50 protein-coding genes and 2 pseudogenes are annotated in these 57211 nt (G+C 71.6%); 23 read left to right on the top strand and 29 right to left on the bottom strand.

The genetic code is table 11. The features are described from left to right. Positions 1–74: 74 nt before the first annotated feature. From QP119_RS06170 to dacB, 12 genes and pseudogenes are all read right to left on the bottom strand, one after another. Positions 75–938 (bottom strand): pantoate--beta-alanine ligase, encoded by an 864-nt coding sequence (locus QP119_RS06170; RefSeq protein WP_284774507.1) that lies wholly within the window; start codon positions 936–938, stop codon positions 75–77. Positions 939–947: 9 nt separating this feature from the next. Beyond that, entirely contained in the window at positions 948–1712 is a 765-nt protein-coding gene (locus QP119_RS06165) for a hypothetical protein (protein WP_284774506.1), read from the bottom strand. Continuing rightward, a complete protein-coding gene (locus QP119_RS06160) occupies positions 1712–3268 on the bottom strand; it encodes a DUF6779 domain-containing protein (RefSeq protein WP_284774505.1) in 1557 nt (518 codons plus the stop codon). Before QP119_RS06160 ends, QP119_RS06165 begins: the two co-directional genes overlap by 1 nt. 59 nt (positions 3269–3327) lie before the next feature. Then, positions 3328–3792: a DUF3180 domain-containing protein gene (locus QP119_RS06155; RefSeq protein ID WP_284774504.1), complete on the bottom strand. Its 465-nt coding sequence runs from the start codon at positions 3790–3792 to the stop codon at positions 3328–3330. Next, positions 3789–4331: a 2-amino-4-hydroxy-6-hydroxymethyldihydropteridine diphosphokinase gene (gene folK, locus QP119_RS06150; protein ID WP_284774589.1), complete on the bottom strand. Its 543-nt coding sequence runs from the start codon at positions 4329–4331 to the stop codon at positions 3789–3791. The genes QP119_RS06155 and folK overlap by 4 nt, the downstream gene beginning before the upstream one ends. A 104-nt stretch (positions 4332–4435) precedes the next feature. After that, positions 4436–4798, bottom strand: a pseudogene (gene folB / locus QP119_RS06145) (dihydroneopterin aldolase); the annotation flags it as partial. 12 nt (positions 4799–4810) lie between these two features. Continuing rightward, positions 4811–5695 carry a dihydropteroate synthase gene (gene folP / locus QP119_RS06140; protein WP_284774502.1) on the bottom strand — a complete coding sequence of 295 codons (885 nt, stop codon included), beginning with the start codon at positions 5693–5695 and terminating at the stop codon, positions 4811–4813. A 133-nt stretch (positions 5696–5828) separates the two neighbouring features. Continuing rightward, positions 5829–6419, bottom strand: a complete 591-nt coding sequence (folE, locus tag QP119_RS06135) for a GTP cyclohydrolase I FolE (RefSeq protein ID WP_284774587.1) — start codon at positions 6417–6419, stop codon at positions 5829–5831. A gap of 9 nt (positions 6420–6428) precedes the next feature. Next, a complete protein-coding gene (gene ftsH / locus QP119_RS06130; RefSeq protein ID WP_284774500.1) occupies positions 6429–9101 on the bottom strand; it encodes an ATP-dependent zinc metalloprotease FtsH in 2673 nt (890 codons plus the stop codon). Positions 9102–9251: 150 nt separating this feature from the next. After that, positions 9252–9836: a hypoxanthine phosphoribosyltransferase gene (gene hpt / locus QP119_RS06125; RefSeq protein WP_284774498.1), complete on the bottom strand. Its 585-nt coding sequence runs from the start codon at positions 9834–9836 to the stop codon at positions 9252–9254. 170 nt (positions 9837–10006) lie between these two features. After that, entirely contained in the window at positions 10007–11041 is a 1035-nt protein-coding gene (gene tilS, locus QP119_RS06120) for a tRNA lysidine(34) synthetase TilS (RefSeq protein ID WP_284774495.1), read from the bottom strand. Between the two features lie 4 nt (positions 11042–11045). After that, positions 11046–12350 (bottom strand): D-alanyl-D-alanine carboxypeptidase/D-alanyl-D-alanine endopeptidase, encoded by a 1305-nt coding sequence (gene dacB / locus QP119_RS06115; protein WP_284774492.1) that lies wholly within the window; start codon positions 12348–12350, stop codon positions 11046–11048. A gap of 166 nt (positions 12351–12516) precedes the next feature. Here dacB and QP119_RS06110 point away from each other — a divergent pair, with 166 nt between their 5' ends. Together QP119_RS06110 and QP119_RS06105 are read left to right on the top strand one after the other, a co-directional pair. Next, the gene (locus QP119_RS06110; protein ID WP_075664559.1) at positions 12517–12993 is read left to right on the top strand and encodes an inorganic diphosphatase; all 477 of its coding nucleotides are present in this window, start codon (positions 12517–12519) and stop codon (positions 12991–12993) included. Between the two features lie 118 nt (positions 12994–13111). Next, complete coding sequence (locus tag QP119_RS06105) at positions 13112–13591, top strand: MarR family winged helix-turn-helix transcriptional regulator (RefSeq protein ID WP_284774489.1); 480 nt, start codon at positions 13112–13114, stop codon at positions 13589–13591. 128 nt (positions 13592–13719) lie between these two features. Here the strand turns inward: QP119_RS06105 and ppk2 are convergent, their stop codons facing one another. The 4 genes from ppk2 to groL all read right to left on the bottom strand — a co-directional run bounded on the left by ppk2 (position 13720) and on the right by groL (position 17546). Next, a complete protein-coding gene (gene ppk2 / locus QP119_RS06100) occupies positions 13720–14619 on the bottom strand; it encodes a polyphosphate kinase 2 (RefSeq protein ID WP_284774487.1) in 900 nt (299 codons plus the stop codon). A 331-nt stretch (positions 14620–14950) separates the two neighbouring features. Beyond that, positions 14951–15160 carry a hypothetical protein gene (locus QP119_RS06095; protein WP_284774485.1) on the bottom strand — a complete coding sequence of 70 codons (210 nt, stop codon included), beginning with the start codon at positions 15158–15160 and terminating at the stop codon, positions 14951–14953. Between the two features lie 87 nt (positions 15161–15247). Further along, positions 15248–15436, bottom strand: coding sequence for a hypothetical protein (locus QP119_RS06090; protein ID WP_284774484.1), 189 nt, complete (start codon positions 15434–15436; stop codon positions 15248–15250). A gap of 460 nt (positions 15437–15896) precedes the next feature. Beyond that, positions 15897–17546 carry a chaperonin GroEL gene (gene groL, locus QP119_RS06085; RefSeq protein WP_284774482.1) on the bottom strand — a complete coding sequence of 550 codons (1650 nt, stop codon included), beginning with the start codon at positions 17544–17546 and terminating at the stop codon, positions 15897–15899. Positions 17547–17802: 256 nt separating this feature from the next. Here groL and QP119_RS06080 point away from each other — a divergent pair, with 256 nt between their 5' ends. From QP119_RS06080 to QP119_RS06045, 8 genes and pseudogenes are all read left to right on the top strand, one after another. Then, positions 17803–19167, top strand: coding sequence for a dipeptidase (locus QP119_RS06080; protein WP_284774480.1), 1365 nt, complete (start codon positions 17803–17805; stop codon positions 19165–19167). Positions 19168–19394: 227 nt separating this feature from the next. Beyond that, a complete protein-coding gene (locus QP119_RS06075; RefSeq protein WP_284774478.1) occupies positions 19395–19955 on the top strand; it encodes an acetyl-CoA acetyltransferase in 561 nt (186 codons plus the stop codon). Positions 19956–20225: 270 nt separating this feature from the next. Further along, the gene (locus QP119_RS06070; RefSeq protein ID WP_284774476.1) at positions 20226–23432 is read left to right on the top strand and encodes a Na+/H+ antiporter subunit A; all 3207 of its coding nucleotides are present in this window, start codon (positions 20226–20228) and stop codon (positions 23430–23432) included. Position 23433: 1 nt separating this feature from the next. Continuing rightward, positions 23434–23925, top strand: coding sequence for a Na(+)/H(+) antiporter subunit C (locus QP119_RS06065; RefSeq protein ID WP_284774474.1), 492 nt, complete (start codon positions 23434–23436; stop codon positions 23923–23925). Further along, positions 23918–25789, top strand: coding sequence for a Na+/H+ antiporter subunit D (locus tag QP119_RS06060; RefSeq protein ID WP_284774472.1), 1872 nt, complete (start codon positions 23918–23920; stop codon positions 25787–25789). Before QP119_RS06065 ends, QP119_RS06060 begins: the two co-directional genes overlap by 8 nt. Then, entirely contained in the window at positions 25789–26298 is a 510-nt protein-coding gene (locus QP119_RS06055; protein ID WP_284774586.1) for a Na+/H+ antiporter subunit E, read from the top strand. Before QP119_RS06060 ends, QP119_RS06055 begins: the two co-directional genes overlap by 1 nt. Before the next feature lie 2 nt (positions 26299–26300). Continuing rightward, positions 26301–26576, top strand: a complete 276-nt coding sequence (locus QP119_RS06050; protein ID WP_075664569.1) for a monovalent cation/H+ antiporter complex subunit F — start codon at positions 26301–26303, stop codon at positions 26574–26576. Further along, positions 26576–26953: pseudogene (locus tag QP119_RS06045) on the top strand (monovalent cation/H(+) antiporter subunit G); the annotation flags it as partial. The gene QP119_RS06050 and the pseudogene QP119_RS06045, both read left to right, overlap by 1 nt. Before the next feature lie 137 nt (positions 26954–27090). On the opposite strand, the gene QP119_RS06040 reads toward QP119_RS06045, so the two are convergent. The 3 genes from QP119_RS06040 to QP119_RS06030 form a co-directional block, all read right to left on the bottom strand. Next, entirely contained in the window at positions 27091–28287 is a 1197-nt protein-coding gene (locus QP119_RS06040) for a glutamate--cysteine ligase (protein WP_284774469.1), read from the bottom strand. Positions 28288–28477: 190 nt separating this feature from the next. After that, on the bottom strand, positions 28478–29368 hold the full coding sequence (locus tag QP119_RS06035) for a LytR C-terminal domain-containing protein (RefSeq protein WP_284774468.1): 891 nt from the start codon (positions 29366–29368) through the stop codon (positions 28478–28480). Between the two features lie 138 nt (positions 29369–29506). Then, positions 29507–29722: a DUF3263 domain-containing protein gene (locus QP119_RS06030; protein ID WP_284774466.1), complete on the bottom strand. Its 216-nt coding sequence runs from the start codon at positions 29720–29722 to the stop codon at positions 29507–29509. A 16-nt stretch (positions 29723–29738) separates the two neighbouring features. Here QP119_RS06030 and QP119_RS06025 point away from each other — a divergent pair, with 16 nt between their 5' ends. The 5 genes from QP119_RS06025 (at position 29739) to QP119_RS06005 (ending at position 35263) form a co-directional block, all read left to right on the top strand. Next, complete coding sequence (locus tag QP119_RS06025; RefSeq protein WP_284774464.1) at positions 29739–30332, top strand: peptide deformylase; 594 nt, start codon at positions 29739–29741, stop codon at positions 30330–30332. Between the two features lie 10 nt (positions 30333–30342). Continuing rightward, entirely contained in the window at positions 30343–31377 is a 1035-nt protein-coding gene (locus QP119_RS06020) for an N-acetylglutamate synthase, CG3035 family (protein ID WP_284774462.1), read from the top strand. Positions 31378–31387: 10 nt separating this feature from the next. Further along, positions 31388–32212: an exodeoxyribonuclease III gene (locus QP119_RS06015; RefSeq protein WP_284774460.1), complete on the top strand. Its 825-nt coding sequence runs from the start codon at positions 31388–31390 to the stop codon at positions 32210–32212. A 24-nt stretch (positions 32213–32236) separates the two neighbouring features. Then, positions 32237–33733 (top strand): cardiolipin synthase, encoded by a 1497-nt coding sequence (gene cls, locus QP119_RS06010; protein ID WP_284774457.1) that lies wholly within the window; start codon positions 32237–32239, stop codon positions 33731–33733. Positions 33734–33877: 144 nt separating this feature from the next. Next, positions 33878–35263 carry a Na/Pi symporter gene (locus tag QP119_RS06005; protein WP_284774456.1) on the top strand — a complete coding sequence of 462 codons (1386 nt, stop codon included), beginning with the start codon at positions 33878–33880 and terminating at the stop codon, positions 35261–35263. A gap of 39 nt (positions 35264–35302) precedes the next feature. Here the strand turns inward: QP119_RS06005 and QP119_RS06000 are convergent, their stop codons facing one another. The 3 genes from QP119_RS06000 to QP119_RS05990 all read right to left on the bottom strand — a co-directional run bounded on the left by QP119_RS06000 (position 35303) and on the right by QP119_RS05990 (position 37687). Further along, positions 35303–36064, bottom strand: coding sequence for a multidrug ABC transporter permease (locus QP119_RS06000; protein ID WP_284774453.1), 762 nt, complete (start codon positions 36062–36064; stop codon positions 35303–35305). After that, positions 36061–37059 carry an ABC transporter ATP-binding protein gene (locus tag QP119_RS05995; protein ID WP_284774451.1) on the bottom strand — a complete coding sequence of 333 codons (999 nt, stop codon included), beginning with the start codon at positions 37057–37059 and terminating at the stop codon, positions 36061–36063. Before QP119_RS05995 ends, QP119_RS06000 begins: the two co-directional genes overlap by 4 nt. Before the next feature lie 103 nt (positions 37060–37162). Then, the gene (locus QP119_RS05990) at positions 37163–37687 is read right to left on the bottom strand and encodes an NUDIX domain-containing protein (RefSeq protein WP_284774450.1); all 525 of its coding nucleotides are present in this window, start codon (positions 37685–37687) and stop codon (positions 37163–37165) included. Positions 37688–37760: 73 nt separating this feature from the next. On the opposite strand from QP119_RS05990, the gene QP119_RS05985 reads away from it, so the two are divergent. From QP119_RS05985 to QP119_RS05975, 3 genes are read left to right on the top strand one after another with little or no spacing between them, the layout of a single operon-like run. Next, on the top strand, positions 37761–39251 hold the full coding sequence (locus QP119_RS05985) for a hypothetical protein (protein ID WP_284774449.1): 1491 nt from the start codon (positions 37761–37763) through the stop codon (positions 39249–39251). Continuing rightward, positions 39248–40288, top strand: a complete 1041-nt coding sequence (locus QP119_RS05980) for a glutamate ABC transporter substrate-binding protein (RefSeq protein WP_284774446.1) — start codon at positions 39248–39250, stop codon at positions 40286–40288. Before QP119_RS05985 ends, QP119_RS05980 begins: the two co-directional genes overlap by 4 nt. Next, positions 40285–42777 carry a serine/threonine protein kinase gene (locus QP119_RS05975; RefSeq protein WP_284774444.1) on the top strand — a complete coding sequence of 831 codons (2493 nt, stop codon included), beginning with the start codon at positions 40285–40287 and terminating at the stop codon, positions 42775–42777. Before QP119_RS05980 ends, QP119_RS05975 begins: the two co-directional genes overlap by 4 nt. 48 nt (positions 42778–42825) lie before the next feature. On the opposite strand, the gene QP119_RS05970 is transcribed toward QP119_RS05975, so the two are convergent. Further along, positions 42826–44019 (bottom strand): acetate kinase, encoded by a 1194-nt coding sequence (locus tag QP119_RS05970; protein ID WP_284774442.1) that lies wholly within the window; start codon positions 44017–44019, stop codon positions 42826–42828. Positions 44020–44021: 2 nt separating this feature from the next. Further along, positions 44022–45422 (bottom strand): phosphate acetyltransferase, encoded by a 1401-nt coding sequence (pta, locus tag QP119_RS05965; protein WP_284774440.1) that lies wholly within the window; start codon positions 45420–45422, stop codon positions 44022–44024. Positions 45423–45880: 458 nt separating this feature from the next. Here pta and QP119_RS05960 point away from each other — a divergent pair, with 458 nt between their 5' ends. Continuing rightward, on the top strand, positions 45881–47242 hold the full coding sequence (locus tag QP119_RS05960; RefSeq protein ID WP_284774438.1) for an FAD-dependent oxidoreductase: 1362 nt from the start codon (positions 45881–45883) through the stop codon (positions 47240–47242). Positions 47243–47272: 30 nt separating this feature from the next. On the opposite strand, the gene QP119_RS05955 is transcribed toward QP119_RS05960, so the two are convergent. Next, a complete protein-coding gene (locus tag QP119_RS05955) occupies positions 47273–48403 on the bottom strand; it encodes a LacI family DNA-binding transcriptional regulator (RefSeq protein WP_284774436.1) in 1131 nt (376 codons plus the stop codon). A 177-nt stretch (positions 48404–48580) separates the two neighbouring features. Between QP119_RS05955 and QP119_RS05950 the strand changes: the two genes are divergently transcribed. After that, the gene (locus tag QP119_RS05950) at positions 48581–49096 is read left to right on the top strand and encodes a GNAT family N-acetyltransferase (protein WP_284774435.1); all 516 of its coding nucleotides are present in this window, start codon (positions 48581–48583) and stop codon (positions 49094–49096) included. A gap of 32 nt (positions 49097–49128) precedes the next feature. Here QP119_RS05950 and purT read toward each other — a convergent pair whose 3' ends face one another. Next, positions 49129–50352 carry a formate-dependent phosphoribosylglycinamide formyltransferase gene (gene purT, locus QP119_RS05945; RefSeq protein ID WP_284774433.1) on the bottom strand — a complete coding sequence of 408 codons (1224 nt, stop codon included), beginning with the start codon at positions 50350–50352 and terminating at the stop codon, positions 49129–49131. 53 nt (positions 50353–50405) lie between these two features. On the opposite strand from purT, the gene QP119_RS05940 reads away from it, so the two are divergent. After that, positions 50406–51644: an amidohydrolase gene (locus tag QP119_RS05940; protein ID WP_284774431.1), complete on the top strand. Its 1239-nt coding sequence runs from the start codon at positions 50406–50408 to the stop codon at positions 51642–51644. Positions 51645–51682: 38 nt separating this feature from the next. Here the strand turns inward: QP119_RS05940 and QP119_RS05935 are convergent, their stop codons facing one another. Beyond that, complete coding sequence (locus QP119_RS05935; protein ID WP_284774429.1) at positions 51683–52972, bottom strand: adenylosuccinate synthase; 1290 nt, start codon at positions 52970–52972, stop codon at positions 51683–51685. Between the two features lie 136 nt (positions 52973–53108). Between QP119_RS05935 and QP119_RS05930 the strand changes: the two genes are divergently transcribed. Further along, on the top strand, positions 53109–54041 hold the full coding sequence (locus tag QP119_RS05930) for a hypothetical protein (protein WP_284774427.1): 933 nt from the start codon (positions 53109–53111) through the stop codon (positions 54039–54041). A 25-nt stretch (positions 54042–54066) separates the two neighbouring features. Here the strand turns inward: QP119_RS05930 and QP119_RS05925 are convergent, their stop codons facing one another. Both QP119_RS05925 and fbaA read right to left on the bottom strand, forming a co-directional pair. Next, on the bottom strand, positions 54067–55245 hold the full coding sequence (locus tag QP119_RS05925) for an FUSC family protein (protein WP_284774426.1): 1179 nt from the start codon (positions 55243–55245) through the stop codon (positions 54067–54069). Positions 55246–55372: 127 nt separating this feature from the next. Continuing rightward, positions 55373–56407, bottom strand: a complete 1035-nt coding sequence (gene fbaA / locus QP119_RS05920; protein ID WP_284774425.1) for a class II fructose-bisphosphate aldolase — start codon at positions 56405–56407, stop codon at positions 55373–55375. Positions 56408–56709: 302 nt separating this feature from the next. Between fbaA and QP119_RS05915 the strand changes: the two genes are divergently transcribed. Continuing rightward, a partial coding sequence (locus QP119_RS05915) for a DedA family protein (RefSeq protein ID WP_284774424.1) occupies positions 56710–57211 on the top strand: 502 nt, incomplete at its 3' end.

Genomic DNA, 57211 nt, shown 5'->3' with positions numbered 1-57211 from the left:
CGGACTCTCGCGCGCGCCGGTGGGGGGCCGGTGGGACGCCGCGGGTGCCGGCGCCGTGGGGCCCGCGACGGCGGCTAGCCGGACTGCTCGGCCAGGCCGCGGAAGCCCACGCCGAGCGGCACGCCGACGTTGTCGGTCAGGCGCACCTCGCCGAAGCGCGCGGCGACCAGCAGGCGCGCGTCGCCCTCGGCCGGCGGCTCGCCGAGCAGGTGGGAGCGCAGCTCGAGGTACTCCGGGGCCACCCCGGCGGCCTCAAGGACCGCCCCCGCCGTCTCGAGCACGGCCTCGGCGCCGTCCTCGGCGACGTGCGCACCGGCGGTCAGCGCGGCCGACAGGGCGATGGCGCGCTCGCGCATTTCCGGCGGGACCTGCGCGTTGCGCAGGGAGAGCGCCAGGCCGTCGGGCATGCGCACCGTCGGGAACCCGTGCACGTGCACGGGCAGGTGCAGATCGGTCACGGCGTGCTGGACGTCGACGAGCAGCTCATAGTCCTTCTCGCCGAGGAAGACGTCGGTGGCCTGGCTGGCACCCAGCAGCGCGAGGATGCGGGTCAGCTGACGGGCGCGCTCCCCGACCGGCTCGAGCCCCCGGTCGACGGGCAGCACGCGGGTGCGCCCGGTAAGCGCCGGGTCGTCGGCGGGCAGGTGGAAGACGGCGTCGGCCCCGCAGGCGGCCAGGCGTGCGCGCAGGTCCGGCGTCTGCGATTCAATTTCCGACGTCCCGGGCTCGGCGTCGAGCGCCGCCTCGCCGTCGACTGCGACGACGGTGACGGCGCCGCGCAGGCGGTGGGCGGCCTCGGTCAGGGCGAGGTGGCCGCCGTGGACGTCGGGCCCCAGGGGCACGAGCACCACGGGGCGGCCGGTGCGCCGCATCGCGTGGCTGAGCCGGGCGAGCAGCGTGGCGTCCGCCTCGGCGGCGGTGCCGAACTCGAAAGGCATCTGGTCCTCCTAGTCGTTCTTGTCGTCGGTGTCTTCTGTGTCGCCGATGTCGCCGGCGTTGCCGAGGTGCAGCAGCGCCCACAGCTCGACGTCGTGGTCGCCGCGCAGCTCGGCGGCCCGGCGCACCAGGTCGACGAAGGCGCGGGCCCGGGGCCGCCCACCGTCGGCGAGCTGGCGGGCCAGCTGGTCGTCCAGTTCGTCCGGCAGCGGCAGGGAGTCGTCCGGGGCGGGGTCGGTGAACAGCTTCTCGGTGACCCGGTCGGCGTTTGCGCCGAGGGCCTCGTCGAGCAGGGCGCGGGCCTCCCCGCGCACCACCCCGGTGGCGGTGGCCCAGGTCAGCGCCGGGGCCAGGTCCGCGCGTGCGGCAAGCGGCAGGCGCACGGGGTTGCCGCCGAGTTCGGCGACGAGCAGCTGGACGACGGCCTCGCCGGCCTCGTCGACGTAGTTGACCACCCACTCGGAGATTCCGAAGGGGTGCAGGGCGCCGACGACGGCACCCTCGATCTCCAGGGCGTCGAGGGCGGTGGCGTCGTGGGCCAGGGCGGTGTGCAGCACGATCTGGCCGCGGTGGACGTGCAGGGCGAGGTCGTTGACGGCGTCGGCGAGGTGGTGGTCGCCGGCGACGATGATCACGGCGGCGAAACCCTCGGTCTCCGCGGGGTCGGTGTACTCGACCACGGCGTGCCCGGCGCGCGCCAGGCGGTCGAAGGTGCCGTGGTAGGCGCGGTGCGGGCGCCCGAGGTAGACCCCGATGCGGATGCGGGGTCCGGGCACTACTTGTTCCTCCGGGCCAGCAGCTCGGCGACGGTCAGGGCCCCGGAGCGCTCGTCGGCGCGGCGGCGGCCGCGCGGCTCGGCGGGCGCCTCGTGGTGGCCGCGGGCGGTCTCCTCGGACTGGGTCTCGGTGCGCCAGGCGTCGGCGGCGTCCTTGCCGTCCTTCCGGGCGGACCGGGACTGGGCCTGGGTCGTGGCCTCGGTCGCGGCGGTGTCGGCCTCGGGGGCGCGGTGCTGGCCGCGGCGGGTCTTCGGGGCCTCGGCGGCAGGCTCGGTGTGCACCGTCGGCGCGGTGGTGGCCGTGGCGGCGGGCTTGTCGGCCTGCTGCGTCGGCTGCTGCGTCGGCTGGGCAGACTGGGCGGGCTTGGACTGCTGCGTCGCGGCCTGATCCGGCTTGGGCTGCTGCGCGGCCTGCGCCGGCTTCGCGGCGCGGGTCGAGGTCGACGTGGTCGAGGTGGCGGCGTCAGTGTGCTGCGGCTCCGGCTTCTGCGCGGGCTTCGGCGCCTGCTTCCACTCCGACTTGGCCTGTGCCTGCTGCGCGGCGCTCTGCTGCGCGGCGGCCGGCCCCATCTGCGCCTGGCGCACGGTCGCGCGGTTGGCGGCGAGGGAGTCGTTCTCCTCGCGCAGCAGCTCGGCGAGCTCCGGGGAGATCGTCGGCGCGCCGGACGACTGGCCGTCCTCGGTGCCGAGGTGCCCGGCCACGGCGTCGACCGACGGGGCGCCGGAGACGTGCCCGGCCTTCTCGCGGTGCTGGGTCTCGGCGGACTGGGCCGAGGCGGCCGAGCCCCAGGGGCCCAGGCCGGAGTCCTGGGCGCGGGTCTCCAGCTCCTGCAGGCGCCACGCCTGGGCGCGCAGGGCGGCGGGCTCGTACTCGAAGGCCTGGCCGCGCAGGTCCTCGATCTGGTGGCGCAGCTCGGCGAGGCTGTCGCGGATCTCCGCGAGCAGCTGCATGTCCTCCTCGCGGAGGTTGACCTCCTTGGCCGGCGCGGGCGCCCCGCCGCGGGCGCGCACGGCGTCGGCCTCGGCGGCGCTGCGGGCCTTCTCGGCCTCGCGCAGGTTCTGGGTGTACTCGAGCTCCTTGCGGGCGGTCTCGGCCGCACGGCGGTAGCGCACCACCAGGAAGAAGCCGATCACGGCGGCCCACAGGGCGGCCAGCAGCGCCAGGCGCAGCGCGACGCTGCTGTCGGTCAACAGCATCACGACGCTGGCGATGAGCGCCAGGGCGACCAGGGCGATGAGCAGCCAGTTGCCCGCACGACCCTCCGCCGAGCCCTCGCCGGAGTCGGCCCCCTCGCCGGAGCCCGCACCGGTGTCGGCGGGCGCCTGCGCGCCCGCCTGATACGCGCGCTCGCCTGCGGGGTCCGCCGCGCCACGCCGGCGGGGACCGCGGGCGGCGTCGGACACGGCGTCGTCAGGCACCCGGTTGATGCGCGCGGTGTCCGCGGCGGCGGGTCCGTGGGTGGCAGCGGAGCCGGTGTCCGGCCCCGGGGTGCCCCATCGCCCGGCCGATCCGGCGGGCGCGTACTCCGTGTCTTCGTGGGCGTTCGGGCGGGTCATGCATCCCAACCTACCGAATGCCCCGGTGGCTTCCCGGGGCGACGCGCCCCGCGGCGGCGCTAGGCGGGCTCGCCGTCGGCGGGCGGGGGTACCGCGCAGGAGCGCTCGAGGAAGACCCCGGTACCGCAGAGCACCACCCCGCCCAGCGCGCTGGCGACCACGCCCGGGATGTCGGAGGCGGCGGCCACCAGGTCCCCGGCGCGCGGGATGACCCAGGCGGCCATGCCGGTGTAGAGCCCGCCGATGACCGCGCCGGTCCACGCCGAGGCCTTGCCGATGACCAGGAACTGCGCCGCGGTGATCGGGTTGAGCTGCGAGCGGTCCTGACCGATACGCCCGTCCTTGCGCCGGGCGCGCACCTTGGCCGCGATGACCAGGCAGACCACGGCCATCACCCACAGCGTGACGGAGACGGCCACGGGCACCGAGGCCATGGAGCCGTAGAAGCGCCAGGTGGCGATCAAGGTCAGCGCGGCGATGAAGCCGCCGACGGCGATCAGCGCGGGGATCGAGGTGCGTTTCACGGGTGCTCACCGCCGTCCGGGCCGGCGGCCCCGTTCTCCTCCAGCGCCCCGCGCCGGTGCACCCCGTCGATCTCGGCGGCGTCGAGCTCGCCGACCCACTTGCGCACCGCGCGGCCGGCCAGCTCAGCGTCGGGCTCGATCTCGAGCCAGGGCACGAGCACGAAGGCGCGGTGGTAGGCGTGCGGGTGCGGCAGGGTGAGCACCGGGTCGTCGGAGCGGACCTCGGCGCCGTCGCGGATGACCTGCACGACGTCGACGTCCAGGGTGCGCGGGCCCCAGCGGCGCACCCGCACCCGCTCGGCGTCGGCCTCGAGGCCCTGGCCGAAGGCGAGCAGCTCCTCCGGGCTGCGCGTGGTCTCGACGATCAGCGTGGCGTTGAGGAACTCGTCCTGGTCCTCCACGCCCCACGGCGCGGTGGAGTAGATCGAGGAGGCCGCGAGCAGCCCGATGTCCCCGCTGGCGCGGATCGCGGCGGGCACCGTGCGCAGCAGCGCCAGGCGGTCGTCCATGTTCGAGCCGATGGAGAGCACCGCGCGGATCATCGGCCCGCCCCCTCCGGCGTGCTTTCCGACGTCGCGCTTGCCGACGTCGCGCTTTCCTGCGTCCCGTGCGCCGGCGCCGCGCGCAGCGCGGCGTCGTGGGCCTTGCGGGAGCGGCGGGCGACCACCGCGACGTCGTCAAACGTCAGTGGAATGGGCGCGGCGGGCTTGTGAATGGTCACCTCGACGGCGTGCAGCTCGGCGAAGTGCTCCATGGCCGCCGAGGCGATGCGCCCGGCGACGGCCTCGATGAGGTTGAGCGGCTCGCCGGCGACGACGTCGTGGGCGATCTGGGCGAGCTCGGCGTAGTTGACCGTGTCGTTCAGGTCATCGCTGTCGGCGGCGGCCGTGAGGTCCAGCCAGCAGACGAGGTCGACGATGAAGTCCTGGCCCAGGCGGCGCTCCTCGGGCAGCACGCCGTGGCGGCCGCGCACGCGCAGCCCGGTCAGTTCGATGCGGTCGGCCATTGCGGGGTCCTTTCAGGCGCGGGCGTCGGGAAGCGTCAGGCCACCGGCGACGGGGCGGCGGGCGTGCCAGTTGGCGGCGACGTCGACGGCGTCGCGCGAGACGACGACGTCGTGGACGCGCACGCCCCAGGCACCCAGCTGCGCGGAGATCGCGGTGACGGCGGCGGTGGCCGGGTCGGCGTCGAGCGGGGTGTGGGCCAGGCCGCGGTCGGCGCGCACACCGCTGAGGAAGCGCTTGCGGCTCGCGCCGACGAGCACCGGGAACTCGCCGCCGATGAACTCAGGCAGCGCGCCGAGCAGCGCCCAGTTGTCCTCGGCGGACTTGGCGAAGCCGAGGCCCGGGTCGAGCACGATGTTGTCGTGGTCCACTCCGGCGGCCAGCGCCTTGTCCACCAGGCGCTCCAGCGTGGCATGCACGTCGGCGACCACGTCGCCGCCGTGGTCGGCCTGGCCGGCGGCGTCGCCGAACTGCACGGTCTTCCAGTGCATCAGGCACACCGGCAGGTCGGTCTCGGCCATGACCTTAAACATCTCCGGGTCGGCCAGGCCGCCGGAGACGTCGTTGATCATGTCAACGCCGGCCTCGGCCGCGGCCCGCGCGGTCGAGGCGCGCATGGTGTCCACGGAGGTGCGGATGCCCTCCTCCGAGAGCGCCTTGATCACCGGGGCCACGCGGTCGCGCTCGACCTCGGCGGGCACACGGTGGGCGCCGGGGCGGGTGGACTCGCCGCCGACGTCGATCATGTCGGCGCCCTCGGCGACCAGGCGGTGGGCCTGGTCGAGGGCGGCCTGCGGGTCGAGGTAGCGCCCGCCGTCGGAGAACGAGTCCTCGGTGACGTTGACGATGCCCATCACGACGCAGCGGTCGGGGACGGTGAGGTCGGAGACACGGACCATGGGGGCTGGGGGTTCCTTTCGCAGAGGGCCGGACGTCTTCGCCCCCGAGCCTAGGCCGCCGGGCGCGCCGGTCCGGGCGGCGGGGCCGGGCCGGGGCTTCGCCCCGACCCCGCGCGGGCCAGGCGTCTCGGGCCTAGCCGCGGATGAGGCTGAGCGCCTCGGCGCGCGAGGCGGGGTTGCGCTGGAAGCCGCCGCGCACGGCGGAGGTGGTGGTCACCGCCCCCGGCTTGCGGATGCCGCGCATGGCCATGCACAGGTGCTCGCACTCGATGACCACGATGACCGACTGCGCGTGCAGCCGCTCGACCAGGGCGTCGGCGACCTGGGAGGTCAGCCGCTCCTGGACCTGCGGGCGCTTGGCGTACATGTCGACCAGGCGGGCCAGTTTGCTCAGGCCCGTGACCTTGCCGTCGACCGAGGGGATGTAGCCCACGTGCGCCTTGCCCAGAAAGGGCAGCAGGTGGTGCTCGCAGGTGGAGTAGACGGGGATGTCGCGCACGAGCACGAGCTCCTGGTGGCCCTCGTTGAAGACCTTCTCGAGCACGTCGGCCGGGTCGCAGAAGAGCCCGGCGAGGGTCTCCTTGTAGGCGCGCGCCACGCGGGCGGGCGTCTCGCGCAGCCCCTCGCGGTCGGGGTCCTCGCCCACCGCGATGAGCAGCTCGCGCACCGCGGCCTCGGCGCGCTCCTGGTCGAAGTGGCGCCCGCCGTTCGCGGTGCCGTCGATGTCTGTCACTTACTGGTCCTTCCCGTCGGTGCCGGCGCTGCCGTCGGCGCTGCCCTCGGGGTCTCCGGGGGCCTCAGGTTTGGCGTGTCGGCCGCCCGCGTCGCCGTCCGGGCGCGCGGAGCGGGGGCCCCAGTCGTCGGTGAGCTTCTCGGAGGGGGTGTCCGGGCGCTCGCGCTCGGGCAGGCGGAAGCCGATGAGGGCATCGTCGCCGTCGCCGTAGTACTTCACACCGGGGTGCTCCTCCGGGGAGCCGGGGTGCGCGACCGGGTGCGCACCCGCGTCCTTCGGTTCGTCGTGCTTGACGACGCCCCGCCGATCACCGCCGCCGGTTCCGGCGCCGTCGGTGCCGGGCGCGGCGTCGGAGTCCGTGGCCGGGCCGGCCGGGCCGGCGGGACTGGTTGGAGTGCCCCAGGCGTCGCCGCCCCGCGGGGCGGGCGCGGGCCGGTTGCCCTGCGCGCCCTGGTTGCCCTGGCCGCGCGGGGGCCAGCCCGGGGCGTGCCAGTCAGCCGGTGGCGGGGTGCCCGCGTAGCGCGGGCCCTCACCGGCGGCGTCGGAGCTCCAGCCGCCACCCTGACCTGGCTGACCGGGCAGCGGGGCCGGGGCCTGGTTGCCGGGCCGGCCGGGCTGGCCGGGCTGCGGGCCGTGGCCGCCGTGCGGGGCGGGCTGCTGCTCGCGGCGGGCGCGCTCGGCCTCGCGGCGGGCACGCGCGGCGCGGGAGGCCTCGAGGATGCTGAAGCGCTTCGGCGGCTCCTCGCCGCGCTCGTGGGCCAGCTCCACCGGGGTCTTGACGGGCTCGCGGCCGGCTTGGCGCGGGAAGCGCAGGTCCTCGCCGGGGAAGACGTCCTCAGCGGCGCGCGGCTCGATGCCGGCGAAGATGTTCTCCAGGTCGGGCCGGCGCAGGGTCTCCTTCTCCAGGAGCTTCTCCGCCAGGCGGTCGAGGTAGTCGCGGTGCTCGGCGAGGATGGCGTAGCTGGCCTCGTGGGCGCGGTCGATCAGCCCGTGGACCTCCTCGTCGATGCGGGCGGCCACCTCCGGCGAGTAGTCGAGCTGGCTGCCGCCGCCGCGGCCGACGAACGGGTCGCCCTGCTCCTCGCCGTACTTGACCGTGCCGAGCGAAGGCGACATGCCGTACTCGGTGACCATCGCACGCGCGATCTTGGTGGCCTGCTCGATGTCGGCCGAGGCACCGGTGGTCGGCTCGCCGAAGACGAGCTCCTCGGCGGAGCGGCCGCCCATGGCGAAGACGAGGCGGGCGAAGAGCTCGTCGCGGTTGTACATGCCCTTGTCGTCCTCGGCGGCGGTCATGGCGTGGCCGCCGGTGTTGCCGCGGGCGAGGATGGTCACCTTGTAGACGCGCTCGATGTCCTTGAGCGCCCAGGCGGACAGGGTGTGGCCGCCCTCGTGGTAGGCGGTGACCTTCTTCTCCTTCTCGGAGATGACCTTGGAGCTGCGCCGGGGCCCGCCGATCACTCGGTCGGTGGCCTCCTCCAGGGCGTCGGCGGTGATGACGTTGCCGCCGATGCGGGCGGTCAGAAGCGCGGCCTCGTTGAGCACGTTGGCCAGGTCGGCGCCGGACATGCCGGCGGTGCGCTTGGCCAGCGCGTCGAGGTCGGCGTCGGGGGCGAAGGGCTTGCCCTCGGCGTGGACCTTGAGAATCTGGGCGCGACCGGCCAGGTCCGGGTTGGTCACCGGGATCTGGCGGTCAAAGCGGCCCGGGCGCAGCAACGCCGGGTCGAGGATGTCGGGGCGGTTGGTGGCGGCCATGAGGATGACACCCTCGCGGTCGCCGAAGCCGTCCATCTCGACGAGCAGCTGGTTGAGGGTCTGCTCGCGCTCGTCGTGGCCGCCGCCCATGCCGGCGCCACGTTGGCGGCCCACCGCGTCGATCTCGTCGATGAAGATGATGCAGGGGCTGTTCTCGCGGGCCTGCTTGAACAGGTCGCGCACGCGCGAGGCGCCCACGCCGACGAACATCTCGACGAAGTCGGAGCCGGAGATGGAGTAGAAGGGCACCCCGGCCTCGCCGGCGACGGCGCGGGCCATCAGGGTCTTACCGGTGCCGGGCGGGCCGTAGAGCAGCACGCCGCGGGGGATCTTCGCGCCGAGGTTCTCGTAGACCGTCGGGTCCTGCAGGAAGTCCTTGATCTCCTGCAGCTCGTCGAGGGCGTCGTCGGCGCCGGCGACGTCGGCGAAGGTGTTGGTCGGCATGTCCTTGGTCAGCTGCTTGGCCTTGTTGGAGCCGAAGCCGAACATGCCGCCGGACTGCATGCGCACCAGGAAGAACATGAGCAGGCCGAAGAGCAGCAGCATCGGCAGCAGGAACTGCAGCATGCTGACCAGGAAGCTGTCCTGGCTGACCTCGGTGTCGAACTTCTCGGTCTCGGAGGCCTCGACGGCCTTGAAGATCTCGGGGCTGGTGCGCGCGGGGTACTGCGTGAGCATCTCCTCGACGCCCTCGCGTTCCTCGACGTTGACCGGCTCCTTGAGCTTGAGCCGCAGGCGCTGTTCGCGGTCGTCGATCTGGGCCTCGGCGACGTTGTTGTCGGCGAGCTGCTTCATCGCGACCGAGGTCTCGACCTTCTGGAATCCCCTGGTGTCGTCTGTGAGCAGGGAGAAGACGTAGAAGAGCACGAGGACGACGGCAGCGATGACGCCGATCTGCAGGATGCGCTTGTTTTTCATGTGGTCATTCTTCGCGGGGTCGCAGGGGGTCGCGGCCGTGCGGAGTCCGCCCGCGGGCCGGCGACGGGGTGGAAGGCCGCGGTTGTCGCGTCCACGGCCTCGGACAGAGCAACGATACCCGCTCGCGCACCGGACGCGTCTGCGGTGGCGTCAGTCCTCGTAGACGCTGCGGCTCAGGGTGCCCAGCCAGGGCAGGTCGCGGTAGTGCTCGGCGTAGTCGAGGCCGTAGCCGACGACGAACTCGTTGGGCAGGTCGAAGCCGACGTCGAGCAGGTCGACCTCGGCGGTCTGGGCCTCGGGCTTGCGGAAGAGGCTGATGACGTTCAGGGAGTTGGGGTTGCGGTGGCGCAGGTTGCGGATCAGCCAGGACAGCGTCAGGCCGGAGTCGATGATGTCCTCGACGATGAGGACGTCGCGCCCGGCGATGTCGCGGTCGAGGTCCTTGAGGATGCGCACCACGCCCGAGGAGGTGGTCGAGGAGCCGTAGGAGCTGACGGCCATGAACTCCATCTCGGAGGGGATGCTCAGCGCGCGGGCGAAGTCGGTCATGAAGAACACCGCGCCCTTGAGCACGCCGACCAGCAGGAGGTCCTGCTCGCTGTCGCGGTAGCGCTCGGAGACGGCGTCGGCCATCTCCCGGACGCGCGCGGCGAGCTCGTCCTCGTGGACGAGGACGGCCTCGACGTCGTCTCCGTAGGGGTTCTCGGGGACGTCGTAGTCTTTCTTGTCGTGCATGTCGCTCGCTTTCGGCCTGGGGGTTCGCGGTGTGCGGGTGGCCCGGGGCGCCGCGCCCTGGTCTCCCGCCTGCGGCGGGCCGGCACCGGCGCTTCCCGGGTCCGCGCACCGCACAGTCTGCCATGCCCGCGCGGGCGGCCACAATGACCGGGTGGTGCCACCCCCGGGGCTCAGACCTCCGTGATGCGCCCGGCGCGCCGTGCCAGGCGCAGCCCGCCGCCGCAGTCGACGGGGCCCTGACCGTGCCAGTCGGTGACCAGGCGGGCCAGGTCGCTTAACGACGCCGCGGTGACCCGCCCTCCCCGGTTCCGTACCAGGTGTGCGAGTGCGCGCGTGCGCACGGCCGCCGGCACCGCAGCCAGGGCGGCGACGTCCGTGGCGTCAATGCCGCGCGCCCAGTCCTCGAGAGCGGCGGAGTCCGCGGCCACGCGCGCGGCCGCGGCGGCCAGGGGGCCGGCGGCCGTCCCGCCGACGAGGTCGTCGAGGAGCGGCAGGACCTCGCCGCGCACGCGCACCCGGCGGAAGGCTGGGTCGCTGTTCTGCGGGTCGGTCCAGGGTTCCAGGCCGAGCTCCGCGCAGGCGGCGGCGGTGTCGGCGCGCGCGACGTCCAGGAGCGGGCGGCGCAGCTCGTGGGCCGGGTCGGCGGGGTCGGGGCCGCACTCGGGCATGCCGGCGGGGTTTCCGCGCAGGGCGCCGAGCAGGTAGGTCTCGGCCTGGTCCTCGCGGGTGTGGGCGATGAAGCAGGGGCGACCGGCCGAGGCCTGCGCCAGCGCCCGGTAGCGGGCGTCGCGGGCGGCGGCCTCGGCGCCCGCTCCCCCGGGCCCGGCGCCGGTGCGGGCGTCGACGCGCACCACCTGGGCGGTCGCCCCCAGGCGGCGGGCGGTGGCGGCGGCGCGCTCGGCGACCTCGGCGGAGCCGGCCTGCAGGCCGTGGTCGACGACGATGGCCTCCACGGCCAGCCCCTCGGCCAGCAGGGCGGCGAGCAGCGCGGTGGAGTCGGGGCCGCCCGAAACGCCGCACGTCGCGGGCTTCGCCCGCGCCGCGGGCTTCGCAGGCTCAGCCCGCGACCCGGAACGGGACCGGGACGTCTCACGCGCGACGTCGTCAATCGGGTGGGCGCGCAGATGCCTGCGCACGGCCACGCGCAGGCGGCCGAAGGCGGGCGGGTCGTGCGGCAGGGGCACCTCGCCGAGGGCGCGGGGCACGGGCTCAGGCCTCGCGCAGCAGGGACGCCAGGCGGTCCGCGCCCGCGCGGGCGGCGAGCACGTCGGCGTCGTTGGAGATGAAGGCGAAGGTGAACTGGTGTCCGTTCTCGCTGGTCACCACGCCGGCCAGGGCCGAGGTCCGGTCCAGGGTGCCGGTCTTGGCGCGCACCCAGCCGCGCCCGGGCAGGTCGCCGTAGCGCTCGGCCAGCGTGCCGGAGGCGCCGCCGACGGGCAGGGCCGTCAGCAGGGGGCGCAGCTCGCTGTCGGTGGCGGCGTAGTGCAGGACCTGGTCGAGAAGCCGCGGGGTGATGCGGTTGTCCACCGAGAGCCCGGAGTTGTCGTGGATCTCGGTGCCTTTGGTGTCGAAGCCGCGCTCGGTGAGCACGTCGAGGGTCGCCTTGGTCGCGCCGCCGGCGTCGCCGGTCTCGCCGCGGGCCAGCGCGACCTCGCGGCCGATGGCCTCGGCCATGACGTTGTCGGAGTCGAGCATCATCGCGTCGATGCGCTCGGTGAGCGTCGGCGAGTCGACCTCGGCGATCTTCTCGGCGCCCTCGGGGACCTCCGCGGCGGTCGGCTCGGCGGTGGGATCGGCGTCCAGGCGGCCAGCCAGGGCGGCGGCGACGTCGGCGGCCGGGGTGTGGCTGCGCGGCACGTCGCCCTCGGTGGCGTCGATGCGCGCGCCGTTGATCATCACCGGGTCCAGGGGCGCCACGAAGCCGGCGTCGACGTCGACGGGGTCCCAGCCGGCCAGGATGCGCTCGCCGGACCAGGCACTGACGTCCACGGCGACCTCCTCGACCGGGGTGCCGGACGCGCGCACGGCGGCGGCCAGCTCGTCAAGCGAGTCGGAGTTCAGCCAGACGTCGCCGGTGGCCTTGAGCACGATCTGGCCGGGGTTCTCGCCGCGGTAGACGGCGGTGGTGATGCGGTCCTCGGCGCCGAGCTCGGCGACGGCCGCCGCGGCGGTGAGCACCTTCGTCGAGGAGGCCGGGCGCAGCGCGGTGTCCGGATCGACCTGCCACACGGTCTCGCCGCTGGCGGCGTCGGTGACGATCGCGCCGAAGTGGCCGAGCTCGGCGCCGTCGGCCACGCCCTGCAGGCCAGCGGCGAGCCGGTCGCGGGCCGCCTGGTCGAGGGCGACCGGGTCGACGGGCTCCATGAGGTCTGCGGGATCGGCCAGCTCGAAGGCCGGTCCGTGCTCGAGGTCGCCGTAGGAGCGGTCGTAGGCCACGCCCGCCGCGGCCACGCCACCGACGAGGACGGCGGTGACCGCGGCCGCCGTGATCCACCATGCCTTCTGTGACTTCACGCGGTTCACCGTACCGCCCGCATGTGTCCGCCACCGCCCGCGGCCCCGGGCGTGGCTCCGGCGGCGGCCCCGGGTGTGGCTTCCCGGGCCCTCCCGGCGCGCGCCCGACGTGCCGCGGCGGGCGGGTAGGATGACGGGAAAGTCAACCGAGAAAGGACCAACTGGCATGAGCGTCGAAGTCACCGTCGAGATCCCGAAGGGTTCGCGCAACAAGTACGAGGTCGACCACGAGAGCGGCAAGGTCTACCTGGACCGCTACCTGTTCACCCCGATGGCGTACCCGGCCGACTACGGCTTCATCGACGGCACCCTCGGCGAGGACGGCGATCCGCTGGACGCCCTCGTGATCCTGCCCGAGCCCGTCTTTCCCGGCGTCGTGGTCGAGGCCCGCCCGGTCGGCGTGTTCAAGATGACCGACGAGGCCGGCGGCGACGACAAGCTGCTCTGCGTCATCGACGACGTCCGCTACGAGGGCTACCAGGACATCGACGACGTCGCGCAGAACGTCAAGGACGAGATCGAGCACTTCTTCGTCCACTACAAGGACCTGGAGCCCAACAAGGAGGTCCAGGGTTCCGGCTGGGGCGACAAGGCCGAGGCCGAGAAGATCCTGGCCGAGGCCGTGGAGCGCGCCAAGAAGTAAGGCACTCCGGCCCGGAACGGGGCCTCTGACCCGACCCGCCGTGGGTGACGTGACCACAATCTCGTCGCCGACGGCGGGTTCTCCCATGTCAGCGACGAAAACACGGTAGATTCGGGGTATGTCCGAAAAGCGCGCCGCCGATCCGCTGCCCCCGCCCGCGGAGCTCCTGAGCTCCCCGTCCTTCCAGCTCGAACGCCTGCGACGCCGCACCCGGGACGAGGTGGAGTCCCGCCTGGCCGCGGAGGACACCACGCTGCGCGAGTTCTGGGTGCTCGCCTGCCTGGTCGAGGTCGGCGGCGACGGCGAGAACCAGTCGCGGCTGGCCGCCACGCTGCTCATCGACCCCTCGGACGTGGTGCGCATCATCGACCGGCTCGAGGAGAAGAGCTGGGCCAGCCGCACTCGCGACCCGCAGGACCGGCGCCGTCAGCTGGTCACGGCCACGAAGAAGGGCCGCAAGGCCCACGGCCGGCTCGCCGAGCTGATCGCCGAGGGCGAGGACGCTGCGCTCGACGAGTCGACCTCCAAGCAGCTCAAGCACCTGCGCAAGCTGGCCCGCGCGATCATCGTCGAGGACACCCCCGCACAGCAGGCGTAGGCGGCAGCAGAGGCAGAGAAGAAGTCGGGCGCGGACCTCTCGAGGTCCGCGCCCGGCTTTCGGCTGCTTAGCGACGGTGCGCGTCGCACCCGCGGCGCGGGTGCCCGGTGCCGTCCGGTACTACCGGATCAGTCGCCGATCTGGTCGCGGCCGCGCATCACGATCTTCGGGTCGGGCTCGCCGACGAGCTCGTGGTCCTTGTCCGAGTACTCGAACTTGCTGAGGATGTAGCGCATCGCGTTGATGCGGGCACGCTTCTTGTCGTTGGACTTGATCGTGATCCAGGGCGACTCGTCGGTGTCCGTGTAGCGAAACTGCTCCTCCTTGGCCCGGGTGTAGTCGTCCCACTTGTCCAGGCTGGCGAGGTCCATCGGCGAGAGCTTCCACTGGCGCACCGGGTCGACCTGACGGATGGCGAAGCGGGTGCGCTGCTCCTTCTGGGTCACGGAGAACCAGAACTTGGTCAGCGAAATACCCGAGCCGAGGATCATGTTCTCCAGCATCGGAACCTCGCGGAGGAACTCGGCGTGCTGGGACTCGGTGCAGAAGCCCATCACTCGCTCGACGCCGGAGCGGTTGTACCAGGAGCGGTCGAAGAAGACGATCTCGCCGGCAGAGGGGAAATGCTCGATGTAGCGCTGGAAGTACCAGGAGGTCGACTCGCGCGGGCTGGGCTTCTCCAGGGCGACGGTGCGGGCGCCACGGGGGTTGAGGTGCTCATTGAAGCGCTTGATGGTACCGCCCTTGCCGGCGGCGTCGCGCCCCTCGAAGAGGATGATGTGCTTCTGGCCGGTGTCCTTGGTCCAGTTCTGCCACTTCAGCAGCTCGATCTGCAGGGCGCGCTTGACGTGCTCGTACTCGTCACGGGACATGCGCTCGTCGTACGGGTAGTTCTCACGCCAGGTCTGCACCGGGGTGCCGTCCGGGCGGATGAGGGCCGGATCGTCCTCGTCCGAGTCATCGACCACGTAACCTTCGGTCTTCGTGAGGTCGATGATCGGCAGATCGTCGTCACTGTGCTCAGCCATGTGAATCATTCTACCCGCATGCGGTGGTGCTGCCTGACAGCAAACCCGAGAGGTGACGTCGGCGACTCCCGCCCGGGGTGATCAGGCGTTGCATCACACCCCCGGAGACCACATTCCCGAGGCGTGCGTGACGTGCCCGGAGATCGCGACAACCAGCCCCAGTTAGCGACGGCCCTGGTTGTCGGCATGGTCGTTGGCAGCCTTCCATAGGGGAAAGTTGCAACGACCCTCTGAAGCCAAGCGACCCCGGCATGCGAAAGCGCCCCGTCACCCGAAGGTGCGGGGCGCTCGAGGCTCCGGAGTCTCTCAGAGACTCAATGCCGGACGTACCTTAGCGGTACAGACCGAACAGCTTGGAGAGGGCCTCGGCAACGTCAGCGAAGACGCCACCGAAGGTGTTCAGCAGAGCGGAGATGACGGTGTCGTGGTGCACAGCGTCGTCGCCCTTGCCGGTCTCCCAACCGGAGGACAGGAAGCCCCAGTTCTGCAGGTTGGTCCAGGCGTCGGTGTCGTAGGACTTGTCGTATTCGATCTGATCCATGAGATCCCTTTCTCGAAGAATGATGGCCAGTGGATGCTGTCATCCACCGGTTGGTTCAGGTTGAGGATTAGTTCCCGGCGGTAGGGACTACTCGCCCTCGGGGCGAAGACCCTCGAAGAAGTCGTCGGTGTTGCCGCGATTCTCAGGGGAGAAGGCCTTACCAAGGTTGAAGAAGAACTCCGGGACGCCCTGGAAGAAGACCTTGATGTTCTCAGCGAAGGTGGCCAGCTCGTCGAACTGCTGCGACCAGATCTGGGAAAGGACGGAGAAGTCCATGCTCTGCTCCTTGTCGTGCGGACCGCAATCTGCGACCGTGTATGTACATGACGCGAAGCTCGGCCGCTGCGATGCCCGTAGGTTACCCCTACACACGCGCAGGCGCCGTGCTTACAGCCCTCTATGATGCCACAAAGGATCCTCACGTCAACTGAAAAAAATGTGATCTCTACCCCTCCCAGGTTCCGGTAAGGAAGTCCGACACGCCACATTATTTCCCCTATGGAATGGAAAGATGGCTCTGACCTGGGGAAATGTATTATGAATGAATTTGTAACACTCGGACCCGCCCACATAAGTGGGGAATATTCCTCACTTTACCGGCATGTGATTCACCTAGAATTAAACTTTTCAGCCCCCTCACAGAAAGAGAGCCGCCCCCTCATTCGGGGGCGGCTCTCGCCGTCAGCGGCCCGTTCAGAACCGCTCAGCGGCGGCGGCCACGTGGCCTAGGGGCGGATCAGAAGCCGCCCATGCCGCCCATCGCGGCCGCGGCGTCGGCGTCGGCACCGGCGCCCGCGGGCTCCGGCTTGTCGGCGACGACGGCCTCGGTGGTCAGGAAGAGCGCGGCGATGGAGGCCGCGTTCTGCAGCGCGGAACGGGTGACCTTGACCGGGTCGGAGACACCGGCGGCCATCAGGTCGATGTACTCGCCCGTGGCGGCGTTCAGACCCTCACCGGCCGGCAGGGACTCGACCTTGGCGGTGACCACGCCGGGCTCCAGGCCCGCGTTGTGCGCGATCTGCTTCAGCGGGGCGGACAGGGACTCGCGGACGATCTTCACGCCCGTGGCCTCGTCGCCCTTCAGGCCCAGGTCGTCCTCCAGGACGTGGGAGGCCTGCAACAGGGCGACGCCGCCACCGGCGACCAGGCCCTCCTCGACCGCGGCCTTGGCGTTGCGCACGGCGTCCTCGATGCGGTGCTTGCGCTCCTTGAGCTCCACCTCGGTGGCGGCACCGACCTTGAGCACGGCCACGCCGCCGGCCAGCTTGGCCAGGCGCTCCTGCAGCTTCTCGCGGTCGTAGTCGGAGTCGGAGTTCTCGATCTCGGCGCGGATCTGCTTGATGCGGCCCTCGATCTGCTCCTGGGAGCCGGCGCCCTGGACGATGGTGGTCTCGTCCTTGTTGACGACGACCTTGCGGGCGGTGCCCAGCATCGGCAGGTCGGCGGTCTCGAGCGAGAGGCCGACCTCCTCGGAGATGACCTGGCCGCCGGTGAGGATGGCCATGTCCTGCAGCTGCGCCTTGCGGCGGTCGCCGAAGCCCGGGGCCTTGACGGCGACGGACTTGAAGGTACCGCGGATCTTGTTTACCACGAGGGTGGACAGGGCCTCGCCCTCGACGTCCTCGGCGATGATCAGCAGCGGCTTGCCGGACTGCATGACCTTCTCGAGCAGCGGCAGCAGGTCCTTGACGTTGGAGACCTTCGCGGAGACCAGGAGGATGTAGGGATCCTCGAGCACAGCCTCCTGACGCTCCATGTCGGTGGCGAAGTAACCGGAGATGAATCCCTTGTCGAAGCGCATGCCCTCGGTGACCTCGAGGTCCACACCGAAGGTGTTGGACTCCTCGACGGTGATGACGGAGTCCTTGTTGACCTCGCCGTTGCCCACGGCGTACATGGCACGGGCGATCTGCTTGCCGATCTCGGGGTCGGCGGCGGAGATGCCGGCGGTCGCGGCGATCTGCTCCTCGGTCTCGACCTCCTTGGCCTGCTCGAAGAGCTTCTTGGTCACGGCCTCGACGGCGGCCTCGATGCCGCGCTTGATGCCCATCGGGGAGGAACCGGCCGCGACGTTACGCAGGCCCTCGCGCACGAGCGCCTGGGCCAGCACGGTGGCGGTGGTGGTGCCGTCGCCGGCGACGTCGTCGGTCTTCTTGGCGACCTCCTTGACCAGCTCGGCGCCGATCTTCTCGTAGGGGTCCTCAAGGTCGATCTCACGGGCGATGGAGACGCCGTCGTTGGTAATGGTCGGCGCGCCCCAGGACTTCTCGAGCACGACGTTGCGGCCCTTGGGCCCCAGGGTGACCTTCACGGCGTCGGCGAGCGTGTTCAGGCCCTTCTCCAGGCCGCGGCGCGCTTCCTCGTTGAAGGAGATGATCTTTGCCATGTGGTTGCTACTCCTTTAAAGATTTGTCGGGGACGACACTCACGTCTGTTCATCGGCCAGCAGGCGCCCGCGACGGCACGGTCGGTCGAGTGTTGGCCAACCTCACCCGCTGTCTGGCACTCATCGGTGTGAAGTGCTAGATCCCGTTCTAGCAGTCGACCCGCCCGAGTGCAAGAACGCGACGGCCCTCTCCGGGGCCTTCCCGACGGATCCCGCGCCTGCTCTCACGCACGCCACGAGTAGTTACAGTGGACCCATGAGCAACGACACCCAGACCCAGGCCGTGCGCGAGTCCGTCGCCGGCGACCGCGAGACCGTCTTCCGCGAACTCTCCGAGCTCGTCTCCTTCAACTCCGTGCACGGGGACCCGGAGTTGACCGACCAGACCGCCGCCGCGGCGGACTGGGTCGCCGAGGCCTTCACCGCCGCCGGGCTCGACGTCGACAAGCTCGAGACCACCGACGGCTCCCTCGCCGTCGTCGGCCGCCGCGCCGCCAAGGGCGACGCGCCCACCGTCCTCCTCTACTGCCACTACGACGTCGTCGCCGCCGGCGCGCGCGAGGCGTGGGAGACCGACCCGTTCACCCTGACCGAGCGCGACGGCCGCTGGTACGGCCGCGGCTCCGCGGACTGCAAGGGCAATGTCGCCATGCACCTGGCCGCCCTGCGCGCCGTCGAGGCCGCCGGCGGCACCGACCTCGGGCTCATCCTCGTGGCCGAGGGCTCCGAGGAGCAGGGCGGCGCCGGCCTCGACGACCTCGTCGCCCAGCGCCCGGAGCTCACCGACGCCGACGCGATCCTCGTCGCCGACACCGGCAATGCCGCCGTGGGCACCCCGACGCTGACGACCTCGCTGCGCGGCGGCGCCCAGGTCACCGTCACCGTGCGCACCCTCGAGGCCGCCATGCACTCCGGCATGTTCGGCGGCGCGGCCCCGGACGCCGCCTTCGCCCTGGTGCGCATGCTCAACTCGCTTCGCGACGTCTCGGGACGCACCGTCATCGAGGGCGTGGACACCTCGGCGACCTGGCCGGGCGAGCCCTACGCCGAGGAGGCCTTCCGCGCCGACGCCGGCGTGCTCGACGGCGTGAACGTCATGGGCACCCGCGGCGACCGGCCCTCCGACCTGGTCTGGGCCCGCCCCGCGGTGACCCTGACCGGCTGGACCTCCACCCCGGTCGAGCAGGCCGTCAACGCCGTGCCCGCCACGGCCAGCGCCCGGCTGAACCTGCGCGTGGCCGCCTCCGACGACCCGGCCGATATCGCCGGGAAGCTCGCCGAGCACCTGCGCAACCACGCCCCGTGGGGCGCCAAGGTCGAGATCTCCATCGACGACGTCAACGAGGGCTTCGACTGCGACACCTCGCGGCCGGCCGTGCACCTGCTCGGCGACTGCCTCGCCGAGGCCTACGGCGCTGACGAGTGCTCCGCCATCGGCTCCGGTGGGTCCATCCCGCTGACCAAGGTGCTCCAGGACGCCCACCCGGACGCGGAGATCGCCCTGTTCGGCGTCGAGGAGCCGCGCACCGGCATCCACGCACCCAACGAGTCGGTCGACCCGACCGAGATCGAGAACCTCGCCGTCGCCGAGGCCCTCTTCCTGCTGCGTTACGGCAAGTAGGCGACGCCGGGCGAAATTTCCGCCGAAACGCTTGCGCGGTGAGCGCTGTGCGATATACACTCACCGATGTGACTCACCTCATCGATCTTCTTCAGCGAGTAGCCGAGGCTACGCACCCCAGCGCGGGATAGGGACTGACCCCCGCGCATGGGGGTTCAGCCATCGCACCACTTCGCCGAAGAGTCGGTCCACCAACTGCACCTACGCGCTTTCACGAGGACCGAACGATGAACACCTTCTCCGTCACCACCGCCGACACCACCCGCACCCGGACCGCCACCCGTCGCACCACCACCGCGCCGCGGACCACGGACACACCCGGCCATCATGACGACGGGGACGACCCCTTCTTCCGCCGCTACGGCACCCGCCGCCTGCCCCGCGGGCTGCGCGAGGAGGCCGCCGGCATGGACTGGCAGCTGTTCCTGACCATCTACTCCCCCGAGGCGCGCCTGGCGGTCAACCACGTCACCAGCACCCGCAGGGACAACTGCACCTACCGCTTCGGCATCTCGGCCACCCGTCGCTCCAAGACCCACGCCCCGCGCGAGGAGTTCCACGAGATCGACGCCTCCGGCCCCGCGGCGGCCTGCTCGCAGCTGCTGGCCGACGCGGGCCGCGCCGTCGAGATCCTGGACTTCCACCAGTACCCGCTCTTCGAGGCCACGGTCACCTTCATCCGCGGCTCCTGGAACAACCGCACCGCCTGGGCGATGGGCTTCGGCCCCGACCCGCAGACATCCGTCGTCCACGCGCTGACCTGCGCCGCCGAGCGCATCCACGGCTGAGCTCCGCCACGGGTCCGGGGCGAGGCTGCCACGGGCCGGGACCGACGCCGGAGCGGGTGTGACAGCCCCGGCTCGGAGCGACGGGCCAGGAAATATATAGGTACACTCTGGCGTGTTGGCCGTGTCCCATAGATCCCCGTCCCCTCAGCGCGCCGCGGCAGCGATCCGCCTGCGGGTTCAGCAGCGCCCCCGCCGACCCGCGGCTCGGGTGTCTTACCGGTCCGGTTTCCTGGCCCTGCCCGACCGAAGTGAAAAGGGGAGTTTCACCGCGTGCTGATCCTGCTCTGTGCCCTCGCCGTCACCTCGGCGGCCGCGCCACCGCTGATCCGGGCCATGGGCCGGGCCGGCTTCGGGCTCCTCGCCCTCGTGCCGGCCGCGGGATTCGTCTGGACGGCACGGCACTTCCTCGACGGCACCTTCGCCGACGGCGGCGCCCTGACCGCCACCTACCGCTGGCTCGACCCGCTGCACCTCAACCTCGAGTTCCGCATGGACGGGCTCAGCGCCCTGTTCAGCCTGATCATCCTCGGCGTCGGCGCCCTGGTGCTGCTCTACTGCTGGGGCTACTTCGACTCCGCCCCACACCGCCTGGCCAAGTTCGGCGGCGAGATGGTGCTCTTCGCCACCGCCATGTACGGCCTGGTCATCTCCGACGCGATGCTTCTGATGTACGTGTTCTGGGAGATCACCTCCGTGCTCTCCTTCCTGCTCGTCGGCTACTACGGCGAGCGCGCCTCCTCGCGACGCGCCGCCGGCCAGGCGCTGATGGTGACCACGCTGGGCGGGCTCGCCATGCTCGTCGGCATCATCCTCTTCGGCTCCACGACCGGGGTGTGGAACCTCTCGGAAATCCCCGGCATCGAGGATCTCGCCGGGCAGCCCTACATCGTCGTCTCCGTCATCCTCATCCTCGCCGGCGCGCTGTCGAAGTCCGCGATTTTCCCCTTCCACTTCTGGCTGCCCGGCGCCATGGCCGCCCCGACGCCCGTGTCGGCGTACCTGCACTCCGCGGCGATGGTCAAGGCCGGCATCTACCTGGTCGCCCGCCTGGCCCCCGGCTTCAACGTCGTCGGCGCCTGGTACCTGGTCATCATCCCGATGGGCCTGATGACCATGCTGGTGGCCGGCTGGATGGCGCTGCGCCAGAAGGACCTCAAGCTCATCCTGGCCTACGGCACCGTCTCCCAGCTCGGCTTCATCATCTCGGTGGTCTCCATCGGCTCCCGGGAGGCCCAGCTGGCCGGCCTCGCGCTGACCTTCGGCCACGCGCTGTTCAAGGCGACGTTGTTCATGATCGTCGGCGCCATCGACCACACCTCCGGCACCCGGGACGTCGAGGAGATCTCCGGACTCGGCCGCAAGCGGCCCTTCATGTTCGCCCTCGCCGTCATCGCCGCGGCCTCCATGGCCGGCATCCCGCCGCTCTTCGGCTTCGTGGCCAAGGAGACCGCCCTCGACAAGGTCATGGACGAGCCGCTCCTGGTCGGCATGCCCAGCTCGCTGATGATCGTCGGCCTGGTGCTCGGCAGCATCCTGACCATGGCCTACAGCCTGTTCTTCCTCTACGGCGCCTTCGCCACCAAGCCCGAGCACCACCCCTCCGGCGGCGGCACCTCCGAGGCGATCGCCAACATGCACCCCTACGGGCCCAAGCTGTGGCTCTCGCCGGTGGTGCTCACCGTCTTCACCATCGGGCTGGGCCTGTGGCCCGCCCCACTCGACGGCGCGATCGCCCAGTACCTCGGCTCCCGCTTCCCCGGCACCGAGGCCTCGCACCTGGCGCTCTGGCACGGCCTGACCCCGGCCCTGGGGCTCTCCGCGATCATCATCGCCGGCGGTGCGGTGATGTTCTGGCAGCGCGGCGTGGTCCACCGCCTGCAGCTCGACGAGCCCGCGCTCGGTGACGCCAACGCCGCCTACGACGCCGTCATCAGCTTCCTGCGCACCCTCTCGCTGCGCCTGACCGCCTCCACCCAGCGCGGCTCCCTGATGATCAACCTCGGCGTCATCTTCGCCGTGCTCGCCGCCACGCCGCTGACCGCCCTGATCTTCGGCGAGCGCGACGACGTGCGCATGGAGGTCTGGGCCAGCCCCTGGCAGGCCATGGCCGCAACGATCATCATCTTCGCCGCGCTCGGTGCCACCCGCACCCACAACCGCCTGTCCGGCGTGATCATGGTCGGCGTGACCGGCTACGGCCTGGCCATGATCTTCGCCCTGCACGGCGCGCCGGACCTGGCGCTGACCCAGGTGCTCGTCGAGACCATCCAGATGGTCATCTTCATGCTGGTGCTGCGCAAGATGCCCACCACCACCGAGTGGAAGGGCACCCCGAAGGGCAACCGGGCACGCGCCTGGCTGTCGGCGGCGACCGGCCTGTCGGTGACCATCGTGGCGCTCTTCGCCATGAACGCCCGCTCCGAGCGGCCCATCTCCGAGCTCATGCCCGCCCTGGCCAAGGAGATCGGCCACGGCGCCAACACCGTCAACGTGCTGCTCGTCGACCTGCGCGCCTGGGACACCATGGGCGAGGTCTCCGTGATCGTCATCGCCGCCGTCGGCGTGGCCTCCCTGATCTACGGCACCCGCTCCTTCTCCCGCTCCTCGCACCGCCCGACGCTGCGCGCCGTGGGCCGCCGCTGGCTCTCCGCGGACATCGAGACCGAGAAGGCGCAGAACCGCTCCCTGATGGTCGACGTGGTCACCCGCCTGGCCTTCCCGGCGATGATGCTCGTCTCCCTGTACTTCTTCTTCGCCGGCCACAACGCCCCCGGCGGCGGCTTCGCCGGCGGCCTGGTCGCCGCGCTCGCGCTGTGCCTGCGCTACCTCGCCGGCGGCCGCCCCGAGCTCGAGGCGACCCTGCCGGTCGACCCCTCGCGCATCCTGGGCACCGGCCTGATCGCCGCGGTGGCCGGCGCCACCTGGCCGATGTTCATCGGTCGCCCGCCGCTGTCCTCCGAGGTCTGGGACCTGACCGTCCCGCTCATCGGCGACATGCACGTGCCCTCGGCCCTGCTCTTCGACGCCGGCGTCTACGTCATCGTCGTCGGCCTGGCCATGCACATCCTGACCTCGCTGGGCGGGCGCATCGACCTCGACGAGGAGCGCCGCCGCCAGCGCGCCCGCGACCGCGCCCGCTCCGTGGCCCGCGCCACCGAGCGCCGCCGCGCCAGTGCGCGCGCCCGGGCGAACGCCAACGCCGAGAAGATGCCGCGCAAGATCGCCGCCTCGCCGCCGATACCGGTGCCGGTGCCCGCCGGTGGATCCGGTGCGGCGGAGACGGCCGCGGCCGACAGACCCAAACCCGACTGGACCGCCCACGCCCGCACCGCCGCCGACGAGGCCGCCGAGGGGGCAGCCGCGGACGCGGCCGGCGGTTCGGACGCCACCGGCAAGGGCGAGGCACTCGCCCACGGCACCCCACGCGGCGTCGGCAAGCACGACACCGACAACGACACCGACGGAAAGGAGCGCTGAGATGGTCGCCAACCTCTTCCTGCTGCTCGCCGCCGGCACCATGGTCGCCGCCGGGGTCTACCTGGTGCTCGACCGCGCCATGACGAAGATGATGCTGGGGCTGCTGCTGATCGGCAACGGCGCCAACCTGCTTATCCTGCAGGCCGGCGGCGGCGCCGGCGCCCCGCCCATCGAGGGCCGCAACAGCGAGGTCCACGAGGGGCTGATCGCCGACCCGCTGGCGCAGGCGATGATCCTGACCGCCATCGTCATCTCCATGGCGATGACCGCGTTCATCCTCACCCTGGCCTACCGCCAGTACCGCTACCGCACCGCGGACGTCATCGAGGACGACGTCGAGGACGCCGCCATCGCCGCGCGGCCCACCACCGCCGCCGCGGCCCCCGACCACGACGCCTCCGACGACCCGAAGACCGGCAGCCCCACCTCCGAGGGCGACACCTTCGGCCCCCGCTCCTTCGAGGCGCCGGTGAAGGGGGAGGACAATGAGTGAGTACTTCTCCGGGCTCGTCGGCACCGTCGGCCCCGTGATCGCCTACCTGATCCCCCTGCCGATCCTGATCCCCGCGCTGGCCGCCGCGCTCGCGCTGGTCTTCTCCCGGCATCCGATGATCCAGCGCACCATCGCCTTCATCGCGCTGCTGGCCACCATCACGCTCTCGGCCGTCATGGTCATCGTCGTCGACTCGCTCGGCGTGCAGACCCTGCAGATCGGCGGCTGGCAGGCCCCGGTGGGCATCACGCTGGTGGCCGACCGGCTCTCGACGGTGATGCTCACAGTCTCCGGCCTCGTCCTGTTCGCGGTCATGTGGTACGGCATCTCGCAGGGCATCCGCGACGGCGACGAGCACGACCCCGTCGCCGTCTTCGTGCCGACCTACCTGCTGCTGTCGATGGGCGTGAACATCTCGTTCCTCGCCGGCGACCTGTTCAACCTCTACGTCGGCTTCGAGGTCTTCCTCGTCGCCTCGTATGTCCTGCTGACGCTGTCCGGCTCCGCGTCACGTGTGCGCGCCGGAGTCAGCTACGTGATGGTCTCCATGGCCTCCTCGATGGTCTTCCTCTTCGGCCTGGCCATGGTCTACGCCGCCGTGGGCACGGTCAACATGGCCCAGGTCGGCATCCGCATGGAGTACGTGCCGTCCGGCACGCGCGCGGCCATCTTCGGCGTGCTGCTGGTCGCCTTCGGCATCAAGGCCGCCATCTTCCCGCTGGACGCCTGGCTGCCGGACTCCTACCCCACCGCCCCCTCGCTGGTCACCGCCGTCTTCGCGGGCCTGCTGACCAAGGTCGGCGTCTACTCGATCATCCGCGTGCAGACGGTCATCTTCTCCGACGGCTCGCTGCAGACGATGCTCATGGTCGTGGCCCTGGCGACGATGCTCGTGGGCATCCTCGGCGCCATGGCACAGAACGACATGAAACGACTTTTGTCGTTCACCCTGGTCAGCCACATCGGCTACATGATCTTCGGCGTGGCCCTCGGCACCGCCCACGGCCTGAACGGAGCGATCTTCTACGCCGTGCACCACATCCTGGTGCAGACCACGCTCTTCCTGGTCGTCGGCCTGATCGAGCGCCAGGCCGGCACCTCCTCGCTGCGCCGGCTGGGCTCGCTGCTCTACGTCACCCCGGTCATCGCGGTGCTCTATTTCATCCCGGCGATCAACCTGGGCGGCATCCCGCCGTTCTCCGGGTTCATCGGCAAGGTGCTGCTCATGCAGGCCGGCGCCGAGGTCGGCGGGTTCTGGGCCTGGCTGCTCATCGGCGGTGCCGTGGTCACCTCGCTGCTGACCCTCTACGTGATGGTGCTGGTCTGGTCCAAGGGCTTCTGGCGCTCCCGCAAGGACGCCCCGGAGGGCAACCTGGCCATGGCCCGGCCCTCCCCGCTGGCCGACGTCACCGACGAGGTCGAGATCGCCGACCGCGAGGACGTCGGGCGCGTGCCCTTCGGCATGGTCGCCTCCACCGCGCTGCTGGTGGCCGCCTCGTGCGCCATCACGGTTTTCGCCGGCCCGCTGGTCTCCGTGACCGAGCGCGCCGCCGAGTCCTCGGCCAACGTCGCGGTCTACCGTGAGGCTGTGCTGGGCACCTCGTCCGACGACCCGGGCCGCGACCTGGACCCGACCACCCGCGAGGACACCGGTGCAGACCACCGCCACGACGACGAGCCCGGCACCGACGGCGCCCGTAAGGCCGGCTCCGACTGCCTGGACTCCGCCGAGCGCGGGCACTCGCCGGTGCAGCGCCCCGAGGGCGGCCCGGCCGACGTCAACGCCGGCACCAACGGCGACAGCGCCGACGCCTACACCGACGCCGGCGGTGACGAGGACGCGGACAAGGAGGAGACCCGATGATCTACCACGGGCTGCGCAACCGCTTCCGCCCCCTGGCCATCATCCTGCTGGCCCTGGTGTGGATCTTCCTGATGGGCGAGTTCACCTGGGCCAACGTCATCGGCGGGCTGGCCGTGGCCGCCTTCGTGGTGGTCCTGCTGCCGCTACCGAAGCTGCCGATCAGCAACATCTCGATGAACTGGCCGGCCGCCTTCGGCTTCGTGGTGCGCTGGTTCGGCCAGCTGGCCCAGGCCTCCGTCCAGGTCGCCTGGCTGGCCATCCGCCCGCAGGCCCCGCCGCGCACCGCCGTGGTGCGGGTGCCCATGCGCGTGGCCAACGAGCTGGTGCTCACCCTGGCCACCGCGGCGTACAACCTGCAGCCGGGCGGCTCGGTCTCCGACATCGACATCGCCAACCGCATGTGGACGGTCCACCTGCTCAACGCGGACGACGAGGAGCACCTCAACGCCGAGATCGAGAACATCCGCCGCCTCGAGCGCGACATGATCAGAATCTTCGAGAGGAGCTGACCGTGGACCCCACCATCTACAACGGCGTGCTCACCGTCGCCGCCGCCGCGTTCTGCGTGGCCTTCGTGCTGACGACGTACCAGATCCTCGCCGGCCCGAACTCCCTGGACCGCGTGCTCGGCCTCGACGGGCTGGTCGCCATGATCCAGTGCGCGCTGGCGGTCTACATCTGCTGGACGCTGGACACCACCGTCTCCAACGCGATGCTCGTCGTCGCGCTGCTCGGCTTCATCTCCTCGGTGTCCGTCGCCCGCTTCCGCAAGAGGGACGGTTCCTGATGCACCTGCAGTTCTTCACCGACCTCATCTCGCTGCTCCTCATCTGCTGCGGCGCCTTCCTGGTGCTCTCCGCGGCGATCGGGCTGCACCGCTTCGGCGACACGATGTCGCGCGTGCACGCGATCACCAAGCCGCAGACCACGGGCCTGATCCTGACCGTCACCGGTGCGATCGTCCGTGTGCTCGGCTCCGAGCACTTCTCCGTCGCCGAGCGCGGCGACCTGGGCGTGCTCGTGCTCCTGCTGTTGTTCACCTTCATGACCAACCCGGTCACCGCCCAGCGCCTGGGCCGTGTGGCCCGCCGCGAGGGGCTCTACGGCGACCCCGAGCACATGTCGCGTAACGACGCCCCCGCGGAGCGTTCCCTGCGCACCAAGTCCGGCAAGGCGTCCAAGTCCAGCAAGGCCGCCAAGACGGCCAAGACCGGCAAGATCGCCCGACCCGACCGGGACGGGCGGGTCTAGGGACTTGTAGTTCCGGCGGCCCCGGGGGCGGGCCCGCCGGGGCCGCGCCGCTACTCGCCGTGGGTGGGCGGGGTGAGCTCGTCCATCTCCGCGATCGTCGCGTCGACGGCCGGCAGCCACGAGCCGTGCTTCTCGAAGAGCCGGCGCTGGCGGGCATACCCGGCGCCGCGCTCGAGGATCTCCGGGATGAGCGCCAGCTCCTCGGCGCAGCCGATCTCCCCGGCCAGCGGGGCGAGCGTGTCTGCCAGCTCGGAGAGCTCCTCGGAGACCCACCGCTCGTCGGTGGCCTGCGAGGTGATCACCAGCGCCTCGAGCCCGTAGCGGGCGGCGCGCCACTTGTTCTCCTCGACGTGCCAGGGCTGCAGGATCGGCAGGTCCTCGCCGCGGTCGATCATCCGGTCGTAGTGGACGACCAGGCAGTGGGTCAGCGCCACCACGGCGGCCAGCTCGCGCAGGTTGCTCGTGGCGTCGGAGACGCGGACCTCGATGGTGCCCCACTTCGGCGCGGGGCGGATGTCGAAGTGCATCGAGCCGGTGTGGTTGATCACCCCGGAGATGTCCTGGTCGTGCATGTAGCCCTCCCACTCGGCCCAGGTGCTGAACTGGTGGGGAAGGCCGGCGGTGGGCAGCTGCTGGTAGAGCATCGTGCGGTTGGAGGCGTAGCCGGTGTCGATGCCGTCCCAGCCCGGCGAGGAGGCCGTAAGGGCCAGCAGGTGCGGGAACTTGGTCATCATCGCGTTGATGATCGGCCACACGCGGTCCTCGTGGCTGATTCCGACGTGGACGTGGATGCCCCAGATGAGCATCTGGCTGCCCCAGTAGCGGGTGCGCTCGATGATCTCGTTGTAGGAGCCCTTCTCGCTGACCGGGTTCTCGCGGAAGTCGGAGAAGGGGTGCGAGCCGGAGCCCCACAGCTTCAGGCCCAGCTTGCCGGCGGACTCGCGCACGGCGGCCAGGTCGTGGCCGAGCTCGGCGACGATCTGCGGCACAGAATCGCACACCCCGGTGACCAGCTCGACGGTGTTCTGCAGGAACTCGCGCTCGAGGTGGATCTCCGGGTGGTTGGCCTTGACGTCCGCGATGACCTCCGCGGCGCGCGGGGCCAGGTCGCGGGTCTCCGGGTCGATCAGGGCGACCTCCCACTCGACACCGATGGTGTGGCGGGGGCTGCGCTTGAACGGGATCGGGGTGACCTCGGAGCGGGTGCCGGGGTGCTCCCAGCCGCGGGGCTGTGCCGGAGGTGTCATCGCTTCTGGGCCCGGCCTTTCGGGGTTGCGGGTGTGGTCCTCGGGCGTTTTCACGCCGTCACCTGGAGATTACCGGGCGGGCAGGCGCGGAAGGAATCCGGCGGGCCCGACCCGGGCCGCGGTGAATGAAAAGGCCCACGAATGGACGGGCGTCGGGCACACCGCCGCCGGGCACACCGACGCCGCGGCGCTACAGCGCAACGTCGGTGGCGAGCACCAGCGTCAGGTCGTTGGCGCCGGCGGTGTCGTCGGGCAGCGCCTGGTCGTACTCGCGGGCCACGCCGCCGACGCGGTCGGCCAGCTCGCGGGCGCGCTTCTCGGCGTCGGCGTTGCCGGGCTGGAAGAACACGGTGTTCTCCGGGACCTGGAGGACCTCGCCGGGCAGGTTGCCCACGGAGCCGACCTCGGTGCCCTGGCCCTTGAGCTCGTCGGAGAGGCGGGCGGCCAGGTCCGGCACGGTAGAGTTGTTCAGCACGTTGACCTTGGCCGGGGCGGCGTCGCCGCGGCCGGCCGCACCGTTCGCGCCGCCCTGGTCCTCGGCGGCCGGGCCGTCAGCCTCACCGTCCTTGTGCTCCTTGTCCTTGGCGTCCTGCCCGGCGCGCTCGGCGGCGTCCTTGCCGTCGGCGCCGTCCTTGCCGTCCTTGCCGTCGGCGCCGTTCTGGCCCTGGCTGTTCGCACCGTTCTGGCCGTTCTGGCCCTGCTCGGCGCCCGGCTCGGCCGAGCCGCTCATGGCGGCGGAGTCGGAGCCCTCGTCGTCCCCGCCGGAGGTCAGGGCGTAGACGCCCCAGAGCCCGAGCAGCACGGCGACGGCGATGAGCACCATCGCCAGGCCGCGCAGCGGCAGCCCGGAGCCGGCCGCCGCACCGGAACCGGCACCCGCGCCGGCACCGGCCGCACCAGCACCCGCGGCGCGGGCTTTACCGCCCTCGCCGCCCTCGCCGCCCTCGCCGCCCTCGCCGCGCTCGGGCGCCTCGTGCGCGCCGGCCGCCGCCTCGGGCTGCCCCTCGTAAGCGTCCTCGTACACGTCGTCGTAGCCGCCGTTGCCGCCGCGGCGTCCACCGTTGCCATTCACATTAGTCACACGCGTAACACTAATACATTTGCTCACCAGCCGTCCGCCGCCATGCCGGAGCGGCCGCACAGAAGATCCCCCGCACCCCGGAACCACGGACCCCGCACCCCGGCGCGCACCCCGCACGCCCACCCCGCAGCGCCCCGCTCACAACCCCCGGTCGCGCAGCCGCTCCAGGCGCGCCATCAGCAACGGGTGCGCCGCGCGCGCGTCGGCATCGTCAATCAGTCTGTTCAACCGCTGGTAGTAGCGCACCGGCGAGATCCCCAGCCGCTCCCGGATCGCCTCGTCGCGCGCGCCCGGCGAGCGCGGGGCGTGTTCGGCGAACTCGAGGAGGTCCGCATCGGTGGCCGGGGTGGACATGCCTAAACTGTATGCCATGACTGTCCGGCCCATCGTCATCTACGGCGACCCCGTCCTGCACAACCCCACGCGCCCCGCCGAGGAGCCGTTCTCGCAGTACCGCGAGCTCATCGACGACATGTTCGAGACCATGAAGGTGGCCCACGGCGTCGGCCTGGCCGCCAACCAGATCGGCCTCGACCTGCGCATCTTCGTCTACAAGTGCCCCGACGACGAGGGCCACTGGCACGAGGGCTACTTCCTCAACCCCACCCTGGAGACCTCCGAGATCCCGCAGACCATGCCGGCTGTCGACGGCTCCGACGACGAGGGCTGTCTGTCCGTGCCCGGCGAGGGCTTCCCCACCGGCCGCGCCCACTGGGCCAAGGTCACCGGCTTCGACCTCGACGGCAACGAGGTCACCGCCGAGGGCGAGGGCTTCCTCGCGCGCTGCTTCCAGCACGAGGTCGGCCACCTCGACGGCTTCGTCTACCTGGACGTGCTGGTCGGGCGCAACAAGCGCGCGGCGAAGAAGGTCGTCAAGGCCCACGGCTGGGACCACGCGGGCAACACCTGGATGCCGGGCGTGGACCGCGACCCCTTCGGCCACGACGACGAGCCCGAGGCCTGATCCCCCAGACATGAGTCCGCGTCCGCGCTCCGGGATCCGCCGCGTCTTCCGCACCGAGACCCCCGGCCTCGGCGACCGGGTCACCGTGCGCCGCCGCGTGCCGGGCACCCGCCAGGTCACCGACGTCATCGGCCACATCGTCGCCCTCGAGCCGCTGACGGTGCGCCCGCAGGAGGTCGGCGGCCTGCCGTCGAACGCCGAGGCCGTGGTCATCGACCCCGCCCAGCTGGTCACCGTGCGCCTGCTTCCCGAGCGCACCGTGCGCAACGGCGACATCCGCGCCGTCGAGGTCGCCACCGCGCGCGCTTTCCCCGGCATCGAGCACGCCACCAGCTCCGACGGGCAGTGGCTGCTGCGCGCCGGCGATAGCGTGACCGAGCGCTCCAACTCCGCCGCCCCTTTGGGCCCGCAGGCCGGCTTCGGCGCGGTGCCGCTCGACGAGATCCTCGCCTTCTACGCCCGCCACTCCATGCCCGCGATCATCCAGGTGCCCGAGCGCATCGCCCGCCCGGCCGAGCGCCTCGCCGCCGGGCCGGAGTGGGAGTGGGGCCCGGAGATCCTGGTGATGACGCGCCCGCTTGACGACGCCGCGCCTGCCGCGACGGTGCCGGACGGGTTCACGTTCGAGGTCGACGACGCCCCGGACGAGGAGTGGTACTCGCTCTACCACTTCCGGGGCCAGGCCCTGCCCCGGCACGCACTCGAGCTGTTGCGCGGCGACATCGACGGCACCATGAGCTTCGGGCGCATCCGCGCCGCCGACGGGCGCACCGCGGCGATCACCCGCGGCACCGTCACCGCCGACGACGCCGGCCGGTCCTGGCTGGGTCTGTCTGCCGTAGAGGTCTCCCCGGACTTCCAGCGCCACGGACTGGGCAAGGCGATCACCGCCGGGATGCTCGCCTGGGGTACCGCCGCCGGCGCCGGGCAGGCGTTTTTGCAGGTGGTGCACACCAACACCGCCGGCATCCGCCTCTACCGCTCCGCCGGCTTCGCCGAGCACCACCGCCACCGCTACGCGCACCACCTGCCGAGCTCGGGATAGGGTGGTGGCCATGCGCATCGCCACCTGGAACGTCAACTCGGCGCGCACCCGCGCCGACCGTATGGCGGAGTTCCTGACCCGCCACGACGTCGACGTCCTCGCGGTCCAGGAGACCAAGTGCACCGACGAGAACTTCCCGGTCTCACGCTTCGAGGACCTCGGCTACGAGGTCGCCCACGTCGGCTACAACCAGTGGAACGGCGTGGCGATCCTCTCCCGGGTCGGGCTCGAGGACGTCGCCGACCACTTCGACGGCCAGCCCGGCTTCACCAAGACCGGCGGCGTCGACGAGGAGCGCGTCGAGGCGCGCGCGGTGGGCGCCACCTGCGGCGGCGTGCGCGTCTGGAGCCTGTACGTGCCCAACGGGCGCGCCATCGCCGACCCGCACTACCAGTACAAGGTGCGCTGGCTGTGGCGGCTGCGAGACCGCGTCAAGCAGCGCCTGGAGTCCCACCCGGAGGCGCGCCTGGCGCTGATGGGTGACTTCAACATCGCGCCGCAGGACCACGACGTGTGGGACCGCGCCTTCTTCGAGGGCCGCACGCACGTCACCGAGCCGGAGCGCGCCGCCTTCGAGGGCCTGTGCGAGGCCGGCCTCGAGGAGGTCACCCGCGCGCGCACCGGGGAGACCCCGTACACCTACTGGGACTACACGGCCGGGCGCTTCCCGCGCAACGAGGGCATGCGCATCGACTTCCAGCTGGCCAGCGCCCCGCTGGCCCGCCGGATCACCGGCGCCTTCATCGACGTCGACGAGCGCTCCGGCAAGGGTGCCTCCGACCACGCCCCGGTGGTGGTCGACTACGACGTCGCCGACTTCGACGCGGTGCGCTGACACCGGGGCCTCGGACACTCGCGCATGGGCCTCTCCTTCAGCGTCGACCTAGACACTTGGCAGCTCGTCGGGTTGATCATCGACTACGCCATCAAGATCATCGCCATCGGCTACGTGCCCGAGGGCCGCCGGCCGAGCTCCTCGACCGCCTGGCTGCTGGCCATTCTGCTGCTGCCGTTCGTCGGCCTGCCGCTCTTTTTGCTCTTCGGCTCGCCCTACATCAACCGCCGCCGCCACCGCATCCAGCAGGAGGCCAACGCGATGATCGAGGACATCCAGGCCGACACCCCGGACCACCCGGAGGGCATGGACCTCTCCGACGACCTCGACGCGATGATCCGGCTCAACCGGAAGCTGACCAACCTGCCGGCCGTCGTCGGCGAGGACCGCGCGCTGCACACCGACTACGAGGAGTCCATCGCCGCGATGGCCGCCGCCATCGACCGCGCCCGCGACTACGTCCACGTGCAGATCTACATCATGGCCTGGGACAAGACCACCGACGTCTTCTTCGAGGCGCTGGGCCGGGCCGCCGACCGCGGGGTGCGCGTGCGCCTGCTCTTCGACCAGCTGGGCTCGTTGAAGTACCCCGGCTACCTGAAGCTGGGCCGGCGCCTGGACAAACTCGGCGTGGACTGGCACCTGACGCTGCCGCTGCAGCCCTGGCAGCTGCGCTTCCGCCGACCGGACCTGCGCAACCACCGCAAGATCGTCATCGTCGACGGCGAGGTCGCCTTCCTCGGCTCGCAGAACATGATCGACCGCAGTTACCTGGTGCGCGGCAACGTCAAGGCCGGCAGGCGCTGGGTGGACGTGATGCTGGAGCTCGCCGGGCCGATCGTGGACTCGATGGAGATGGTCTTCGCCACCGACTGGTACAGCGAGTCCGGCGAGGAGATCCCCCTGCACGGCCGCGAGCAGCCGGCCGGCGCCCCGCCGCGCGACTCGAGCGCGAACGTCGTCCAGCTGGTGCCCTCCGGACCGGGCTACACCACCGAGCCGGCGCTGCGCATGTTCAACTCCGTGGTCTACCACGCCAAGGAGAAGCTGATCATCTGCTCGCCGTACTTCGTGCCGGACGAGTCGCTGCTCGAGGCCGTGATCACCGCCTGCCACCGCGGGGTGGACGTGGAGCTGATGGTCTCGGAGAAGGCGGACCAGTTCATGGTCCACCACGCCCAGTCCAGCTACTACCAGGCCCTGCTCGAGGCCGGGGTGCGCATCCACCAGTTCCCCGCGCCCTACATCCTGCACACCAAGTTCGTGCTCGCCGACCCGGGCGAGGGCGGCGACGAGACGGTCGCCGTGGTCGGCTCCGCCAACCTGGACATGCGCAGCCTGGGTCTGAACTACGAGGTCTCGCTGCTGGTGGCCCGCGGCGACCTGCTGCTCAAGCTCCACGACCTCGCCGAGGCCTACCGGCGCACCTCCAAGGAGCTGACCCTGGCCGAATGGCGCCACCGCGGCGTCATGCGCCGCTACGTCGACAACGTCATGCGCCTGACCTCGGCGCTCCAGTAGGGCGGGGCTGCGCGGGCCGCCGCCGCGGGGCCTCCCGGCCCCTCCCAAAATTTTTCCTGGGACCGTGCACGTCGGTGATAGATTAAGAGCAGCTGAACAGTAGAGGAACACCGGTCCCGGACGAGCGGGAGGAGGAGGCGGCAAGTGGTGCCCAGCCCCGCCGAGAAGCGGCGTCCGCGACCCGTCCCGCCGGTGGTCGACCTCCCCGGGTCCCGCGTGAACCGCCGCCACGGCCTCGACCACGGCGGGGTGCCCGCTCCCCCGCGGCGCGGCTCCGCCACCGCCGCCAGTGCGCGCGCGGCCCGGATGGCACGCAGCACCGCCGGCCCCCTCGGCGTCGAGCACTTCATGAACCCCAAGCAGATCCCCGAGGCCGAGGACATGGTCATGCTCTCCGGCTGGGGCCGCCTGGCACGCTGGCCGGCCGTCATCGGCTGCCTGGCGCTGGCGTTCCTGGGGCTCTACCTGCTCATTGACGGCGTCTACACGCTCGGCTCCGGCCCTCTCGAGGGCCTGCTGCAGCGCGCGATGCACCCGCTGGCAGGTCTTCTGCTGGGCATCCTGATCACCGCCGTCGCCCAGTCCTCCACGGCGACCACCGCGCTGACCATCGCGGCGGTGGCCACCGGCTCGGTCAGCGTCCCGGTGGCGGTGCCCGTGATCATCGGCGCGAACATCGGCACCACGGTCACCCCGCTGCTGGCCTCGTTTTCCTACGCCGACGACCGCGGCGCGTTCCGCCGCGCGTTCTCCACCGCCTCGCTGCACGCCTGGTTCAACGCCTCGGCGGCGCTGCTGCTGTTCATCCTCGAGGCCGCCTTCCACCCGCTGGAGCGGATCTCCGAGGTCACCGCCGAGGCCGTCGGCGGCGGCCGCACCGAGGCCTTCGACGACGCGCGCGTGACCTTCGTCGGCTTCTTCCAGCCGGCCGTCGACGCGCTGGGCGCACGCGGCCTCGCCGGGCAATTGCCCGGCGAGATTACCGACGGCGTCGTGTGCATCGCCCTGGGTGCGATCCTCGCCCTGGTGGCGTTGCGGGTGATGGCCCGCCAGCTGCGGGTGCTCTTCGCGGCGACGACGCGCTCGCTCTTCGAGCGGCTCTTCGGGATGAACCCGCTGGGCGGCTTCAGCGTCGGGCTCTTCGGCACCGCCACCGTGCAGGCCTCGGCGGTGACGGTCTCGGCTCTCTTGCCCTTCGCCGCCACGCGCATACTGCGGCTGACCGAGGCGCTGTGGGTGATCCTGGGCGCGAACCTGGGCACCACGATCAGCGGCCTGGTCGCCGCACTGACGGTGCCGGGCGCCTACGGTGTCTTCGGCCTGCAGGCGGCCCTGGTGCACGTCTTCTTCAACGTCGCGGCGGTGCTGGTGGTGACGCTGGTGCCGGGGCTGCGCCGGCTGCTGTACCGACTGTGCGGGACGAGCGCCCGGCGCGCCCGCCGCAGCCGGCTGACCGCGCTGGGCGTGGTGCTCTCGGCGTTCTACGTGCTGCCGCTCCTCGCCTTCGGCGCATTCCTCCTCTTCGCCTAGGTCGCGACGCGTCAGGCGCCCGGGTGTGAGGCGTCAGCCTCACACGTCGCGCTGGTAGAGCACCCCGACGCCGATGATGAACAGGCCCACGGCCCACAGGAGGAAGTAGGCCAGCGAGGCGCTCTGCGTCCAGTCCATGCCGGTGGCGTTGCCGCCGGCGATGAAGTTGTTGAGGTGCCTGAACGGCAGCCACTCGCCGATGCGCTGGCCGACCTTGGGCAGGAAGGCCAGGATGTCCTCGAGGGCGAGGATCCAGGCCAGCAGCAGGGCCACGGCCCCGGCGGTGTGGCGCAGCAGCAGGCCCACGCCCTGGGCGAGGCAGATGACCAGGAAGACCGCCAGGGGCAGCACCCACAGCACGCGCAGCACGGCGGGGTCCGTCATCGAGTAGATCGGGGCGGAGTCGCCGACGCGGATCTTGGCCACGCCCAGGCACAGCAGGGCGGTCAGGAAGGTCAGCGCGGCGGCGAAGGCCCCGTAGACGAGCAGCTTGGCCACCGGTACGGTCCAGCGCCGGGGGCTCGCCAGGTAAGCGGTGGCCTGGATGCGGTAGCGGTACTCGGTGGTCACCACCATCACGGCCTGCACGATGAGCACGGGCAGTCCGATCGAGGGGATGCCGTAGACGACGGTGTAGGGCTCGATCTGGAAGACGAACAGTCCCATCGGCTGCTGCGGGGCGACGGTCAGCAGCAGGGAGATGCCGAAGCTGAGCAGCACGAACAGCGCGCTGGTCCACCACACCGAGCGCGTGGTGAACAGTTTGATGATCTCGGCCCGGACGGTGTTGAGCAGGTTCATCGGTCCGCCTTTCCGTTCTGCGTCGGCCCGTTCTGTACCGGCCCGTTCTGTACCGGCCCGTTCTGCGCCGACAGCCCCGGCGCCGCGGCGTGGTACTCCACGGCGTGGCCGGTGGTCTCCATGAAGGCGTCCTCCAGCGAGGCGCGCCGCTCGGCGAGCTCGGCGAGGGGCACGCCGGCCTCAAAGGCCAGCGCGCCGATCTCGTCGGGGGTGCGGTCGGCGATCTCGAGGCGCTCGCGGCCCTCGGGATCCCTGCCGGGGGTGACCGCCAGGCCGCGCTGCCCGAGCGCGGCGGTGAGCTCGGCCAGGCGCGGCGAGCGCACCAGGGTCGTCGTCGCCGAGTGCCCGGAGATGAACTCGTGGGTGGTGGTGTCGGCGATGAGCCTGCCGCGGCCGATGACGATGAGCCGCTCGGCGGTCTGCGCCATCTCGGAGAGCAGGTGGGAGCTGACCAGCACGGTGCGCCCCTCGGCGGCGAGTGCCTGCATCAGCCCGCGCACCCAGCGGATGCCCTCGGGGTCCAGGCCGTTGACCGGCTCGTCGAGGAGCAGCACCTCCGGGTCGCCCAAGAGGGCGGCGGCCAGGCCGAGGCGCTGGTGCATGCCGAGCGAGAACCCGCCGGTGCGCCGACCGGCGACATCCGAGAGCCCGACAAGCCCCAGGACCTCGTCGACGCGGGAGCGGGGGACGCCGCCGGCGGCGGCGATCCAGCGCAGGTGGTTGGCCGCGGAGCGGTTCGGGTGGGTCGCGCGCGCCTCGAGCAGGGCGCCGACGGTGTGCAGCGGGCGCTCGAGGCCGGAGTAGGGCACGCCGTTGATCGTGGCGGTGCCCTCGGTGGGGTGGTCCAAACCGACGATCATGCGCATCGTCGTCGACTTGCCCGCCCCGTTCGGCCCGAGGAAGCCCGTGACGGCGCCCGGCTCGACCTGGAAGGTCAAGTCGTCGACCGCGCAGGTGGACCCGAAGCGCTTGGTCAGGTTGGCTACTTCAATCACGGCAACAAGACTGCCACACCTTGCTTGCGGCTTCCCGTGCTCACGCACACAATCCCGCGGAAATCCCCCGACGCACTCCCCCGCGCCCCCGCGGACCCCCGGCCTACTGCCCCGCGAACCAGGCGGGCAGCACCCCGGGAAGGGCCGCCCGGATGCCGGGCAGCGCGGCGGCGAAGGCGGGCATCAGCGGCAGCTGATCGACCTCGTCGAGCGGCACCCAGCGCAGCTCGAGGGACTCGTTGTTGGCCTCGGTGGCCAGCGCCGCGCCGGTGACCGTGGCGGCCACGACGGTCGTGTAGGTCCAGCCCCCGGCCAGCTCGGGGCGGGCCGGGTCGGCGTCGAAGGGCCCGGCGGTCACCCGCTCGCCAGCCACCGAGACGTCGCCCGGGGCGATGCCGGTCTCCTCGTGGGCCTCGCGCAGGGCGGCCTCGACGGCGGTCTCGTGCGAGTCGCGGGCACCCCCGGGCAGCGCCCAGGTGCCGCCGATGTTGGTCCACAGGGCACGGTGCTGCATCAGCAGCCGGGGCGCGTGCGGGTCCGCGAGCAGGAAGAGTCCGGCCGCCCCGAAGCGGCCCCACTGCCTGCCGCCCGCGGGTCCCGCGGCCCAGCCGTTGCCGTCGCCGTCCATGGCCCCCAGGGTAGCCGCCTCCTTCCGGGGCAGAAAGGTGTGCCCGCCGGCGCGCAGACGATACAGTGAAGGAATGAGCCGCGAGACCAAGACCGGCCGGTCGGGCCGGCAGTCGCGCCGCTCCCGGGAGATCCGGGTCGACCGCTCCGAGCTGCCCGTGGGCACCCAGGACCACTGGCTCGACGAGGTCTCCGAGGACACCGACGAGCGGCCCTCCGGGCTGCGCTCGTGGCTGCACACCGGCTTCTCGGTGCCCACCTACTACCTGCGCAAGATCGGCTCCTACGTCCTGACCACCCCGGGCCGGATGATCACGCTGACCATCGTGCTGGCCCTGGCCATCTTCGCCGCCGGCTACTCGATGTCGCAGTCCTCCGCCGCGCGCCAGGACAACCTCGACGAGCTGCTCACCGTCACCGAGCCGACCAGCTACGCCGCGCACAACCTGTACACGCAGCTCTCGCTGGCGGACACGGTGACCACGAACTCGCTGGTGCGCTCCGGCGCGCAGCCAGCCCACGAGCTGCGTTCCTACTACTCGGCCATCGACGGCGCCTCGCTGGCCGCCTCCGAGGTCGCCGCCGGCATCCGCGACGAGGACAGCCGCGCCGCCGAGCTGATCGCCACCATCCAGCGCGAGCTGCCCGTCTACACCGGACTCGTCGAGACGGCACGGGCGAACAACCGCCAGGGCAACCCCGTGGCCTTCTCGTACGCCGCCACGGCCTCGGCGCTGCTGCGCGACGAGATCCTGCCCACCGCCGCCGAGCTCTTCGACCACACCAGCGCCGAGGTCGCCCGCGCCCAGGCCGAGCTGACCCGCCCGCAGTTCGTGCCCCTGTCCGGCCTGCTGGCCGCTGTCGCCTTCCTCACCGCCGCCCAGTGGTGGCTGTGGCGGCGCACCCGCCGCCGTTTCAACAAGGGCTTCCTGGCGGCCACCGCGATGATCGTCGTGGCGATCCTGTGGGTCAGCGCCTCCAACCTGGCCAGCTGGCAGGCCAGCTCGCGCGGCTTCGACCAGGCGGCCACCCCCTGGGACTCGCTGACCACCTCGCGCATCGAGGCCCAGCAGGCCCGCACCGCCGAGACGCTGGCCCTGGTGCGCCGCCAGCCGCTCGGCGAGGGCGGCACCGACCCCTTCAACGAGGCCACCCTGCGCATCACCCGCGCCCTCGACGACGTCGAGAAGGGTGACTCCGCCGTCGGCGACTCCCCCGACTCCGCTGCCCTGGTCCACGAGGCGCGCACCGCCCTGCAGGAGTGGCGCACCGCCCACGGCGAGCTGACCCGCGCGCTCAACGCCGGCGACTTCGCCGCCAGCGAGCGGCTGACCACGGACACCACCCGCGAGTCCGACAGCGCGCCGACCACGGCCACCGCCTTCAACGACCTTGACCGCGCGCTGGCCGAACTGATCGCCGAGTCGCGCACGACGATGCGCTCCTACATCGCCGACGGCCTGGCCGCGACCACGCTGGTCGCCGCCTCGGTGCTGCTGCTCTCCCTGGGGGCGGTCATCGCCGTGGTCGTCGGCATCCGCCCCCGTTTCCAGGAGTACCTGTGACGCGCAGAGAGATTTCCGACGCCGCGCGGCGCGCCGTCGCCGCCGGCCTCACCGTCGCCGTGGCCTTCGGCGCCGCGGCCTGCGGCCACGACGCCGGGGGCCCACCCGCCCTGGTCGAGCGCCACGCCCCGGCACGCGACGACGGCCCGCCGCTGCCGGCCGGCGCCAGCGTCGAGCACTACGGCGAGCACGCCGCCAACCCGCAGAGCACCGAGAACCTCGTCGGCTCGCTGCGCCCCGACGGGCGCACCGCCCGCGAGCGCATCCCGACCATCGTGCAGCGCGGCCGGCTGATCGTGGGCGTGGACCAGTCGCTGTTCCTGCTCAGCTTCCGCGACCCGCAGTCCGGCGAGCTGCGCGGCTTCGAGGTGGAGCTGGCCCGCGAGTTCGCCCGCGACATCTTCGGCGACCCGGACCGGGTGGAGTTCCGCTTCCTCGAGTCCGCCCAGCGCCGCGAGGCGATCGCCGCCGGCCAGGTGGACATGGTGCTGCGCTCGACCTCGATCACCGAGGAGCGCCAGGAGACCATGGCCTTCTCCGTGCCCTACCTGCGCGCCCAGATGCGGCTGCTGGTGCAGAAGGAGCCCGGCATCTCGGGCCCGGCGGACCTGGGCGGGCGCACGGTGTGCGTGGCCGACGGCTCCACCGGACTCGAGCACGCCCGCGCCGACGCCGAGGGCGCGACCCTGCTCAAGACCCGCAACTGGTCGGACTGCCTGGTCGCCCTGCAGCAGAACCAGGCCGACGCGATCCTGGCCGACGACACGATGCTCTCCGGCATCGCCGCCCAGGACGACTTCACCGAGATCGTCGGCGAGCCGCTGACCCGCGAGTACTACGGGGCGGCCATGGCCCAGCCCGAGGACCCGGCCGATGAGTCCGACGAGGCGGCCGGGCTGATCCGCCAGGTCAACGAGACGCTGCGCCGGGTGACCACCGACGGGACCTGGCAGCGCCTCTACGACCGCTGGTTCGGGCCCTACCTGCCCGCCCAGTCGCCCCCGCCCGCCATCTACCGCGAGGAGGAAGCCCAGTGACCGAGCCGCGCAACCGCTCCGAGCAGGACGACGAGGGCCCGGCGACCGAGGCCGTCGCCTTCGACCCCTTCGCCGCCGAGGACGAGGAGGGCCCGGCCACCGAGGCCGTGCCCTATGACCCGTTCACCGACGAGGACAACGGGCGCGACGCGCCCGCCCCCGGCACCGAGGCCGTCGCCTTCGACCCCTTCGCCGCCGAGGACGAGGACGACGAGGACGAGTTCCAGGTCGACCCGGCGAACCTCGCCGGGCTCTTCGCAGACCTGGACAAGATGCGCGACAACCGCGGTGCCGGGGCGCCGCGGCCACGCACCGACGCCGAGCGCAGGCGCGATGCGTCGGAACGCGCGCGTCGGAAAGCACTGGACACCTTCCGCTCGCGGCGCGGGCGGCGCCGGCAGGACTGGGTGGTCGCCGACGGCATGGTCACCCTGCCGTTCATCGACCTCGTCCCTCCCGAGGCCGCGCTGAAGGACCCCGAGGCCGCCGGCGCCAAGGTCGACCCGCCGCAGCTGAGGCCCGGCGACGTCGTCGCCGGGCAGTACGAGATCCTCGGCGTGATCGGCCACGGCGGCATGGGCTGGATCTACCTGGCCGGCGACCGCAACGTCTCCGAGCGCCTGGTGGTGCTCAAGGGCATGCAGTCGGCGGCCGGCGACAAGGACGCCGGCGTGGCCGCCGCGGAGCGGGAGTTCCTCGCGGACATCACGCACCCGGGCGTGGTGAAGATCTTCAACTTCATCGACGACCCGCGCGTGCCCGGCGGCTTCATCGTCATGGAGTACGTCGGCGGGCCGAGCCTGAAGGACCGGATGCGCGACTACCCCGGCGGGCTGATGCCCGTCGACGTCGCCATCGCCTACATCCTGCAGGTGCTGCCCGCCCTGGAGTACCTGCACGTGCGCGGGGTGGTCTACAACGACATGAAGCCCGAGAACATCATCGCCACCGAGGACCAGGTCACGCTGATCGACCTGGGGGCCGTGACCGGCATCGGCTCCTACGGCTACATCTACGGCACCCGCGGCTTCCAGGCCCCCGAGGTCGCCGCCGAGGGCCCGTCGGTGGCCAGCGACATCTACACCATCGGGCGCACCCTCGCCGCGCTCACCCTCGACCTGCCCGTCGAGGACGGCGCCTTCGCCCCGGGCATCCCCTCGCCCTCGGAGGAGCCGCTGCTGCGCGGCTACCTCAGCTACTACCGGCTGCTCGAGCGGGCCACTCGCCCGGACCCGAAGAAGCGCTTCTCCGACATCCGCGCGCTGCGCAGCCAGCTCTACGGGGTGCTGCGCGAGATCATCGCCCTGCGCGACGGGGTGCAGCACCCCAACCAGCACTCGCTGTTCTCCCCGCAGCGGCGCACCTTCGGCACCAAGCACGTCGTCTTCCGCACCGACCAGCTGCTCGACGGCACCGAACGCTCCGCGGCGATCACCGCCCCGGAGGTCGTGGGTGCCCTGGCCGTCCCGCTGGTCGACCGCCACGACGTCGGCGCGCCACTGCTGTCCGGGTTCTCCTACACCGAGCCCGAGGAGGCGCTGGAGACCCTGCGCCAGGCGATGCACACCGAGGAGTACACCCGGTCCGCGGAGATCCCGCTGGGCGTGGTGCGCGCGATGCTGGACCTCGGCTTCACCGGACAGGCCCGCGAGTGGCTGGCCAGCCTCGAGGAGTCCCTGGGCAACGACTGGCGCTTCCACTGGTACTCCGGGGTGACCTCGCTGCTGCTCGACGACCTGATGACCGCGCAGAAGCACTTCTTCGAGGTGCTGACCATCCTGCCCGGCGAGTCCGCGCCGAAGCTGGCGCTGGCGGCCGTCGACGAGCTGATCCTGCAGAACCTCGGCTACTCGGGCGTGGCCCTTCTCGACCCGCACGACGCCCGCGCGATCGCCGGCGTGCACGCCACCCTGGAGGAGCTCAACGGCGGCTTCGTCTCCCGGCTGCCGCACGACTGGTCGCACGTGAGCACCGACCCGCAGGTGCTGCGCTTCCACACCATCCGCCTCTACGGGCTGGTGTGGGCGGCCAACCCGACCACGGTGTCCAGCGCCTTCGGCCTGGCCCGCCAGCTGATGGCGGAGAACCAGCTGGAGACCGCCGTGCGGGCACTGGACCGGCTGCCGCAGGCCTCGAGGCACCACCGCATGGCGCAGCTGACCACGATCCTGCACCTGATCGGCGGGCAGCTGACCGAGTCGCGCGTGCGCCGGGCCGCCCGCCGGCTCTCGGAGATCCCCACCAACGAGCCGCGCTTCCTGCAGATCCAGGCCGCGGTGCTCTCGGCGGGGCTGAACTTCCTGCGCGACGCCGACGTCGAGGCGGCCGCCAGCCCCAACGACCTCTTCGAGTTCCCCTTCACCCAGCGCGGGCTGCGCGCCGGGCTGGCCGACACGCTGCGGCGCCTGGCGCGCAACGCCCCCTTCGCCCGGCACCGCTACGCGCTGGTGGACATGGCCAACCAGGTCCGCCCCGAGACCTGGTTCTAGTGGCGCGGCTGACGCCGCGCCACCGGGAACAGGGCCTGCGCCGGCGGGTTACTGCGCGAAGGCCACCGCGTAGCGGGCGATGGCCAGCTCCTCGTTGGTGGGCACCACGAAGACCTTGACCGCGGAGTCGTCCGTGGAGATCTCGCGCGGGCCGTCGTTCGGGCCGGCGTTGCGGTCCGGGTCGATCTTGACGCCGTAGGTCTCCATGCCGGCCAGCGCGTCGGCGCGCACGTGCGAGTCGTTCTCGCCCACGCCGGCGGTGAACGTGATCGCGTTGACCCGGCCGAGCGAGACCATGTAGGCGCCGATGTAGCGGCGCAGCTGGTGGATGTAGACGTTGTAGGCCGTCCAGGCGTCCTCGTCCTCGTCGCGGATCATGTCGCGCAAGGCGCGGAAGTCGTTGACCCCGGCCAGGCCCTTGACACCGGACTTCTTGTTGAGCAGGTTGTCGATCTCGTCGATCGACATGCCGTTGCGGTAGAGGTGGAAGACGATGCCCGGGTCGATGTCGCCGGAGCGGGTGCCCATGGCCAGACCGGCCAGCGGGGTCAGCCCCATCGAGGTGTCGACGGCCAGCCCGCCGCGGATGGCGGCGGCCGAGGCGCCGTTGCCCAGGTGCAGGGTGATCTGGTTGACCGCGGCCGGCGGCAGGCCGAGCAGCCCGGGGACCTGCTGGGAGACGTACTCGTGGCTGGTGCCGTGGAAGCCGTAGCGGCGCAGCGAGTATTCCGCGGCGACGTCCTTGTTGATCGGGTAGATCGCGGCGGCCGGCGGCAGGGTGTGGAAGAAGCCGGTGTCGAAGACGGCCACGTGCGGGATGTCCGGCAGGATCTCGCGGGCGACCTCGATGCCGGCGATATTGGCCGGATTGTGCAGCGGCGCCAGCGGGATGAGGTCCCGGATCATGTCCAGGATCTGGTCGTTGATCAGCTCGGGCGCGGAGAAGAGGATGCCGCCGTGGACCACGCGGTGCCCGCAGGCGATCACGTCGACCTGCCCCGGGCCGCAGTGGTGCTTGTCCATCAGCTCGAAGGCGAGCTGCAGGCCGGCGGTGTGGTCCGGGATCTCCTGCTCGACGGCGAAGGTGCCCTCCTGCGTCTTGAGGGTCACCGCGCCCTGCGGCTCGCCGATCTGCTCGACGACGCCGACGACGAAGGGCTTCTCGGTGGCCGAGGCCAACGGGTTGACCAGCTGGAACTTGATCGAGGAGGAGCCGGAGTTGAGGACGAGTGCGTACGACATGGCTAGCGGTTCCCTCCCGCCTGGATCGCGGTGATGGCCACGGTGTTGACAATGTCCGGCACCGTCGCCCCGCGCGAGAGGTCGTTGACCGGCTTGTTGAGCCCCTGCAGGATCGGGCCGACGGCCAGCGCGCCGGCGGTGCGCTGCACGGCCTTGTAGCCGATGTTGCCGGCCTCGAGGTCCGGGAAGACGAAGACGTTCGCCTGGCCCGCGACCGGGGAGTCGGGCATCTTCTTGGCGGCCACGCCCGGGTCGCAGGCGGCGTCGAACTGCAGCGGGCCGTCGACGGCGAGCTGCGGGTCGGCCTTCCGCGCGGTCTCGACGGCCGTGACGGCGCGCTCGACGTCGGCGCCGGAACCGGAGGCGCCGGAGGAGTAGGACAGCACGGCGACCTTCGGGTCGATGCCGAAGCCGGCGGCGGTGCGCGCGGAGACGACGGCGATCTCGCCGAGCTGCTCGGCGGTCGGGTTGGGGTTGACCGCGCAGTCGCCGAAGGCCCACAACTTGCCCGGCAGCACCATCAGGAAGATCGAGGAGACCACGGAGGCCTCCGGGGAGGTGCGGATGATCTGCAGGGCCGGGCGGATCGTCTCGGCGGTGGTGTGCGCCGCACCGGAGACCATGCCGTCGGCGGCGCCGGTGTGCACGAGCATGGTGCCGAAGTAGGAGACGTCGTCCATCTGCTCGCGCGCCTGCTCGAGGGTGACACCCTTCTTCTCACGCAGGCGGGCGAACTCGGTGGCGAACTCCTCGCGGCGCGGGTCGGTGCGGTGGTCGACGACCTCGGCGTCCGAAAGGTCCAGCCCGGCGTCCTTCGCCCGCTTGGCGACGTCCTGGGGGTCACCCAGGATGGTCAGGCGCGCCACGCCGGCCTTGAGCAACTGGTCGGCGGCGGCCAGGATGCGGTCGTCGTCGCCCTCCGGCAGCACGATGCGCGCGCCGACCTCGGCGGCCTGGGCGGCCAGGCGGCGCTCGAAGACCTCCGGCGACATGACCGGCTTCGCGTCGTCAGCGACCGCGGCCAGCGCCGCGCGCACGTGGCCGGCGTCGGCGAGCTCGGTGGCCGTCAGGGTCGCGGCGACCACCGCACCGGCCGCCTCAGCCTCGGCGACGGCGAGGCGGCCGACGCCGGCGGCGTCGTCAATCACCAGCAGCAACGGCACGCCGAGGGCGGCGGCGACGCGGACGTCGTGCGCCAGGGCGCCGGTCCCCCGGATCAGGGTGGCACCGGAGTCGGTCAGCCCGGCCGCGAGCGCGGCGCCGACGGTGGGCTCCACACGGGCCAGGTCGGCGTGGGCGAGGTCCAGGGACTCGGCCAGGGCGGCGGTGTCCAGGCCGTCGAAGGTGCGGTTGACCAGGGTGAGGAGTGCCGAGGGGGCCGCGGAGGGCGCCGGGTTAGTCATGCGGGAAGCAACCTTTCTGTGGGCGTCTGCTGCGGACGTGAGCCGTCAGGCGCGGGGCACCGGACATAATAGTGTGGCGCAGCGCACCGCGGGCTCTTTTCGTGATTGGTTTTTCTTTTCGCTCCGGCCGCGCGGCGGGGGCACCGCGACCGCACCTCGGCGGGAAACATTCACGCGACAACCCCCGAGGGTACCCTCGCCACACCGGCCCAACATCCGCAGCGGCGTCGACCCCGCGCATGCGCCCCACGCTGGTGTCACACCCCGGTGCGGCGGCGCGCGGGCCCACATGCGGCGGGGGTTTCCCCACCGCGCCGCGGCGGTTAGACTGGGCGCCGTTATAGACAGCTCGGTGCAAACTCCGCCCACCAACGGGTATGGTGCAGCACACGTACCGAAGCGGGCGCGCCAGCTGCGCCCCGGAAACTGACCCAAGAAGTAAAGGAACCCACGTCACGATGTCTCGCCCCCTGCGCGTCGCCGTCGTCGGTGCCGGCCCTGCCGGCATCTACGCCTCCGATCTCCTCATCAAGTCCGGCCAGGAGGTCTCCATCGACCTCTACGAGCGCATGCCCACCCCGTTCGGCCTGATCCGCTACGGCGTCGCACCGGACCACCCGCGCATCAAGGGCATCGTCAAGTCGCTGCACAACGTGATGGAGAAGCCGGAGATCCGCTTCCTGGGCAACATCAACGTCGGCGTCGACGTGAGCGTCGAGGAGCTGCAGCGCTACTACGACGCCGTGGTCTTCTCCACCGGCGCGACCGGCGACCGCGTGCTCGACATCCCGGGCGCGGACCTGGAGGGCGTGCACGGCGCCGGCGAGTTCGTCGGCTTCTACGACGGCAACCCGAACTTCTCGCGCGACTGGGACCTCTCCGCCGAGCAGGTCGCCGTGATCGGCGTGGGCAACGTCGGCCTGGACATCTCCCGCGTGCTGGCCAAGACCGCCGACGAGCTGCACGTCACCGAGATCCCGGACAACGTCTACGACAACCTCAACGCCAGCGCCGCCCGCGAGGTGCACATCTTCGGCCGCCGCGGCCCGGCCCAGGCGAAGTTCACCCCGCTCGAGCTCAAGGAGCTGGACTACTCCGACACCATCGAGGTCACCGTCGACCCGGAGGACATCGACTACGACGAGGCCAGCGAGAAGGCCCGCCGCGAGTCGAAGTCCCAGGACCTGGTCTGCCAGACCCTCGAGCACTACGCCATCCGCGAACCGAAGGGCGCCCCGCACACCCTGCAGATCCACTTCTTCGAGTCGCCCGTCGAGATCCTCGGCGAGAACGGCAAGGTCACCGGGCTCAAGACCGAGCGCACCGAGCTCGACGGCAACGGCGGAGTCACCCGCACCGGCAAGTTCACCGTCTGGCCCGTCCAGGCCGTCTACCGCGCGGTGGGCTACCGCTCCGACGCCGTCGAGGGCGTGCCCTTCGACGACAAGCGCGCCGTGATCCCCAACGACGGCGGCCACGTCGTCGACGAGGACGGCGCCGCCGTGCCGGGCCTCTACACCACCGGCTGGATCAAGCGCGGCCCGGTGGGGCTGATCGGCAACACCAAGTCCGACGCCAAGGAGACCACCGGCATGCTGCTGGAGGACTACAACGCCGGCAAGCTCGCCGAGCCGGAGTCCACCGACCCGGCCGAGGTGCTCGCCTTTCTCGAGGGCAAGGGCCTGGCGGTGACCACCTGGGAGGGCTGGCACCGCCTGGACGCCGCCGAGCGCGCCCTGGGCGAGGCCGAGGGCCGCGAACGCAAGAAGATCGTCGAGTGGGACGAGATGGTCGCCCACGCCGGTCCGCAGGACAAGTAGCCCGGCCGCGGGGCGTGCGCCCCGCGCCCCTCAGCCCCTGACCGAGGTCACGGACTCCCGCTCCACCAGCGGCATGTCCACCAGGTAGGCCTCCCCGACCGGGCCGGGGAAGGCCGCCGCGGCGGCCCGGGCCTCCGCCATCTGCACGCCGGTGCGGGTGTGCTTGCGTCCGCGCAGCTTGCGCGGCTCGAGCACCAGCTCCGTGGCCGCCCGCCCCATCTCGAGGTACGGGATGGCCACCGTGCTCAGACCCGGGTCCAGGTAGGAGGCCAGCACCTCGTCGTCGAAGGAGATCACGGAGATCTCCTCGGGGATGCGCACCCCGGCGTGCGCGGCGGCCTGGAAGAAACCGAAGGCGATGCGGTCGTTGCCCGCGATCACCGCGGTGACCGGCGCCTGCGGGTGCTCCACGTTGTAGGCCTGTACCCGCTCGAAGGCCCGCGCGCCCAGCGGCGGCTCCCAGACCGAACCCTGGACCTCCATGGTCAGGTCGAGTCCGGCCTCGGCCATCGCGGAGTCGACGGCCGCCATGCGCACCGGGACGCACACCGAGACGGAAGGGTCGAGCATCTCGTCATTGCGGCCGACGAGGGCGATGCGGCGGTGACCACGCGCCAGCAGGCACTCCGCCGCCCTACGTCCGGCCACGGGCTCGTCGGGAAGCACAGCGGGCAGCTGCCAGTCGGTGCCGGCGACGGTCGCTGTGCCGTTGACGATCACGGCCTTCAGCGAATCCGGCAGGCGCGGCACCGTGACGTGCCGCGAGCGCATGAGCGCGAAGATGATGCCGTCGACGCGGCGGGAGACCAGCCCGCCGACGGCGCGCTCGAGGCGCTCGGCGTCGAAGGGGCACTCGTTGATGAGCACCAGGTTGCCGCTGCGCTCGGCGACGTCGATGCTGCCGCGGATCAGCGCGGAGGCGAAACGGGTGGTGGCCACCTCGTCGGAGACGAAGCCGACCGTCAGCGAGCGGCCGGTGCGCAGGGAGCGGGCCGTGGGGTCGGGCCGGTAGCCGAGCTTGTCGGCGGCGGCGCGCACCCGGCGCGCGGTCGCCTCGGAGATGCGCGTGCCCGGCCGCTTGTTGAGCACCAGGCTCACGGTCGCCGGCGAGACCCCGGCCTCCTTGGCGACCTGGGCGAGCGTCGGGCGGCGGGAGTTCATTCTCCCCAGGTTAGTCCGCGCCCATATGCCCCGGGGACGCATCCACGCCGATCGGCGCGGAGGGAGCGCGGGCGACACCGCCGACCCCTTGAGAGGCGTGGCATAGCGGCGCGGAGGCCAAATAATCGGTCACAGCGATTTCCGGGCGGGCACGCGCCGGGGTTATGCTTCCCCGCCATGACCAACTACTTCGCGGTTTCCGCGCTCCGGGAGATGTCTCCCGTCGAGCTGCACCAGCTCTACAAGCTCCGCGTCGACGTCTTCGTGCACGAGCAGCAGACCCCGTACGCCGAGATCGACGACACCGACGCCATGGACACCACCTTTCACGTCCTGGCCTGGACCCGGAAGTCCGAGGACGGCCACGCCGCCCTCGTCGGCTGCGCCCGCCTCTACCCCGGCGCCGACGGCGACGAGACGGTCCACCTGGGCCGGCTGACCACCGCCGCCGACCACCGCGGCGAGGGCCTGGGCTCCGAGCTGCTGCTGCAGACCCTGCGCCTGGCAGCCGAGCGTTTCCCGGGCCGCACCGTGCGCCTGGACGCCCAGAGCCACCTGCGCGGCTTCTACGAGCGCTTCGGCTTCACCGCCGGCGGCGCGGAGTTCGACGACTCCGGTGTCGCCCACCTGCCGATGACGGCCACCCCGGCCACCATCGCCGAGGCCGTCAAGGCCCTCGACGCCGCGGCCTAGGCTCGCGGCCCAGTCCCCCCTTCGGGCAGGCGCTAGAGCCTGCCGCCCTCCTGCGGCACGATGCGCACCGCCTGCGCCGCCGCACGCGCCCGGTCCAGGGCCGTGGCGACGTCCTCGGCGGTGGCCAGCGCCACCCCCATCGCCCGGCCGACGGTCGCGCCGCGCTTGCCGAAGAGCTCGACGGTCGACTCCGGCACCGCCACCGCCTCCGCGAGGCCCTCGAAGCGCACCGCCTCGGCCTCGACCGGCGAGAGGATCGCGCTCGAGGCGCCCGGGGAGACCAGCGTGGCGTCCACCGGCAGGCCCAGCGTGGCGCGCGCCTGCAGGTCGAACTGCGAGAAGCGCTGGGTCGCCAGCGTGACCAGGCCCGTGGTGTGCGCCCGCGGCACCACCTCGGAGAAGTAGACGTCCTCGCCCTCGACGAAGAGCTTGACGTTGAACACCCCGCGCCCGCCGAGCGCGCCCGTCACCCGGGCCGCGACCGAGCGGGCGTTGTCCAGTGCGGCGGGGTTGACGGCCATCGGCTGCCAGGACTCGACGAAGGCCCCGTCGCGGTAGAGGTGGCCCAGCGGCTCGCAGAACCAGGTGGCCATCCGCCCGGTCTCCGGGTCCACCGAGCGCACGGCGATGATGGTGATCTCCGCGTCGAAGTCCACCAGGCGCTCCACGATCACGCGGGAGTCCCCCGCGCCCTCGGTCAGCGCGCGCCAGGCCGACTCGACGTCCTCGGGCGCCTCGATGCGCTGATTCGGACGCGCGTCCGGCCCGTCCACGTTCGGCTTGGCCACGCACGGGTACCCCACGGAGCCGACGGCGACCTCGAACTCGGTCAGATCCGAGGCGAACTGGTAGGTAGTGGTGGGCAGCCCCAGCTCCTCGGAGGCCATGCGGCGCAGGCCCTCGCGGTTGGTGGCCAGGCGCACGGCCTTCGGGCTGGGCACCACGCCGGCGGCACCGGCGGCCTCGGCGGCCTCGAGCACGTCGACGGCGATGGTCTCGATCTCCGGGATGATGAAGTCCGGGTCCACGCGGCGGATCAGGTCCGCCACGGCCTGCGGGTCGGTGACGTCGACGGTGTGGGCGACGTGGGCGACCTGCTGGGCGGGCGCGCCCTCGCGGCGGTCGACGGCGTGCACCTCCACCCCGAGGCGGTGGAAGGAGACGGCCAGTTCCTTGCTCAGCTCCCCGGACCCCAGCAGCATCACGCGGGTGGCGCCGGGACTCAGCGGCGTGCCGATCGACTCAGGTGCACTCATGCCCGCAAGTCTAACCCGGCGACCACCCCGCCCCGAGGGGTAGCGTCGCGGCCATGGACACCGCCACTTCGCCCACCGAACCAGACGCCGGGGACAACCGCGGTCTGGCCGCCCTCTTCGACGCCCTCGAGTCCATCCGCGCGGACCGCGAGGAGCTCTACAAGTGGTTCCACCGCCACCCGGAGGTGGCCATGGAGGAGCACGAGACCTCCACGCGCATCGCGCAGGAGCTCGAGGCGCTCGGCCTGGAGCCGCTGCACATCGGCGGCACCGGCGTGGTCGCCGTGGTGGAGAACCCGGAGAACCCCGACGGCGGCTCGGTGCTCGTGCGCGCCGACTTCGACGGCCTGCCGGTCCCGGAGGACTCCGGCAAGGACTACGCGGCCGACCCGGAGCGCGGCCGCTCGCACGCCTGCGGCCACGACGTGCACGCCACTGCGCTGCTGGGCGCGGTGCGCGCCCTGGTGGAGCACCCGGAGGCCTGGCACGGCCGTATGGTCGCCGTCTTCCAGCCCGGCGAGGAGCGCGCCGCCGGAGCCCGCGCCATGGTCGAGGACGGCCTGGCGGAGAAGATCCCGGACGTGGAGGTGGCGCTGGCCCAGCACGTGCTGACCACGCTGCCGGGCGGGGCCGTCGGCGCGGCGGCCGGCCCGGTGCTCTCCACGGCGACCACGGTCACGGTGACGATCCCGGGCGCGGGCAGCCACGGCTCGATGCCGCACCTGGCCAAGGACCCGGTGGTCACGGCGTGCGCGGCGGTGACGCGCCTGCAGACGATCGTCTCGCGCGAGCTGGCCCCGGGCACCTTCGCGGTGGTCACCGTGGGCTCGGTGCAGGCCGGCGACTCGGCGAACGTGATCCCGGACCACGCCACGCTGAAGCTGAACACCCGCGCCTACGACGAGGACGTCGCCAAGCACCTGCACGAGGCCATCGAGCGCATCGTGCGCGCCGAGTGCGCGGCGGCGGGCATGCCCGGCGAGCCGACCTTCGAGTACTCGGACGTCTACCCGCTCACGGACAACGACGCGCAGACGGCCGCCACGGTGCAGGAGGCGTTCGCCGCGCACCTGCCGACCGTGGAGTTCGACCCGGCGACGGCCAGCGAGGACTTCTCGGTGATCCCGGACGCCCTCGGCGTGCCGTACTGCTACTGGGGCCTGGGCGGCTTCGCGGAGCCGGAGAAGGCCCCCGCGAACCACAACCCCGGCTTCGCCCCCGATCTCCAGCCGACGCTGGACCGCGGCTCCCAGGCCATCCTGGTCGCCGCGTCCCCCTGGCTGCTGAGCTGACCCCCTAGCCCCCGAGCCCCCGGCAGAGCCGGCCCGAGCTAGCTCTGCATCACGTCGTTGATGACGATGGTCTCGTCGCGGCCCGGGCCGACGCCGACGTACGAGATACGGCAGCCGGAGAGCTCCTCGATGCGGTGCAGGTAGTCCTGGGCGCGCTGGGGCAGCTCCTCGAAGGTGCGGCAGCCGGTGATGTCCTCCTCCCAGGCGGGCATCGTCTCGTAGATCGGCTCGGCGTGGTGGAACTCGGACTGGGTCAGCGGCATCTCGTCGTGGCGCACGCCGTCGACGTCGTAGGCCACACAGATCGGGATCTCGCCGATGCCGGTGAGCACGTCGAGCTTGGTGATGAACAGGTCGGTGAAGCCGTTGACGCGGGTGGCGTAGCGGGCGACCACGGAGTCGTACCAGCCGCAGCGGCGCTTACGGCCGGTGTTCACGCCGACCTCGCCGCCGGTGACCTGCAGGTACTCGCCCCACTTGTCGAAGAGCTCGGTGGGGAACGGGCCGGCGCCCACGCGCGTGGTGTACGCCTTGGCGATGCCCAGCGAGGAGGTGATGCGCGTCGGGCCGATGCCGGAGCCGACGCAGGCGCCGCCGGCGGTCGGGTTCGAGGAGGTCACGAAGGGGTAGGTGCCGTGGTCGACGTCGAGCATGGTGGCCTGGCCGCCCTCCATGAGCACGCTCTTGCCCTCGTCGAGGCCCTTGTTGACCTCGTACTCGGCCTCGATGACCATCGGGCGCAGGCGGTCGGCGTAGCTGAGGAAGTACTGCACGATCTCCTCGGCCTCGATGGCGCGGCGGTTGTACAGCTTGACCAGGATCTGGTTCTTCACGTCGAGCGCGGAGGTGATCTTCTGGCGCAGGATCGACTCGTCGAAGACGTCCTGGACGCGCAGGCCGACGCGGGCGACCTTGTCGGAGTAGGTCGGGCCGATGCCGCGGCCGGTGGTGCCGATGGCGCGCTTGCCCAGGAAGCGCTCCTGGACCCGGTCGAGGGTGCGGTGGTACGGCGCGACGAGGTGGGCGTTGGCGGAGATGCGCAGGCGGGAGGCGTCCGCGCCGCGGGCCTCCAGGCCGTCGATCTCCTCGAAGAGGGCCTCGAGGTTGATCACGGTGCCGTTGCCCAGGATGGGCATGGCGTTCTCGGAGAGCAGGCCGGCCGGCAGCAGCTTGAGCTGGTACTTCTCGCCGTTCACGACGACGGTGTGGCCGGCGTTGTTGCCGCCGTTGGGCTTGACCACGTAGTCGACCTGGCTGCCCAGGATGTCGGTGGCCTTGCCCTTTCCTTCGTCGCCCCACTGGGCGCCGACGATCACGATCGCTGCCATGGCGGAATGTCCACTTCCTCGGGTCTGGGTTCTGGGTGCTTGCTCACGGTGGCGTGAGTGCGGCGCGGCACGCGGTTCCCGCGCCCGTCCAGGCGATTATTCTACCCGTCCGACGTCCAGCTCTAGAATGCTGTCCATGCGTGTGCTCATCCTCCGTTGCGGCCCGGCCGCCCAGGGGCTCAACGCCCCGGCGGGTGCCGAGGTACTCGACCTGCCGCAGGTGCCCGCCCGCGGCGACCTGCGCGTGCTTGACGCCGCCGCCCGCGCCGTGCTCCCGGAGGATCCCACCCCGTCGCTCGATGAGATCGCCGCGCGTCCCGACGTCCGCCACCTCGGCGCCCCGGGGCCGGCACCCCAGGCGCCTTTCATCGACGACGCCCTGCGGGTGGTCGTCGTGGGTTCCGACGCCGCCCTGTCGGCGGTGCTCACCCGTGCCATGCGGGCGGACTTTCTGTGGGTGGAGTTCGGCTACGTGCCGGTCGAGCCGTCGCCCGCGGCGACGAACTGGGCGCTGCCGGTGGGCGCGGGCGCGTTCCCGCTGGCGGTGCACGGGGCGGTCAACCCGGCGCCCCTGATCCGCTCGGACCGGGGCCTGGCGGTGGCTGGCTCGGCGCTGCTGGAGGACTTCGCCCACGGCGAGTACACCGGCGAGATCATCGTCGACAACGCGACGATCCTCTTCCGCAAGGGCGAGGATCCCGTTTCCCGGCCGCGGACTTCCTCTTCCCGGGCGCGGACTTCCTCTTCCCGGCCGCGGGTGGCGAAGCCCCCGCGGCGTGGCCTGTTCGGTGCCCGCCTGGTGCCCATGACCGACGCCCCGGGCATCGTCGCCGCCGTGCTGACCACGCCCTACTCCCCCGCCGAGACGGGCCGTGGGCCGCTGGCGAGGCTGCGCGGGGCGCTGCGCCCGCACGGCGAGGTCGACGAGGCGAGCCTGCGCACCGGCCGGGCGGTGCAGTCCGGCGGGCGCGACATCCTGGTCACCGTCGACGGGGTACCGGCCAAGCGACCGGTCAAGCGCGCGACGTTCTACCGCCACATGCGCGACCTGCAGATCGTCAGGCCTTAAGCCGACGGGACGCGAGCCCCGCGCCCTACTCGTCCCAGACCTCCGGCGGGTAGGCCGGGGTGCGCGAGGTCGGCGCGAGCACGGCCAGCGAGGAGGGCCGCGACATCCCGCAGATCTCGAGCAGGTCCACGATGATCGAGCGGGTCTGGGCCAGCACCACGTGCGCCGAGAGGACCCGTCCCTTCACCAGCGACATGTTGGCCCGCGCGCCGAGCCGGCGCAGCTGGTTGACGATGTTGGGGATCTCGACGGCCTCGGAGACCTCGGCGCCACGCTCGTAGAGCTCGGAGAAGCTGAGCAGGATGCCGGAGAGCTCGGAGATGATCTCGATCTGCTCGTCGGAGACGGTGTCGCCGTCCTCGGTGAGCACACGCGAGCGCCGGGCGAGCACGCGCACGTTGCGCACGGCGTTGTCGACGGGCCCGAGGATGCGCTCGAGCGACCGCACCCGCCGGCGCGAGCCCCACATCAGCGGCGAGAGCGTCGAGGCCTCGCGGCCGACCTTCGCCGAGTCGAGCATCGAATTGATGTCGCCCTGGGTGTCACGCACGGCCTGCAGGGCGTTGGCCAGGCTGCGGGCGTCGCGGCTGCGCAGCGCCTCGGCGACGTCGTCGAGGACTGAGGAGGCGATCGCCATGACCTTGGAGATCTCCTGGCGCCCGGCGTTCAAGGGATTGTCCGGCAGGATCGCGATGACGAGGATGCCCACCGTCGAGCCGATCACCGCGTCGATCATGCGGTCCGGTCCGCCGGTGCCGGCCGGGGTGATCCCGCCGGGCGGCATGATCGTGGCGATCAGGATGGCGCCGATGGCGATCTGGTTGTTGACCAGCGGCGACTTCGAGATGAAGGAGCCGAAGACCAGCGCGCAGGCCACGGCCACGGCGATCTGCCAGGGCCCGGAGCCGAGCAGCGGGACGAGCAGGTCGCCGAGCCCCACGCCGACGATGCAGCCGAGCGACATCTCGACGGCGCGGCGCAGGCGGTCGCCGCCGGTCATGCCGAGGATGATGATCGCGGCGATCGGTGCGAAGAACGGGAAGCGGTGGCCGAAGACCTCCTGGGCCGCCCAGTAGGAGGTGCCGGCGGCCACGGCCTGCTGGGTGATCGCCCAGGAGCGCTTGCACACCCGGCCCATCCGGCTGGCCAGGGACTTGTCCACGGTGCGCAGCCGGTCGAGGGTGTTGAGACGCTCCTTTGCCATGTACCCCAGGATAGGCCCCTCGCGTTACCGTCATCACACGGGCACGAAGACGCCCCCGCGCACCGCACGAAGGTGCGGGACGCGGGGGCGGGGCGCTGGCGCGATCAAGCGACGCTCGGCGCGGGACTTACTTGCTCAGGGTGGTGCCCACCGAGTGCAGGTCCTGGCACGCCTCGATGACGCGCTCGGACATGCCCTGCTCGGCCTTCTTCATGTAGGAACGCGGGTCGTAGACCTTCTTGTTGCCCACCTCGCCGTCGATCTTGAAGACGCCGTCGTAGTTGGCGAACATGTGGCGCGCGACCGGGTTGGTGAAGGCGTACTGGGTGTCGGTGTCGACGTTCATCTTGATGACGCCGTAGTCGAGGGCCTCCTCGATCTTCTCCTTCTCGGAGCCGGAGCCGCCGTGGAAGACGAAGTCGAAGGGCTGGGCGTCGGCGTCGAGGCCGAGCTTCTTGGCGGCGACGCGCTGGCCCTCCTTGAGGACCTCCGGACGCAGCTCGACGTTGCCCGGCTTGTAGACGCCGTGGACGTTGCCGAAGGTGGCGGCCAGCAGGTAGCGGCCCTTGTCACCGTGGCCGATGGCGTCGATGGTCTTCTCGAAGTCCTCCGGGGAGGTGTAGAGGTTCGCGCCGTGCTTGGCCTCGACGCCGTCCTCCTCGCCGCCGACGACACCGATCTCGACCTCGAGGATGATGTTGGCCTTGTGGGCCTTCTCCAGCAGCTCCTGGGCGATCACGAGGTTCTCGTCGATCGGGATGGCCGAGCCGTCCCACATGTGCGACTGGAACAGGGGCAGCTCGCCGCGGTCGACGCGCTCCTGGGAGATCGCGATCAGGGGGCGCACGTACTCGTCGAGCACCTCCTTCTGGCAGTGGTCGGTGTGCAGGGCGACGTTGACGCCGTAGTTCTCGGCGGCCTCGTGCGCGAAGGCGGCGAGGGCCAGGGCGCCCTTGACCTTGTTCTGCACCGCCAGGCCGGAGCCGAACGAGGCACCGCCGGTGGAGAACTGGATGATGCCGTCGGACTCCGCCTCGGCGAAGCCCTTCAGGGCGGCGTTGATCGTCTCCGAGGAGGTGCAGTTGATCGCCGGGTAGGCGAAGCCCTCCTTCTTGGCCCGGTCGAGCATCTCGTTGTAGATCTCAGGGGTTGCGATGGGCATTGAAGCTTCCTCCCAAAAGGTGCCTCTGGACGGTGGTCTTTTTCCGCACGGGCCCCGACGGTTGTCCGGTCCCGTTCGCTGCTCCCAGTATGCCAGGTCTCGCGCGTTTTCGCCGCCCGACCACACAGCAAATGCCACACGGTCGGGCATATCCGGGCATTCCGGTACAGGCAGGGGGCTTGCCGACGTCGCGCCACGCCCGGCTGTGGTGTTCGTCATACCCGACCGTGTCCGCCCCGGTCGGCCGCTTTTGACCGTGCTGCGCTGGGGAAAAGAGGGCTTGCGGGCGTACTGTTCTTGCCATGCATGACGCCCTCGTCACCACCGTGGCCCTCGGACCGACCTGGATGGACCCCATGTACCTGCTCAGCGGTTCGGGCCCCTTCGGGAGTCTGATCCTGCCCGGAATCGCCCTGATCGTCTTCATCGAGTCCGGTCTGCTCTTCCCGCTGCTGCCGGGCGACTCGCTGCTGTTCACCGGCGGCATGCTCGCCGTGCAGCCCGACTCCTTCGCCCCGCTGTGGGCCGTGATCGCCGCCTGCATGTGCGCGGCGTTGCTCGGCGACCAGTCCGGCTACTGGATCGGCCGCAAGTTCGGCGAGGCGCTCTCGAAGCGCCCGGACGGGCGGATCTTCAAGCAGGCCTACCTGGCCCAGTCCCACGAGTTCTTCGCCAAGCACGGCCCCATCACCGTGATCATCTGCCGCTTCGTGCCCGTCGTGCGCACCTTGAGGTTACCCTCGTTTAGTGGACACCCAACTTGTACGGATGTTGTGTCCGTAGGAGAGGATGTTCATTGTGAGC

This window comes from Corynebacterium frankenforstense, from assembly GCF_030211955.1.
GTDB lineage: Bacteria > Actinomycetota > Actinomycetes > Mycobacteriales > Mycobacteriaceae > Corynebacterium > Corynebacterium frankenforstense_A.
Note: the sequence above shows the minus strand (reverse complement) of the source record. Positions and strands in the feature narration are given on the sequence as shown.

Coding starts and splice junctions, on each gene's coding strand:
- QP119_RS06020 (WP_284774462.1), top strand. CDS start 30,343: ATGAGTCCGCGTCCGCGCTCCGGGATCCGCCGCGTCTTCCGCACCGAG.
- ftsH (WP_284774500.1), bottom strand. CDS start 9,101: ATGAAAAACAAGCGCATCCTGCAGATCGGCGTCATCGCTGCCGTCGTC.
- QP119_RS06090 (WP_284774484.1), bottom strand. CDS start 15,436: ATGGACTTCTCCGTCCTTTCCCAGATCTGGTCGCAGCAGTTCGACGAG.
- QP119_RS06065 (WP_284774474.1), top strand. CDS start 23,434: ATGGTCGCCAACCTCTTCCTGCTGCTCGCCGCCGGCACCATGGTCGCC.
- QP119_RS06160 (WP_284774505.1), bottom strand. CDS start 3,268: ATGACCCGCCCGAACGCCCACGAAGACACGGAGTACGCGCCCGCCGGA.
- QP119_RS06030 (WP_284774466.1), bottom strand. CDS start 29,722: ATGTCCACCCCGGCCACCGATGCGGACCTCCTCGAGTTCGCCGAACAC.
- QP119_RS05940 (WP_284774431.1), top strand. CDS start 50,406: ATGGACACCGCCACTTCGCCCACCGAACCAGACGCCGGGGACAACCGC.
- QP119_RS05985 (WP_284774449.1), top strand. CDS start 37,761: ATGAGCCGCGAGACCAAGACCGGCCGGTCGGGCCGGCAGTCGCGCCGC.
- ppk2 (WP_284774487.1), bottom strand. CDS start 14,619: ATGGCTGAGCACAGTGACGACGATCTGCCGATCATCGACCTCACGAAG.
- fbaA (WP_284774425.1), bottom strand. CDS start 56,407: ATGCCCATCGCAACCCCTGAGATCTACAACGAGATGCTCGACCGGGCC.
- QP119_RS06080 (WP_284774480.1), top strand. CDS start 17,803: ATGAGCAACGACACCCAGACCCAGGCCGTGCGCGAGTCCGTCGCCGGC.
- QP119_RS06040 (WP_284774469.1), bottom strand. CDS start 28,287: ATGACACCTCCGGCACAGCCCCGCGGCTGGGAGCACCCCGGCACCCGC.
- QP119_RS06110 (WP_075664559.1), top strand. CDS start 12,517: ATGAGCGTCGAAGTCACCGTCGAGATCCCGAAGGGTTCGCGCAACAAG.
- QP119_RS05955 (WP_284774436.1), bottom strand. CDS start 48,403: ATGAACTCCCGCCGCCCGACGCTCGCCCAGGTCGCCAAGGAGGCCGGG.
- folP (WP_284774502.1), bottom strand. CDS start 5,695: ATGGTCCGTGTCTCCGACCTCACCGTCCCCGACCGCTGCGTCGTGATG.
- pta (WP_284774440.1), bottom strand. CDS start 45,422: ATGACTAACCCGGCGCCCTCCGCGGCCCCCTCGGCACTCCTCACCCTG.
- QP119_RS05930 (WP_284774427.1), top strand. CDS start 53,109: ATGCGTGTGCTCATCCTCCGTTGCGGCCCGGCCGCCCAGGGGCTCAAC.
- QP119_RS06105 (WP_284774489.1), top strand. CDS start 13,112: ATGTCCGAAAAGCGCGCCGCCGATCCGCTGCCCCCGCCCGCGGAGCTC.
- QP119_RS05950 (WP_284774435.1), top strand. CDS start 48,581: ATGACCAACTACTTCGCGGTTTCCGCGCTCCGGGAGATGTCTCCCGTC.
- QP119_RS06095 (WP_284774485.1), bottom strand. CDS start 15,160: ATGGATCAGATCGAATACGACAAGTCCTACGACACCGACGCCTGGACC.
- QP119_RS05990 (WP_284774450.1), bottom strand. CDS start 37,687: ATGGACGGCGACGGCAACGGCTGGGCCGCGGGACCCGCGGGCGGCAGG.
- QP119_RS06170 (WP_284774507.1), bottom strand. CDS start 938: ATGCCTTTCGAGTTCGGCACCGCCGCCGAGGCGGACGCCACGCTGCTC.
- groL (WP_284774482.1), bottom strand. CDS start 17,546: ATGGCAAAGATCATCTCCTTCAACGAGGAAGCGCGCCGCGGCCTGGAG.
- QP119_RS06075 (WP_284774478.1), top strand. CDS start 19,395: ATGAACACCTTCTCCGTCACCACCGCCGACACCACCCGCACCCGGACC.
- QP119_RS05960 (WP_284774438.1), top strand. CDS start 45,881: ATGTCTCGCCCCCTGCGCGTCGCCGTCGTCGGTGCCGGCCCTGCCGGC.
- QP119_RS06000 (WP_284774453.1), bottom strand. CDS start 36,064: ATGAACCTGCTCAACACCGTCCGGGCCGAGATCATCAAACTGTTCACC.
- QP119_RS06025 (WP_284774464.1), top strand. CDS start 29,739: ATGACTGTCCGGCCCATCGTCATCTACGGCGACCCCGTCCTGCACAAC.
- QP119_RS05970 (WP_284774442.1), bottom strand. CDS start 44,019: ATGTCGTACGCACTCGTCCTCAACTCCGGCTCCTCCTCGATCAAGTTC.
- QP119_RS05925 (WP_284774426.1), bottom strand. CDS start 55,245: ATGGCAAAGGAGCGTCTCAACACCCTCGACCGGCTGCGCACCGTGGAC.
- QP119_RS06060 (WP_284774472.1), top strand. CDS start 23,918: ATGAGTGAGTACTTCTCCGGGCTCGTCGGCACCGTCGGCCCCGTGATC.
- cls (WP_284774457.1), top strand. CDS start 32,237: ATGGGCCTCTCCTTCAGCGTCGACCTAGACACTTGGCAGCTCGTCGGG.
- QP119_RS05935 (WP_284774429.1), bottom strand. CDS start 52,972: ATGGCAGCGATCGTGATCGTCGGCGCCCAGTGGGGCGACGAAGGAAAG.
- purT (WP_284774433.1), bottom strand. CDS start 50,352: ATGAGTGCACCTGAGTCGATCGGCACGCCGCTGAGTCCCGGCGCCACC.
- QP119_RS06015 (WP_284774460.1), top strand. CDS start 31,388: ATGCGCATCGCCACCTGGAACGTCAACTCGGCGCGCACCCGCGCCGAC.
- hpt (WP_284774498.1), bottom strand. CDS start 9,836: ATGCACGACAAGAAAGACTACGACGTCCCCGAGAACCCCTACGGAGAC.